At 61.2% G+C, this 57,671-nt stretch carries 50 protein-coding genes (1 of these 50 running past the window's edge); 23 read left to right on the plus strand and 27 right to left on the minus strand.

The annotated features are described in order from the left end of the window. From VJV58_RS11455 to VJV58_RS11470, 4 genes are all read right to left on the minus strand, one after another. A partial coding sequence (locus VJV58_RS11455; RefSeq protein WP_324137458.1) for an AMP-binding protein occupies positions 1-890 on the minus strand: 890 nt, incomplete at its 3' end. Between the two features lie 47 nt (positions 891-937). Continuing rightward, entirely contained in the window at positions 938-1,744 is an 807-nt protein-coding gene (locus VJV58_RS11460; protein ID WP_324137507.1) for an enoyl-CoA hydratase/isomerase family protein, read from the minus strand. Positions 1,745-1,801: 57 nt separating this feature from the next. Continuing rightward, complete coding sequence (locus VJV58_RS11465; RefSeq protein WP_324137459.1) at positions 1,802-2,560, minus strand: SDR family NAD(P)-dependent oxidoreductase; 759 nt, start codon at positions 2,558-2,560, stop codon at positions 1,802-1,804. Between the two features lie 61 nt (positions 2,561-2,621). Beyond that, positions 2,622-3,296, minus strand: a complete 675-nt coding sequence (locus VJV58_RS11470) for a TetR family transcriptional regulator (RefSeq protein WP_324137460.1) — start codon at positions 3,294-3,296, stop codon at positions 2,622-2,624. A gap of 147 nt (positions 3,297-3,443) precedes the next feature. On the opposite strand from VJV58_RS11470, the gene VJV58_RS11475 reads away from it, so the two are divergent. From VJV58_RS11475 to VJV58_RS11500, 6 genes are all read left to right on the plus strand, one after another. Beyond that, entirely contained in the window at positions 3,444-4,616 is a 1,173-nt protein-coding gene (locus VJV58_RS11475; RefSeq protein ID WP_324137461.1) for an acetyl-CoA C-acetyltransferase, read from the plus strand. Between the two features lie 85 nt (positions 4,617-4,701). Continuing rightward, entirely contained in the window at positions 4,702-6,249 is a 1,548-nt protein-coding gene (locus VJV58_RS11480; RefSeq protein WP_324137462.1) for an acyl-CoA synthetase, read from the plus strand. A gap of 37 nt (positions 6,250-6,286) precedes the next feature. Then, positions 6,287-7,450, plus strand: a complete 1,164-nt coding sequence (locus tag VJV58_RS11485; protein ID WP_324137463.1) for an alpha/beta hydrolase — start codon at positions 6,287-6,289, stop codon at positions 7,448-7,450. Between the two features lie 63 nt (positions 7,451-7,513). Then, positions 7,514-8,485: an iron exporter MbfA gene (gene mbfA / locus VJV58_RS11490; protein ID WP_324137464.1), complete on the plus strand. Its 972-nt coding sequence runs from the start codon at positions 7,514-7,516 to the stop codon at positions 8,483-8,485. A gap of 176 nt (positions 8,486-8,661) precedes the next feature. Further along, positions 8,662-10,134 carry an amidase gene (locus tag VJV58_RS11495; protein WP_324137465.1) on the plus strand — a complete coding sequence of 491 codons (1,473 nt, stop codon included), beginning with the start codon at positions 8,662-8,664 and terminating at the stop codon, positions 10,132-10,134. A gap of 38 nt (positions 10,135-10,172) precedes the next feature. Further along, positions 10,173-10,526 (plus strand): nuclear transport factor 2 family protein, encoded by a 354-nt coding sequence (locus tag VJV58_RS11500; RefSeq protein ID WP_324137466.1) that lies wholly within the window; start codon positions 10,173-10,175, stop codon positions 10,524-10,526. Between the two features lie 51 nt (positions 10,527-10,577). Here the strand turns inward: VJV58_RS11500 and VJV58_RS11505 are convergent, their stop codons facing one another. Continuing rightward, complete coding sequence (locus tag VJV58_RS11505; RefSeq protein WP_324137467.1) at positions 10,578-11,666, minus strand: Zn-dependent alcohol dehydrogenase; 1,089 nt, start codon at positions 11,664-11,666, stop codon at positions 10,578-10,580. Positions 11,667-11,718: 52 nt separating this feature from the next. Then, a complete protein-coding gene (locus VJV58_RS11510) occupies positions 11,719-13,494 on the minus strand; it encodes an acyl-CoA dehydrogenase family protein (protein ID WP_324137468.1) in 1,776 nt (591 codons plus the stop codon). Between the two features lie 100 nt (positions 13,495-13,594). Here VJV58_RS11510 and VJV58_RS11515 point away from each other — a divergent pair, with 100 nt between their 5' ends. Genes VJV58_RS11515 through VJV58_RS11525 form a run of 3 tightly spaced genes read left to right on the plus strand, consistent with a single transcriptional unit; the run spans position 13,595 to position 16,197 of the window. After that, positions 13,595-14,602, plus strand: a complete 1,008-nt coding sequence (locus tag VJV58_RS11515; protein ID WP_324137469.1) for a glutathione S-transferase family protein — start codon at positions 13,595-13,597, stop codon at positions 14,600-14,602. 16 nt (positions 14,603-14,618) lie between these two features. Further along, positions 14,619-15,320 (plus strand): SDR family NAD(P)-dependent oxidoreductase, encoded by a 702-nt coding sequence (locus VJV58_RS11520; protein WP_324137470.1) that lies wholly within the window; start codon positions 14,619-14,621, stop codon positions 15,318-15,320. Between the two features lie 46 nt (positions 15,321-15,366). Next, positions 15,367-16,197 (plus strand): enoyl-CoA hydratase, encoded by an 831-nt coding sequence (locus tag VJV58_RS11525; protein WP_324137471.1) that lies wholly within the window; start codon positions 15,367-15,369, stop codon positions 16,195-16,197. Between the two features lie 39 nt (positions 16,198-16,236). On the opposite strand, the gene VJV58_RS11530 is transcribed toward VJV58_RS11525, so the two are convergent. Further along, positions 16,237-16,848 (minus strand): GNAT family N-acetyltransferase, encoded by a 612-nt coding sequence (locus VJV58_RS11530; protein ID WP_324137472.1) that lies wholly within the window; start codon positions 16,846-16,848, stop codon positions 16,237-16,239. Positions 16,849-16,891: 43 nt separating this feature from the next. Next, positions 16,892-17,071, minus strand: coding sequence for a DUF1127 domain-containing protein (locus VJV58_RS11535; RefSeq protein WP_414641478.1), 180 nt, complete (start codon positions 17,069-17,071; stop codon positions 16,892-16,894). A gap of 139 nt (positions 17,072-17,210) precedes the next feature. Between VJV58_RS11535 and VJV58_RS11540 the strand changes: the two genes are divergently transcribed. The 4 genes from VJV58_RS11540 (at position 17,211) to tcuB (ending at position 22,140) form a co-directional block, all read left to right on the plus strand. Then, positions 17,211-18,110 (plus strand): transcriptional regulator GcvA, encoded by a 900-nt coding sequence (locus VJV58_RS11540; protein ID WP_324137474.1) that lies wholly within the window; start codon positions 17,211-17,213, stop codon positions 18,108-18,110. Between the two features lie 148 nt (positions 18,111-18,258). Then, complete coding sequence (locus VJV58_RS11545) at positions 18,259-19,569, plus strand: MFS transporter (RefSeq protein WP_324137475.1); 1,311 nt, start codon at positions 18,259-18,261, stop codon at positions 19,567-19,569. Between the two features lie 71 nt (positions 19,570-19,640). Then, on the plus strand, positions 19,641-21,038 hold the full coding sequence (gene tcuA / locus VJV58_RS11550) for an FAD-dependent tricarballylate dehydrogenase TcuA (RefSeq protein ID WP_414641479.1): 1,398 nt from the start codon (positions 19,641-19,643) through the stop codon (positions 21,036-21,038). Further along, positions 21,025-22,140, plus strand: a complete 1,116-nt coding sequence (gene tcuB / locus VJV58_RS11555) for a tricarballylate utilization 4Fe-4S protein TcuB (protein WP_324137476.1) — start codon at positions 21,025-21,027, stop codon at positions 22,138-22,140. Before tcuA ends, tcuB begins: the two co-directional genes overlap by 14 nt. A gap of 48 nt (positions 22,141-22,188) precedes the next feature. Here tcuB and VJV58_RS11560 read toward each other — a convergent pair whose 3' ends face one another. The 3 genes from VJV58_RS11560 to VJV58_RS11570 form a co-directional block, all read right to left on the minus strand. Beyond that, positions 22,189-22,602, minus strand: a complete 414-nt coding sequence (locus VJV58_RS11560; protein ID WP_324137477.1) for a Rieske (2Fe-2S) protein — start codon at positions 22,600-22,602, stop codon at positions 22,189-22,191. 57 nt (positions 22,603-22,659) lie between these two features. After that, positions 22,660-23,769 (minus strand): amidohydrolase family protein, encoded by a 1,110-nt coding sequence (locus tag VJV58_RS11565; RefSeq protein ID WP_324137478.1) that lies wholly within the window; start codon positions 23,767-23,769, stop codon positions 22,660-22,662. A 73-nt stretch (positions 23,770-23,842) separates the two neighbouring features. Next, positions 23,843-24,952 carry an amidohydrolase family protein gene (locus VJV58_RS11570; protein WP_324137479.1) on the minus strand — a complete coding sequence of 370 codons (1,110 nt, stop codon included), beginning with the start codon at positions 24,950-24,952 and terminating at the stop codon, positions 23,843-23,845. A gap of 211 nt (positions 24,953-25,163) precedes the next feature. On the opposite strand from VJV58_RS11570, the gene VJV58_RS11575 reads away from it, so the two are divergent. Continuing rightward, a complete protein-coding gene (locus VJV58_RS11575; protein ID WP_324137480.1) occupies positions 25,164-25,646 on the plus strand; it encodes a CinA family protein in 483 nt (160 codons plus the stop codon). A gap of 78 nt (positions 25,647-25,724) precedes the next feature. On the opposite strand, the gene VJV58_RS11580 is transcribed toward VJV58_RS11575, so the two are convergent. From VJV58_RS11580 to VJV58_RS11590, 3 genes are all read right to left on the minus strand, one after another. Further along, the gene (locus VJV58_RS11580) at positions 25,725-27,941 is read right to left on the minus strand and encodes a 3-hydroxyacyl-CoA dehydrogenase NAD-binding domain-containing protein (protein WP_324137481.1); all 2,217 of its coding nucleotides are present in this window, start codon (positions 27,939-27,941) and stop codon (positions 25,725-25,727) included. Between the two features lie 19 nt (positions 27,942-27,960). Beyond that, positions 27,961-29,169 (minus strand): acetyl-CoA C-acetyltransferase, encoded by a 1,209-nt coding sequence (locus VJV58_RS11585; RefSeq protein ID WP_324137482.1) that lies wholly within the window; start codon positions 29,167-29,169, stop codon positions 27,961-27,963. Positions 29,170-29,277: 108 nt separating this feature from the next. Beyond that, the gene (locus tag VJV58_RS11590; protein WP_324137483.1) at positions 29,278-31,068 is read right to left on the minus strand and encodes an acyl-CoA dehydrogenase C-terminal domain-containing protein; all 1,791 of its coding nucleotides are present in this window, start codon (positions 31,066-31,068) and stop codon (positions 29,278-29,280) included. A 345-nt stretch (positions 31,069-31,413) separates the two neighbouring features. Between VJV58_RS11590 and VJV58_RS11595 the strand changes: the two genes are divergently transcribed. The 3 genes from VJV58_RS11595 to VJV58_RS11605 all read left to right on the plus strand — a co-directional run bounded on the left by VJV58_RS11595 (position 31,414) and on the right by VJV58_RS11605 (position 36,609). After that, complete coding sequence (locus VJV58_RS11595; protein WP_324137484.1) at positions 31,414-34,677, plus strand: hypothetical protein; 3,264 nt, start codon at positions 31,414-31,416, stop codon at positions 34,675-34,677. Positions 34,678-34,897: 220 nt separating this feature from the next. Then, entirely contained in the window at positions 34,898-35,824 is a 927-nt protein-coding gene (locus VJV58_RS11600) for a sulfite exporter TauE/SafE family protein (protein WP_324137485.1), read from the plus strand. Further along, positions 35,821-36,609 carry a TIGR02186 family protein gene (locus VJV58_RS11605; RefSeq protein ID WP_324137486.1) on the plus strand — a complete coding sequence of 263 codons (789 nt, stop codon included), beginning with the start codon at positions 35,821-35,823 and terminating at the stop codon, positions 36,607-36,609. Before VJV58_RS11600 ends, VJV58_RS11605 begins: the two co-directional genes overlap by 4 nt. 4 nt (positions 36,610-36,613) lie before the next feature. On the opposite strand, the gene pdeM is transcribed toward VJV58_RS11605, so the two are convergent. The 4 genes from pdeM to VJV58_RS11625 all read right to left on the minus strand — a co-directional run bounded on the left by pdeM (position 36,614) and on the right by VJV58_RS11625 (position 42,314). Next, positions 36,614-37,294: a ligase-associated DNA damage response endonuclease PdeM gene (gene pdeM, locus VJV58_RS11610; RefSeq protein ID WP_324137509.1), complete on the minus strand. Its 681-nt coding sequence runs from the start codon at positions 37,292-37,294 to the stop codon at positions 36,614-36,616. A 36-nt stretch (positions 37,295-37,330) separates the two neighbouring features. Beyond that, on the minus strand, positions 37,331-39,958 hold the full coding sequence (locus tag VJV58_RS11615) for a ligase-associated DNA damage response DEXH box helicase (protein WP_324137510.1): 2,628 nt from the start codon (positions 39,956-39,958) through the stop codon (positions 37,331-37,333). Between the two features lie 90 nt (positions 39,959-40,048). After that, positions 40,049-41,269 carry an ABC transporter substrate-binding protein gene (locus VJV58_RS11620; RefSeq protein ID WP_324137487.1) on the minus strand — a complete coding sequence of 407 codons (1,221 nt, stop codon included), beginning with the start codon at positions 41,267-41,269 and terminating at the stop codon, positions 40,049-40,051. A 118-nt stretch (positions 41,270-41,387) separates the two neighbouring features. Then, on the minus strand, positions 41,388-42,314 hold the full coding sequence (locus tag VJV58_RS11625) for a class I SAM-dependent DNA methyltransferase (RefSeq protein WP_324137488.1): 927 nt from the start codon (positions 42,312-42,314) through the stop codon (positions 41,388-41,390). A gap of 69 nt (positions 42,315-42,383) precedes the next feature. Here VJV58_RS11625 and VJV58_RS11630 point away from each other — a divergent pair, with 69 nt between their 5' ends. The 4 genes from VJV58_RS11630 to VJV58_RS11645 all read left to right on the plus strand — a co-directional run bounded on the left by VJV58_RS11630 (position 42,384) and on the right by VJV58_RS11645 (position 46,981). Further along, on the plus strand, positions 42,384-43,424 hold the full coding sequence (locus VJV58_RS11630) for a ligase-associated DNA damage response exonuclease (protein ID WP_324137511.1): 1,041 nt from the start codon (positions 42,384-42,386) through the stop codon (positions 43,422-43,424). Beyond that, positions 43,421-45,181, plus strand: coding sequence for a cisplatin damage response ATP-dependent DNA ligase (locus tag VJV58_RS11635; RefSeq protein ID WP_324137489.1), 1,761 nt, complete (start codon positions 43,421-43,423; stop codon positions 45,179-45,181). Before VJV58_RS11630 ends, VJV58_RS11635 begins: the two co-directional genes overlap by 4 nt. Positions 45,182-45,271: 90 nt before the next feature. Beyond that, positions 45,272-45,574: a DUF6460 domain-containing protein gene (locus VJV58_RS11640; protein WP_324137490.1), complete on the plus strand. Its 303-nt coding sequence runs from the start codon at positions 45,272-45,274 to the stop codon at positions 45,572-45,574. 78 nt (positions 45,575-45,652) lie between these two features. After that, entirely contained in the window at positions 45,653-46,981 is a 1,329-nt protein-coding gene (locus tag VJV58_RS11645; protein WP_324137512.1) for an MATE family efflux transporter, read from the plus strand. On the opposite strand, the gene VJV58_RS11650 is transcribed toward VJV58_RS11645, so the two are convergent. The 8 genes from VJV58_RS11650 to VJV58_RS11685 form a co-directional block, all read right to left on the minus strand. Then, on the minus strand, positions 46,953-48,050 hold the full coding sequence (locus tag VJV58_RS11650) for a quinone-dependent dihydroorotate dehydrogenase (RefSeq protein ID WP_324137491.1): 1,098 nt from the start codon (positions 48,048-48,050) through the stop codon (positions 46,953-46,955). The genes VJV58_RS11645 and VJV58_RS11650 overlap by 29 nt on opposite strands. Next, the gene (locus VJV58_RS11655; protein ID WP_324137492.1) at positions 48,047-48,391 is read right to left on the minus strand and encodes a DUF952 domain-containing protein; all 345 of its coding nucleotides are present in this window, start codon (positions 48,389-48,391) and stop codon (positions 48,047-48,049) included. Before VJV58_RS11655 ends, VJV58_RS11650 begins: the two co-directional genes overlap by 4 nt. 183 nt (positions 48,392-48,574) lie before the next feature. Beyond that, positions 48,575-49,357 carry a class II aldolase/adducin family protein gene (locus VJV58_RS11660; RefSeq protein ID WP_324137493.1) on the minus strand — a complete coding sequence of 261 codons (783 nt, stop codon included), beginning with the start codon at positions 49,355-49,357 and terminating at the stop codon, positions 48,575-48,577. A 167-nt stretch (positions 49,358-49,524) separates the two neighbouring features. Further along, entirely contained in the window at positions 49,525-51,165 is a 1,641-nt protein-coding gene (locus tag VJV58_RS11665) for a lysine--tRNA ligase (RefSeq protein ID WP_324137494.1), read from the minus strand. Between the two features lie 120 nt (positions 51,166-51,285). Next, on the minus strand, positions 51,286-52,203 hold the full coding sequence (locus VJV58_RS11670) for a transporter substrate-binding domain-containing protein (protein ID WP_324137495.1): 918 nt from the start codon (positions 52,201-52,203) through the stop codon (positions 51,286-51,288). Between the two features lie 70 nt (positions 52,204-52,273). Further along, positions 52,274-52,864 (minus strand): SCO family protein, encoded by a 591-nt coding sequence (locus VJV58_RS11675; protein ID WP_324137496.1) that lies wholly within the window; start codon positions 52,862-52,864, stop codon positions 52,274-52,276. A gap of 21 nt (positions 52,865-52,885) precedes the next feature. Further along, on the minus strand, positions 52,886-53,077 hold the full coding sequence (locus VJV58_RS11680) for a hypothetical protein (RefSeq protein ID WP_324137497.1): 192 nt from the start codon (positions 53,075-53,077) through the stop codon (positions 52,886-52,888). A 73-nt stretch (positions 53,078-53,150) separates the two neighbouring features. Beyond that, complete coding sequence (locus tag VJV58_RS11685; protein WP_324137498.1) at positions 53,151-53,687, minus strand: hypothetical protein; 537 nt, start codon at positions 53,685-53,687, stop codon at positions 53,151-53,153. Between the two features lie 286 nt (positions 53,688-53,973). On the opposite strand from VJV58_RS11685, the gene VJV58_RS11690 reads away from it, so the two are divergent. Beyond that, a complete protein-coding gene (locus VJV58_RS11690; RefSeq protein WP_324137499.1) occupies positions 53,974-55,632 on the plus strand; it encodes an FAD-binding dehydrogenase in 1,659 nt (552 codons plus the stop codon). 86 nt (positions 55,633-55,718) lie between these two features. On the opposite strand, the gene VJV58_RS11695 is transcribed toward VJV58_RS11690, so the two are convergent. Continuing rightward, positions 55,719-56,783 (minus strand): aromatic ring-hydroxylating dioxygenase subunit alpha, encoded by a 1,065-nt coding sequence (locus tag VJV58_RS11695; protein WP_324137500.1) that lies wholly within the window; start codon positions 56,781-56,783, stop codon positions 55,719-55,721. Between the two features lie 115 nt (positions 56,784-56,898). On the opposite strand from VJV58_RS11695, the gene VJV58_RS11700 reads away from it, so the two are divergent. Next, positions 56,899-57,671, plus strand: partial view of a LysR family transcriptional regulator gene (locus VJV58_RS11700; RefSeq protein ID WP_324137501.1) — the 5' portion only. It continues 148 nt past the right edge of the window; the window shows 773 of its 921 coding nt (coding positions 1-773); it begins with the start codon at positions 56,899-56,901; the stop codon falls past the right edge of the window.

Consider the following 57,671-nt stretch of genomic DNA (forward strand, 5'->3'; position numbering starts at 1 on the left):
CGACCATCATCGATATAAAGCGTGCCGCCCTCGGTCAGCACCGGGTTGAACAGCGCATTGCCGCCCATCGTATGATTCCACGGCATCCAGTCGAGATAAGTCGCTTGCGGCGCGTTGGGGTCGCGCGGCCGCACCTGCATCATCATCGCGGCATTCGCGCACATCATGCGTTGGGTATTGATGACGGCCTTGGGCATACCGGTCGAACCCGACGTGAACAGCAGCTTGCCGACGGTGTCCGGCGTGATCTGCGCGATCGAACGTTCTACCTCATGCGTGACCGGCGTTGCCGCCAGCTCGTCGAACGCGACGCTTTTGATGCTTTCGCACGGCCGCGCGACGTGGACCACCGTCACCCCATTCAGATCGAGCGCCCTTAACGCCTTCTCGAAACTCGGGCCATCCTGCACCATCACCACGGCGGGCTTGATCAGGTCGAACAGGTATTTCAGCTTGAGGTGATCCTGGCTTATCAACGAATAGGCCGGCGAGACTGGGGCTGCGGGAAGGCGCGCCTGCATCGCCGCCTGCGTCATCAGCGCGTGCTCGATGGAATTGCCGGACAGGATCGCAACGGGCCTGCCGGACTCAACTCTCAGATCGAGAAGCGCCTGGGTCAGCGCATCGACACTGCGCTTGGCCTCGCCGTAGGTCAGCTTACGCCACCGCCGGTCGGCGCCGGCGCGCTGGGCCAGCCAGACGCGCTCGGGCGCTTGGTTGGCCCATTTCGCCAGCGACGCGGGAATGTGCTTCTCATAGGGCTTCAGTGGAATTCGCGACTGCAGAACGATGACACCGTCCGGCCGCCGCTCGACAGCGATATCGCGCTTGAGCCATTCGATTTTGCGAAAGGCCGGCCTGGTCAAAACTGCGGCTGCATTCCCACTCATCTCGCCTCCATCCCTCGGCCTCTTGCGGGCACGTTGTTCACGAGCTTTTATCGACTGATATAGACCGGCTTCCGCTTCTCGAGAAAGGCCCTGATGCCTTCGCTGAAATCTTCTGAGCGGCTGCACAGCACCTGGTTACGGTCTTCCATCGCAATCACGGCCTCCAGCGAGCCGGCATCTGTACTGATGTTGAGACATTCCTTCGAAAGCCGTAGCGCAACCGGCGAGGCCGCCATCATCGCATCGACATAGGGAGCGGTGGCGGCGTCGAGTTGGCCTTCCTCAACGACTTCGGAAACCAGACCGACCGCGAGCGCCCGCTCGGCATGGATAAAACGTCCGGTAAGGATCAGCTCCGAAGCCACGGAGACCCCGACCAGCCGAGGCAAAAAATAGCTGCTGCCGATGTCGCAGCCGCCGACCCCGAGCTTGATGAAGGCGCAGTTCATCCGCGCGGATTTGCTGGCGATGCGAACGTCGGCGGCGAGTGCCAGGGCGAAACCGCCGCCCGCGGCCGCGCCCTGAACTTGTGCGATGATCGGCTGCGGGCAGCGCCGCATCAACATCACGATCTCGGCAATCCGGCGCTGCGAGTCCAGCGACTCCTGGACACCCGGCGGCTCCTGTTGTCCCGCGCGGCGCGCCATGGCGTGCTTGAGATCGAGCCCGGCGCAAAACGCGGAGCCGGCACCCCGCAGCACGACGACGCGCGTGCTGCGGTCCCTTTGCAGTCCAGCGAAATAGCCGTTAAGCGCCTCGATCAGCGAAGGATCGAGCGCGTTGAGGTGGTCCGGACGGTTGAGCGTCACCCGGTCAACGCCGTCACGGTGTTCGATCAGCAGCGGTTGCGTCACGCCGGCATCCTCGTTCGTCATCCTCGCCATCGCTGGTGTTCGTCCATGAGAACAGAATTATCTCGGCGCCATGCGAATCGCGCCATCGAGCCGGATCGTCTCGCCGTTGAGCATCGGATTTTCAACGATGTGGACCGCGAGATTGCCGTATTCGGAGGCATCGCCGAGCCTCGCCGGATGCGGCACCTGCGCGCCGAGGCTCTTGCGCGCCTCCTCGTTGAGACCCATCAACAACGGCGTCAGGAACAGGCCGGGCGCAATGGTGTTGACGCGTATCTTGAGGCTGGCGAGATCGCGCGCCGCCGGCAGCGTGAGTCCGACCACGCCGCCCTTCGAAGCCGAATACGCGATCTGGCCGATCTGGCCCTCATAAGCGGCGACGCTGGCGGTGTTGATGATGACGCCGCGCTCTTCGCCGACCGGCGCTTCGGTTCCCAGCCGCTCCGAAAACAGCCGCAGCACGTTGAACGTGCCGATCAGATTGACGTTGATAATGCGCACGAATTTGGCGAGCGGATAGACGCCATCCTTGCCGACGATGCGCTGCGATCCGCCGATGCCAGCGCAGTTCACCAGCACCCGCGCGATGCCGTGCGCGGCCTCTGCATTGGCGATGGCGGACTTGACCTGCGCCTCGTCAGTGACATCGGCGACGACGGCGACGCCCTTCACTTCGGCCGCGACCTTTTCCGCGTTCTCGTTGCTCTGATCGAGCACGGCGATCTTGGCGCCCTTTGCAGCCATCGCTCGCGCGGTGGCGGCGCCGAGGCCCGAGCCACCGCCGGTGATGAGAACGGCAACATCTTTCAACTGCATGGGGTAAAACCTTTCCGTGAGCGTTAGCCGGTGTAGTGAACTCTCTCAAACGAAGCGAATGTCAGGGGACGGCAGCCGTCTTTTCGGCGCCGGTCGTCAGCATGCCCGTGCAGATCAGCGCTTCCATGTGCCGGATGTATTGGCGGCAAACCTCGTCGGTGACCGGTCCGACGCCGCTGGCGCGCGACATCGCGTGCCGCCCGAAAAACAGATGATCGCAGGCGCCGATCAGGCTCGTGTAGAACAGCACCGGATCGATATCGCGAAACTCGCCGGCCTTGATGCCGTGTGCGAGCAGGCGCCGATGAAAGTCGAGCAAGGGCGCGACAAAGAATTTTGATACTTCATCGGCCGCCTCCGCGCTGCTTTCGTGCAGCAGATAGTGGATCAGCCGGTTCATGTAGGGAAACTGGTGATAGGCCCGGATAATCCCGGCTATGTGCAACCTCAGTTTCGCCGTCGGCGTGATCGGCTGCGCCAGCAGGTATTCGAGTTGCGTCATCTCGGTCGCGGCGTCGCGGGCCAACAGCGCGAGCAGCAGACCATCCTTGTTGCCGAAATGGTATTTGACCAGCGCGGCATTGACGCCGGATTTCTGCGCGATGTCGCTCAGCGACACCTCGATCGAGGAACGCTCGATCATCAGTTCGCTCGCCGCGACGAGAAGTCTTTCGGCGGTGGTATTTTTTCCGCCCGGAAGTCTGGTCGACAGGCTGGCGTTTAACTGGGACGTCATGAGGTACCCAACGGAGGAATGCGCCGCGCACATAAGCCGATGCGAGGGCCGCGCTCAAGAGTTAATTGATTGATTGACTAAATCCTCCGAGGCCCCTTATATCCGGCCATCATCCCAACAGCAGCCCAAGACCAGGGAGTACGAGTCATGGCCGAGGCATACATCGTCGCCGCCGCGCGCACCGCAGGGGGCCGGAAGGGAGGACGTCTCGCCGGCTGGCATCCGGCCGATCTCGCCGCTTCCGTGCTGAATGCATTGGTCGACCGCGCGGGCGCCGCGCCTGACCAGATCGAAGACGTGATCATGGGCTGCGTGATGCAGACCGGCGAGCAGTCCAACAATGTCGCGCGCAACGCCATCATGGCATCGAAACTGCCGGAGAGCGTGCCCGGCACTTCGGTCGATCGCCAGTGCGGATCGTCGCAGCAGGCGCTGCATTTCGCGGCACAAGCGGTGATGTCCGGAACCATGGATTGCGTGATCGCCGCGGGCGTCGAGTCGATGACGCGGGTGCCGATGGGGCTGGCGTCGCAACTGCCGGCCAAGAACGGCTTTGGCACCTACAAGAGTCCGAACATCGAAAAGCGATATCCCAATATCGTGTTCAGCCAGTTCACCGGCGCGGAGATGATGGCCGAAAAGTATGGGCTGTCGAAGGATGAACTCGACGAATACTCCTACAATAGCCATCAGCGCGCGATCGCCGCGACACAGGCCGGCAAGTTCAAGGATGAAATCATCCCGCTGCAGATCACGCGCGCCGACGGTTCGACCGATACTCATCATATCGACGAGGGCATTCGCTTCGATGTCACCCTCGACGGCATCAAGGGCGTCAAGTTGATCGCTGAAAACGGCAAGCTGACCGCCGCCAGCGCCAGCCAGATCTGCGACGGCGCCTCCGGCGTGGTCGTCGTCAACGAAAAGGGCCTGAAGTCGCTCGGTGTCAAACCGATGGCGCGGATCCACCATATGACCATGATGGGCGGTGACCCCGTGATCATGCTCGACGCGCCTTTGCATGCGACCGAGCGCGCCCTCAAAAAGGCCGGCATGTCGATCGACGACGTCGACCTGTTCGAGGTCAACGAAGCGTTTGCCTCCGTCCCGACAGCTTGGCTGAAGACGACCGGCGCCGATCCGGCGCGGCTGAACGTCAACGGCGGTGCCATCGCGCTCGGTCATCCGCTCGGCGGCTCCGGCACCAAGCTGATGACGACCCTGATCAATGCGCTCAAGCAGCGCAATAAGCGCTACGGTCTGCAGACCATGTGCGAAGGCGGCGGCATGGCCAATGTGACGATCGTGGAGCGGCTTTAGAATCTTAAAGCCACCATCGTGGCGACCAGACGACGACCGTCGCTGCATTCGCAGCGACCGTTACGTTGACTTCCCGGACATCGCGATGACGCATCCATCGATCCATGCGCGGACTAGCCCGAACAAAATTGCCTACCAGATGGCGGGCAGCGGTAAAGCGATCACCTATCGAGAACTCGATGAATTGTCGAACCAGGGCGCGCATTTGCTCCGATCGCTCGGCCTGAAGGCTGGCGATCACATCGCGTTCCTCATGGAGAACCGGTTGGCGTTCATGGAGATCTGCTGGGCGGCGCAGCGCGCCGGGCTCTATTACACCGCGATCAGCCGCTATCTCACCCAGGACGAAATCGCCTACATCGTCAAAGACTGCGGGGCGCGCGCGGTCATCACCTCGCCGAAATGCGCCGAGCAGATCAAGGGGCTTGTGTCACAGCAACCAGGCGCGCCGCTGTTCTACATGGTTGATGAGCCGCTGCCGGGTTTCCGCTCCTGGGATCAGGAACTCGCAAAGCAGCCGGCCACGCCAATCCCCGACGAAGAAGCCGGATACGACATGCTGTACTCGTCGGGCACGACCGGCCGGCCCAAGGGCATCAAGCGCGAGTCCGAGCATAATCCGATTGATCGGCCGAATCCGTTCTTGCGAATTCTTTGCGAGAAGATGTGCGGAATGAACGCCGACAGCATCTATCTTTCGCCGGCGCCGCTCTATCACGCGGCTCCGCTGCGCTTCAACATGATGGCGATCACGCTTGGGGGCACGTCCATCATCATGGAAACATTCGACGCAGAGGAATTTCTGAAGCTAATCGAGAAGCACAAGGTGACCCAGTCGCAACTGGTGCCGACCATGTTCGTGCGCATGCTGAAGCTGCCGGAAGAGCTACGCAAGCGGTACGACGTATCGTCCTTGAAAGGGGCGATACATGCGGCCGCGCCGTGCCCCATTGAGGTCAAGGCAAGGATGATCGAATGGTGGGGACCGATCCTGATCGAATATTACGCCGGCTCGGAAGGCAACGGCGTCACCGTTTCGACTTCGCAGCAATGGCTGACGCATCGGGGCACGGTCGGCCGGGCCGTGGTCGGCAAAATCAAAATTCTCGATGACGACGATCAGGAATTACCCACCGGCCAGATCGGTACGGTGTACTTTGCGGATGCGCCGGTGTTCTCCTATCACAACGATCCCGAGAAGACGAAGCGCGCCTACAACGCCAAAGGCTGGTCGACGCTTGGTGACGTCGGCTACGTCGACAATGAAGGCTTTCTTTATCTGACGGACCGCAAATCCTACATGATCATTTCCGGCGGGGTGAACATCTATCCGCAGGAAACCGAGGACGTGCTGATCACCCATCCGGGCGTCGCCGATGTTGCGGTGTTCGGAGTGCCAAACGAAGAGATGGGCGAAGAGGTCAAGGCGGTCGTGCAGCCCCACGAGATGTCAAAAGCCGGCAAGGAGCTGGAAGCCGAGCTGATCCTGTTTTGCCGCAAGCACCTGTCGCCGATCAAATGCCCCAGGAGCATCGACTTCGAGCCCGAGTTGCCGCGCACGCCGACCGGCAAGCTGGTCAAGCGGCATCTGCGCGACCGGTACTGGCCCAAAGCGGCAGCGCGAGTATCGTGACGCTGGCCTGACGCCACGCGCCTGGGGGACGACTGTCATGGACCAAATTGCTCTTCCGGATATTCCGCTTTCCCCCAACATCCGTTCGCGCTTCGTCGAAGACATCAACGGGTTGCGCATGCACGTGCTCGAGGCCGGATACGAGACACCCGGCCGCCCCTGCATACTGCTGCTGCATGGGTTTCCCGAACTTGCCTTTAGCTGGCGCAAGGTGATGCCCGCGCTGGCCAGCGCCGGCTATCACGTGATCGCGCCGGATCAGCGCGGCTATGGCCGCACCACTGGTTGGGACGGCGCTTACGACGGCGACCTCAGTTCATTCCGGCTGCTCAATCTGGTGCGCGACGCGCTGGGGCTGGTGTCGGCCTTCGGCTATCGCAATGTCGACGCGGTGGTGGGGCATGATTTCGGCTCATCGGTGGCGGCGTGGTGCGCGCTGGTTCGGCCGGATGTCTTTCTATCCGTGGTGCTGATGAGCGCGCCGTTCGCCGGACCGCCGTCGCTGCCGTTCGATACGGCGAACGCGGTGCCGAGGCCGAGGCGCGACGATCCCGTACATCGCGAACTCGCCGCATTGCCCCGTCCGCGCAAACATTACCAGTGGTACTATTCCACGCGCGAGGCCAATGCGGATATGCACGGAGCGCCGCAAGGCGTGCACGATTTTTTGCGCGCCTATTATCACCACAAGAGCGCGGACTGGAAAGATAACCGGCCATATCCGCTGAAATCATGGACCGCGAACGAACTAGCCAAGTTGCCGACCTACTACGTGATGGACTTCACCAGGAACATGGCGGAGACGGTCGCCGAGGAAATGCCTTCGGCTGAGAGCATCAGCGCCAATAAATGGCTGCCCGATAGCGAGCTCTCTTTTTACAGTGCCGAATACATGCGGACAGGATTCCAGGGCGGCCTGCAATGGTATCGCTGCGGCACCTCGGCCGCGTTCACGCCTGAACTCGAAACCTGGTCGGGCCGCACCATCGACGTGCCATCTTGTTTCATTGCGGGCAGGCAGGACTGGGGAACCTACCAGCGCGCGGGCGTCTATGAGGCCATGCAGCAACGCGCCTGCACCAGGATGCTGGGTTGTCACCTCATCGATGGCGCCGGGCACTGGGTACAGCAGGAACAGCCGGACCAGGTCACCGGCCTGCTGTTCGACTTCCTCAAACACGCGACCGCTCAGGTAATTTGACCGCGTCCAGCGATCCCTCTATATCGTTTAGAACGATTCTAAACTTGATCTGGGAATCCGCTGATGAAGAATTTTGCCGATCTGAGCGAGCGCGAAGTGCTGGCCGTCGCAATCTCCGCCGAGGAGGAAGACAGCCGCATCTACATGAGCTTCGCTGAAGACCTGGCGGAACGCTATCCGGAATCGGCCAAAATTTTCGAGGAAATGGCGGAGGAAGAAAAGAGCCACCGCCACATGCTGCTGGAGATGTACCAAAAGCGCTTCGGCAGCAATCTTCCGCCAATACGCCGGGAAAACGTCAAAGGATTTTTGCGGCGCCGCCCCATCTGGCTGACCAAGAACCTGTCGCTCGATGCGATCCGCAAGGAGGCCGCGACGATGGAGTTCGAGGCCGAGCGCTTCTATGTGAAAGCTGCTGAACACACCCAGGATGTCGGCGTCCGCCGGCTACTCGGAGATCTCGCCGAAGCGGAAAAAGGCCACGAAAACATCGCAGCGAGATTGACGGACAAGATCCTCAGCCCCGACGTGCGCGCAGCAGAGGACAAAACGCGCCGGCGCGTCTTCGTGCTGCAGTATGTGCAACCCGGTCTCGCGGGACTGATGGACGGCTCGGTCTCGACACTTGCGCCGCTGTTTGCTGCCGCCTTTGCAACCCACCACAACTGGCAGACCTTTCTGGTCGGCCTTGCGGCCTCGATCGGCGCGGGCATCAGCATGGGATTTGCCGAAGCTTTGTCGGACGATGGATCGTTGACCGGCCGTGGTTCGCCGTGGCTGCGCGGATTAACCTGCGGCCTGATGACCACCGTCGGTGGGCTCGGCCACACCATGCCCTATCTGGTGCCGGATAGCTGGGCTAACGCGTTCTGGGTCGCGACCGCGATTGCCGGCATCGTGGTGTTCTTCGAACTATGGGCCATCGCTTATATTCGCGCGCGATACATGGATACGCCCTTCCTGCACGCTGTGTTTCAAATCGTGCTCGGCGGCGCGATCGTGCTCGCCGTCGGCATTCTCATTGGCGCGGCATAGCTGTGCCGATGAAAAAGCCCTGTGCTACAGCCAAAGCCGAGGAGACTGCGGCACGAAGCATTTCACGAGAACGAATACTGCCGGGCTAGTGATCCGCAAGCGCAATAGCAGTCTAGCGGCGGTCACCGGAACGGAGCATCATTTGCCAGGTCTTTGGAACGTATCGGGAGTAAGCCTTGAGTAAATCGAGATGGAGCTTCAAGACGGCCACCGAATTATCAGCAGCACTTGCTGCAAGGAAAGTGTCCGCCGTTGAGCTGGCGCAGGAGGCGATCGGCCGCATTGAACGTCACGACGGCAAGATCAACGCGGTGTGTGTCCGTGATTTCGCCCGTGCTCTGGAAGCGGCACGCGCCGCCGATGCCGCGCGCGCCAGTGGCGATAGAACGCCGCTGCTCGGAATTCCCATGACGGTAAAGGAATCCTACAACGTCGCTGGGCTGCCCACCACCTGGGGTTATCCAGCGCAAAAATCATTCACTCCTGCTGAAGATGCTCTGTCAATTTCCCGCGTCAAGGAAGCGGGCGGCGTGATTCTCGGCAAGACCAATGTACCGCTCGGGCTGGGCGACTGGCAGAGCTACAACGATATCTACGGCACCACCAACAATCCATACGATCTCGGCCGCACGCCGGGCGGTTCTTCCGGCGGATCCTCGGCAGCGCTCGCGGCGGGTTATGGCGCGCTTTCGCTCGGCTCGGACATCGGCGGCTCGCTACGAGTGCCCGCGTTTCATTGTGGCGTTTATGCCCACAAGCCGACGTTCGCGTTGGTACCCTCGCGCGGCCACATCCCGCCGCCTTTGCCAGCACTGCCGTTCGATCGCGATCTATCCGTGATCGGGCCGATGGCGCGCAGCGCCGCTGATCTTTCGCTACTGCTCGACGTAATTGCCGGACCGGACCCGATCGAAGCCGGCAAAGCCTACAAGCTTGCGCTGCCGCCGTCCCGTCATGATCAGTTGAAAGATTTTCGCGTGCTGCTGATCGATACCGATCCCGTGCTGCCGACAGCAGCAAGCGTGCGAAACGCAATCGACAAGCTTGCGGCCAATCTGGACAAGGCAGGCGTCAACATGATGCGTGAGAGTGCGCTACTGCCCGACTTCGCGGCCTCGACGCGACTCTACATGCGGATGCTGATGTCGTTCCTGTCAGCATCTTTCGCGGCCGAAAGTTATGAGCGTTCCAGGGCAGAGGCCGAAAAGCTCGCGCCCGATAATAACACTCTGGCCGCCGAGCGCCTGCGCGGCACCGTACTCAGTCACCGGGACTGGTTGATTGCCGATGGCGCACGCACGCGCCTGCGCGCGCAATGGCGCGAGCTGTTCAGGACTTTCGACGCGGTGATCTGCCCCGTGATGCCGACGCCGGCCTACCCGCATGATCATTCGGAGGACCAGGAAACTCGCCGCATCAACATTGACGGCAAGGATTACGTCTATCCCGATCAGCTCGCCTGGCCCGGCATCGCAACACTGCCCGGGCTGCCGGCGACCGCTATTCCGATCGGGCTTTCGCCGGAGGGCTTGCCGGTCGGCGTGCAAATCGTCGGACCGTGGCTGGAAGATCGTACCCCGCTGAAATTAGCCGAGTTGATAGAGCGCGAATTCGGCGGCTTCGTGCCGCCACCGACGTTCGATGACTGAATGTCGACATAAGGAGTTAGGTTCGCGGAGCAAAAGCGATGAGAAACGACATTGCCGAATTGACCAGCCTGAACCGCGATTACGTCAGCTCCGTCCAGAATTCGGACGTGAAGCGTTTCGATGAAATCCTCGCTGAGGACTTTTATTGCTCGAATCCGGACAGATCGCTGGTCGATCGCGCCGGCTTTCTGAAGCAAACCGCCGTTCCGGTGACGATCAGGAACCTGGAAGCGCACGACGTCAAGATTCGTCTGATGGGTGACTTCGCCATCATCCATGCGCGCACCAGCTACACCATGCCGGACGGTCAACAGGCTTCCGGCCGGTACACTGACGTGTGGGCGCGACAAAACGGACGCTGGCTCGCGGTATCGGCACACGTGTCGCGGTAGCTTCGGATCAGCCGCTATCTATCCTTGCCGCGAGCCGACAAGCAGAAACCCTCAGGCCTCAAACATGATCACGCTGCGCACCGTCTTGCCGGCCTTCATCGCGGCAAAGCCCTCGTTGATTTCCGACAGCTTAAGCTTCGCCGATATCCAGTCTTCCAGGTGCAGCCGCCCGCGCATGTAGAATTCGACCAGCCGCGGCATGTCGACGCGGAAATGGTTCGAGCCCATCGACGAGCCCTGAATCTTGCGCTCCCTGAGAAAATCGAAGCCGTGCAGCTCGATTTTCTGGCCGAATGGGATCATGCCGACGATCGTCGTGGTACCTCCGGGAGCGAGCATCGCGAACGCCTGTTCCGCGGTCTCCTTGCGGCCCAGCACTTCGAATGAGTGATGCACGCCGCCATTGGTGAGATCACGTACCTGCTGCACCACATCGCCATTGCGGGGGTCGACGATATCGGTGGCTCCGAGTTTTGTCGCCAATTGAAGCTTCGCGGGATTGGTATCGACCGCGATGATGCGGCCGGCACCGGCGATCTGCGCGCCGTTGATCGCCGCCATGCCAACGCCACCGCAGCCGATCACGACCACGCTCTCGCCGGGCGCGACCTTGGCGGTGTTCACGACCGCCCCGTATCCGGTGATGACGCCGCAACCGATCAACGCCGCAAGATCAAGCGGCATGTCCTTGCGGATTTTGACGATGGCGTTCTCGTGCACCAGCATCTGCTCGGCGAACGACGAGAGATTTAGGAACTGGTTGAGCTTCTCCGAACGCGCCCATGACAGCCGGTTCGAGGCGCCCGGCAGCATCTTCACGGTTGTATCGGTGCAGAGTACCGGACGCCCCGTGGTGCAATTGTCGCAGGTGCCGCAGAATACCGAGAGGCAGGTCACGACATGGTCGCCGGGTTTGACATAAGTCACATCCGAGCCGACCTGTTCGACGACGCCGGCGGATTCGTGACCGAGTACCGCGGGCAATGGATGCGGATACAGTCCTTCCATGAAATGCAGATCGGAATGACAGAGACCGGCGACCGAGGTACGGATCAGGACCTCGCGGGGTCCGGGCTTCTGCAGGCTGACGTCCTCGATCACCAGTGGCTTGTTGACTTCGTGCAGGACGGCGGCCTTCATCGAATACTCCCTTACTTTTACTTTGTTGGTTGTTGTTTCTCGTGGGGCAAACCTACGCCGGCGCGAGCAATTCGCCAACCTCGGCCATGCCGACGGGACGCTCGCCCAGCAAATGATCGGCAATCGCCCGCTCCGCTGCACCGTCGGTTAATCGGAATGGATCGGCCCCCTGTAAGCGGTGATCGATCACCAAGCGCGACAGCAGCAGTCGTCGGGCATCACCGCGCATCTGGTAAATGCGACCGCCTTCCCAAGTCAGCGCCACGGCGCTCGCGACATGATAAAGCAGGCTGGTCGCACGCCGCACCTCGACCTCATTATCGATGCGGCCGGCCACCTCGCGCGCGAAGCCGATGGCGCGATCGGTCAGATCGTGCAGTCGGTTGCGCCAGGGTTGCGGAATATCGGCACTTTCGTCGAGCCGAGAATGCAAGTCGGCGGCCAGCGCGGCATCGGCTCCATGACGGCCGACCGCCCGCTGCAAGGCGTCGATCGCGACGATATTGCCGGTGCCTTCCCATATAGAGCCGAGGTGGGCATCGCGCAGCAGCCGGGCGGTGGCGAATTCCTCGATGTAACCGATGCCTCCGCGCATCTCCAGCGCATCGCCGCAGACTTTGCGCGCATCCCGGGTCGCGCGGAATTTCAGGGTCGGCGTCAGAATCCGCAACAGCGCGGCCGCATCCTGGCTGCCGGCCTCGGCCCGATCGAGCGCGTCCGCGGTCACGAAGCTCATCGACAGCGCCTGCTCGGTCGCAAGCATGATCTTCATCAATTGCCGACGCGCCAGTGGCAGGTCGATAATGCGCCGGCCGAACACGACGCGACTTCTCGCAACCGTAAGCGCATCGTGATGCGCGCGACGCATCAACGCGGTGGATTTGACGCCGTTCGAAAGCCGCGATGAGTTGACCATCTCGGCCATCTGCACAAACCCTCGATCGAGATTTCCGACCGCATAGGCGATCGCGCCCTCCAGCTTGATCTCGCCCGAAGCCATCGAGCGGGTGCCGAGCTTGTCCTTCAGGCGAACGATCCGATAGTGATTGGGCGAGCCGTCGTCGAGACGGCGTGGCATCAAAAACAGCCCGACACCGCGCGTGCCGCCGGGCGCGCCTTCCGGCCGCGCCAGCAGCATCACAATTTCGGCGTCGGCATTTGAGCAGAACCATTTTTCGCCGGTCAACCGCCAGTGATCACCCTCCTGCACGGCAGTTGTCGTCAGCGTCCCGACGTCGGAGCCGCCTTCCTTTTCTGTCATGAACTGGCCGCCCTGGGTCAGCTTGCTCATGTCGGTTTGGGTAAGGCCGTCCAGATATTTCGCCTGCAAATCCGTGCTGCCGAATTTGGCCAGCAGCTTGGCGCAGCCGTCGGTGACATTGATCGGGCAACCCAGGCCGAATTCAGCCTGGTTGAATAAAAACGTAAACGCGTGCTTGGCCACCACCGGGTACGGCTGCGGCCATCCCATGATGCCCTTGCGAAGCGACATCGCGTGAATGCCGAACTCGCCGAACGCGGCGCGCTCCAGCTCGCGATAGGCGGGATGATATTCGATCCACTGCGCATCGCGCCCGAAGCGGTCACGCTGGTGCAACACCGGCACGTGCCGGTCGGCAAGCCGCGCGCATTCATCAAGATGCCCGCCGGCGAGCGCCCCGAGACGATCCAGATGCGGCTCGATATGGCGAAATAGCGGGTCCGGCAGATGAATGCGAAGCAGGTCGGCCAGCGCCGGATCGGCGCGGTAGAAATTCATGCCTGATGTATCCGGCGCCAGTAGTCCGGAATTAGCGATCGCCTGCTCTTGCCTGGTTCGTTGATGCATTTGAAACTCTTGTTCGTTCCGCGCCCGCGATTTTAGATGATATAGATCTTGTCAGCACCAAGCTGGCGAGAGCGGTACACACGAGCCTCGGAGGAACCGCATGGCGGAATATTATCGCATCATCGGCGCCGAGATGTCCCCCTATTCCGTCAAAGTGCGTTCGTATTTTCGCTACAAAGCCATCCCGCATCAATGGGTTTTGCGCAACGCGGAGAGCCAGGCGGAATTCGAGAAATACGCCAAGGTGCCGATCATCCCGCTGGTGGTGACGCCGGAGGGCACTGGCATTCAGGACTCCACGCCTATCATGGACTCGATGGAAAAGATCTATCCTTTGCCGTCAGTGCATCCCGACGACCCGGTCGCGAGCTTCATTTCGGTCTTGATCGAGGAATTCGGCGACGAGTGGGGCAATAAGTGGATGTTTCACTATCGCTGGACGCGCGATGTCGATCAGATCAGTTCCGCGGGTCGAATCGCGCGAATGCGAGGCGCAAAGGTGGACGAGAACAAGCACGCCGCGCTCGCCGCTCAAGTTCGGGCCCGAATGGTTGACCGGTTATGGTTCGTCGGATCGAATGCGGTGACTGCGCCGCAGATCGAGGCCGGTTTCGTGGACATGCTCAGCATGCTCGACCGGCATCTCGCGACCCGCCCTTATTTGTTCGGCGCACGGCCGGCATTTGGTGATTTCGGCCTGTGGGGGCAAATCTATGAAATGTGGACTGATCCGACCACGGGCGCGTTGATCGGCGCAGGCGCGCCGAATGTGTTGGATTGGGTGCATCGGATGCTCTGGCCCAAAGCGGAAGGCACGTTCGAAACTTGGCCCAGCCTGGCGCCAACTTTGATGCCGATCCTGACCGACCAGGTCGGACGATTGTTCATGCCGTGGACATGCGCCAACGAAACCGCACTGACCGAGCAGCAGGAACAATTCAGCGTCAGCATAGGCGGCAAAGTCTGGACTCAGAAGCCGCAAAAATATCATGCGCGTTCGCTACATATGCTGCGCGAGAAATATGCCGCGGCTCCCGACAAGACGGCGCTCGATCCGGTGCTGGAATCGGCAGGGTGTCTGGCCGGATTGCGCGGATTAAATCATTGAGAAGGGAAGAAGGCACGTGGAAATCCCCAAATACAACATCGCACTGATCGTCGGCGCAGGTGAAGGGTTGAGCGCGTCGCTGACGCGGTTGTTTGCACGCGAGGGCATTCGCGTCGCGCTGGCTGCACGAAGCATTGAGAAGCTTGGCGCGCTCTGCGCGGAAACAGATGCTCGTGCGTTTACCTGCGATGCGACCGAAGCTGAGGACGTCGAGCGCCTGTTCGGCATGGTCGAGCGCGAGATCGGTGCGCCCGACGTGGTTGTCTATAACGCTAGCGCGCGGGCGCGCGGCGCGTTTGCCGATCTGGTGCCCGCTGAGGTCGCGCGATCGATCGCCGTCAGCGCGTTCGGAGGTTTTCTAGTGGCACAGCAGGCGGTGGGACGGATGCTGCCGCAACAGCACGGCGCCATCCTGTTCACGGGGGCTTCGGCCAGCGTCAAGGGCTATCCGCAATCCGCGCCGTTCGCGATGGGGAAGTTCGCGTTACGCGGCCTGGCGCAGAGCATGGCGCGCGAGCTGTCGCCGCAAGGCATTCACGTCGCGCACTTCATTATCGACGGCGGTATTCGTAGCGCGGCCCGCGTCGAGCCTGCCGAGCGTCCGGATTCGATGCTCGATCCCGACGCCATTGCCTTGAGCTATTGGAACGTGCTGCAACAGCCGCGCAGCGCATGGAGCTGGGAGCTCGAACTGCGGCCCTGGGTGGAGAAATTTTAAAACCGCCATTACGCCGTGGAGCAAAGAAGAAGTTGGGGGATATGACGTGAGAACCGAAATCACCATCGATACGGGGACGGATGAATTACTGTGCGCGATCCGCGAGCGCGTTGCCGTCATCACGCTCAATCGCCCGGCTGTCCGCAATGCACTGTCTGATGATCTCACCCCGGCGTTGCGCGCGATGATCAAGAACTGCGGCGAGAACCCCGAGGTCGGCGCGCTGCTAATTACCGGCGCTGGCGCGGCCTTTTGCGCCGGCGGCAACATCAAGGGCATGGGCGCGCACCGCGACAAGAAAAAGCTGGAAATGTCCTTTGACGAGAAGGTCGCAGATTTGCAGGAACGTCAGCGGCTATTGACGGGCGCGCTGATCTCAGTGCGCAAGCCGACCATTGCCGCTCTCCCCGGTCCCGCGGTCGGCGCCGGCCTCGCGATTGCCATGGCGTGCGACATTCGCATCGCGGCGCAATCGGCGTTCGTTTCAACCGGCTATCTGCGGGTGGGCTTGAGCGGCGACTATGGCATCGCCTGGCTGTTGACGCGGCTGGTCGGCACCGCGCGGGCGCGCGAGCTGATGTTCACGGCCGAGAAGGTGGACGCTGCACGGTGCGAAGCGATCGGCCTCGTCAACCGCGTGGTTCCTGACGCGAAACTGCAGCAGGAAGCGTTTGCCCTGGCGAAATCGATGGCCGACGGTCCGGCCATTGCGCTCCGCTATATGAAGGACAACCTTGACGAGGCTCTGCTGTTCGATTTCGCGACGGCGCGCGACCACGAAGCCGAACGGCTGATCCGCACCACCATGACGGCTGATCACCGCGAGGCCGTGCAGGCGTTTATCGAAAAGCGATCGGCAGTGTTCGGGGGGAAGTAATGTCGCAACCATGCGACGGCTACGGGATCGGCTAGATCCTCACATTGCGGCCTGGTGAGCGGCTTGTTGCGCCGCGAGCCGCCAACTCGCGCACGGAATTTCATCCGCAGCGGGGATCTGCTTTTCAAAACGCACCAGCTTCCAATCCTCGGGATGGCGCACCAAAGCGAAACCCGCCTTGCGGGCGAGTGCGATCATCGCCCCGTTGGAGCGCAAAGTATCGCCGAACAGGTGCGTAGCGCCGAAGGCTGCCGCGCGGCATTGCAGGTTGGCGAGTAACGCTGAACCAATACCTTGGCCCTGCCAATGATCGGCGATCGAGAGGCCGAACTCAAAAGTACCGGCTGCAGCGTCGAATGCATAGCGAGCTTCGCCGATGATGGTTTCGATGCCATCGACAGTCGTAGTCACGACCACGCTGAAGCGTTCGCCCTCCCCGATATGGATGAAGTGCTCGAGCACGGTTTGCGGCAATTCGCTGACCGCGCCCAGAAAGCGATTGAAGCGCGAAGATGTCGTGAGTGAACGGAAGTAGCTTTGCAAGGCACCGGCGTCCTGCGGCTCGAGAAACCGCACGGTGAGGGGCCTGCCGCTGCGGAGCCGCAGGACGTCGGAATATTGTCGCAACTGATCGAGGTGAAGCGTGGTCATAAGTGAAGCTCCAGTCTGGCCACGGCGACCGGCCGTTTGCAGTTCATGGCCGCCAGAACGGCTTCTCGACCTCGCGAATGATGTCGCTCCAGGAAAGGCCGACATCGTGAAGGTCGCGATCGGTCCAACGCGTCAGTTCGCGGCGTTGGCGCGCGCGATCGCGCCAGACATGCAGTGTTTGACCGAGCCGGGTGAAAAGTCCAGAAATATGAATATTTGTCATTGATTCATGTGTAAGGCTGGACATGTTGGTCTCCCAAATCTAAGCTTCTGCGCCTAAAATGAGCCTCGTTTGAGCTTCGTACAAACGACACTTTGTCCTCGTTCGCATGACATAAGTTCATGTAATGGAGAGCGCAGGAATGACTGCCAGGCTGCCATCGCTCAACGGTTTGCGCGCCTTCGAGGCCGCGGCACGGCATTTGAGCTTCACCAATGCGGCGTCCGAACTGAACGTCACGCAAACCGCGATCAGTCACCAGATCCGGCGGCTCGAAGAGGAACTCGGGATGCGGCTGTTCGTCCGACAGAACCGCGCGCTGGCGTTGACGCCCCAAGCCAAAGCCTACCTGCCCGGTGTCCGCGCCGCGTTCAACGATCTGCGGCTTGCCACCGATCGGCTGTTGCGACGGGATGACGGCCACGTGTTGACGGTTTCAACGCTGGCATCGCTCGCGGCCAAATGGCTGCTGCCGCGACTTTCGAAATTTCAGGAATCCCATCCGGGCATCGACGTGCGCATCACCACCTCGACCAGCCTGGTCGATTTCAGGAACGGCGATGTCGATGCCGCAATCCGTTATGGCCGCGGCCATTGGTCCGGGCTGCGCGCTGACTGGCTGATGGCGGACGAACTATTTCCTGTGTGCAGCCCGGCGCTGCTCAAGGCCGGCAAGCCGCTACGCTGCCCGGAAGATCTCGCCAACTGGACGCTGCTGCACAGCAGTGGCGGCTATGACGACGATTGGCGGCTATGGCTCACCGCCGCCGGCCTGCCTGCGGATATTTCCAAGCAACCGGGACTGAGCTTCGACCTGATTCTCATGACCGTGCAGGCCGCGATCGATGGGCTCGGCGTGGCGATGGGCCGGACCTCCTACGTCGAGGCGGATATTGCCAGTGGCCGGTTGGTCGTTCCGTTCAAGATCACGCTGCCGGCCGATGCAGGTTTCTATCTGGTCTCGCCCGAGGGGAAATCCGATCCGCCCAAGCTGGCTGCATTTCGGCAATGGCTGCAAGCCTCCGTACAGAACAAAACCTGAAACGTGGCTTGCGGCGCGGCTGGCCGTTCTCAACCACTGTTTTCCATTTGGTGGCGCCGCGCTGGCGTGGCACATTGCCGCGCCAATCTAGATCAACTGTGCCAGCCGCTGCCGTTGAGCCGCTGTCGGACAACGGGGAGAACTGAGTATGTCGCAATCAGCGGGTTCGCAACCACCGCAGATCAAATCGCGCCTAGGCGCCATCCTGCGCGCGACCAGCGGCAATTTCCTGGAACAGTTCGATTTCTTTCTGTTCGGCTTCTACGCGACTGCGATCGCCAAGGCGTTTTTTCCTTCCGAGGACGAGGCCGCGGCGCTGCTGAACACCTTCGGCGTGTTCTGGCTCGGGGCGCTGATGCGCCCGATCGGAGCGATCGTGCTCGGGGCCTATATCGATCGCATCGGCCGCCGCCGTGGGCTGATTGTGACATTGGCGATCATGGCGGTTGGCACGGTGGTGATCGCCGTGTGCCCGACCTACGCGACCATTGGCGTCGCGGCGCCTGTCATCGTGCTGATCGGGCGCTTGCTGCAGGGATTTTCGGCAGGCGTCGAGCTCGGCGGGGTCTCGGTTTATCTGGCTGAAATTTCGACACCAGGAAACCGGGGCTTCTACACCTCGTTCCAGTCATCGAGCCAGCAGGTCGCGATCTTCGTCGCTTCGATCCTCGGGTTTGTGCTGAGCGAGGCGATGCCAGCGGCAACGGTTGCAGCTTGGGGCTGGCGCATTCCATTCTTCGTCGGCTGCCTTATCGTCCCGGTCATTTTCGTGCTGCGCCGTACCTTGGAGGAAACGCCGGCATTCCTCGCCATGAAAAAACATCCGACCGCAAGCGAAGTGTTTGCTTCGGCTTTAGCTAACTGGCGCATCGTCCTGCTCGGCATGATGATAGCGGTATTGACCACGACGACCTTCTACTTCGTCACGGTCTATACGCCGACGTTCGGCCGCACCGTGCTGAAACTCTCAGGACAGGACGCGCTCCTGGTCACCCTGCTGGTTGCGGTCACCAATTTCATCTGGAATCCGGTCGGCGGCGCGCTCTCGGATCGGATTGGTCGCAAGCCTGTGCTTCTGGCAATCGCCGCCCTGTCGTTCACGACTGCCTATCCAGCGCTGCATTGGCTCGTCGCAGACCCGACATTCGGCAAAATGTTGGCCGTCGAAATGATGTTCTCGTTCTATTTTGGCGTCTATAGCGGCACCATGCTGGGCTGCCTGGTGGAAATCGTTCCGGCGCATGTCCGCACCACCTGTTTCTCGCTGGCGTTCGCGCTTGCCGCGGGCCTGTTCGGAACCTTTACGCCGTATGCGTCGACATGGTTGATTCAACGCACAGGCGATAAGGCCTCTCCCGCATATTGGCTGATGTGCGCCGCAACGCTTGGAATCATCGCCGCATTGACCGTGTATCGCGGCGGCAGGACCATCGAAACCCGCGAGGCTCTTGCCCAGTGAATCATAAAGGACGAGGCCGCCGGCCATCGCCCGCGATTGCCTGAATCCCATGCCAACAACATAAAGGCAGCATGGTCGACCTGACCCGTAAGTACGACGTGCTGGTAATCGGTGGCGGCAATGCCGCTCTCTGCGCCGCGATCAGCGCTCGCCGATCGGGCGCGGAGGTGTTGGTTCTGGAAGGGGCGCCAAAATTCTACCGGGGCGGCAACACCCGTCACACCCGCAACATGCGTTGCGCCCACGATGCCGCGACCGACATTCTCACCGGACCCTACACCGAGCAGGAATTCTTTGATGACCTGCTGCGGGTCACCGACGGGCAGACGGATGAGGAGCTGGCGCGCCACATGATCCGCGAGTCCAAGGACATTCTGGACTGGATTGTCAAGCAGGGCGTGCGCTGGCAACCCTCGCTCGGCGGCACGCTCAGCCTGGGCCGGACCAACTCGTTCTTCCTGGGCGGCGGCAGGGCGATGCTGAACGCGCTCTATCTCACTGCCGAGCAACTCGGCGTACAAATTCTGTACGATGCCGAAGTGGTCGATCTCGAGATCGACCACGGCATGTTTGTATCGGCCACCCTGAAACAGCGCGAGGCGGCGGTCAGCGTTCGCGCTTCCACGATGGTCGCAGCGTCCGGCGGCTTCGAGGCCAATATCGAATGGCTAAAGCAATATTGGGGTGCGGCCGCCGACAACTTCCTGATCCGAGGTACGCCCTATAATCGTGGCTCGATACTCAAAATGCTGCTGCAAAAAGGCGTTCAGCAGGTCGGCGACCCCACGCAATGCCACGCGGTCGCGATCGACGCCCGGGCACCGAAATTCGACGGCGGCATCATCACCCGACATGATTCCGTGGTGTTCGGAATCGTCGTCAACAATCGAGCCTTGCGTTTCTACGACGAAGGCGAAGATATCTGGCCGAAGCGATATGCGATCTGGGGACGCCTGGTTGCCGCTCAGCCTGACCAGATCGCCTACATCATTTTCGACGCGAGCTCGCGCAACAGCTTCATGCCGACGTTGTTTCCGCCGATCGAGTCCGGCTCGATCACCAGTTTGGCTTCGCAACTCGATCTCGATGCCGAGGTGCTTGAAAAAACTGTCGCGGAGTTCAATGCGGCGGTAAAGCCCGGCACATTCGATCACACCATCCTGGATGATTGCCGCACAGAAGGCCTGACGCCTCCGAAATCTCATTGGGCGCGGCGGATCGAGACGCCACCCTATTACGCCTATCCGGTGCGGCCAGGCATCACCTTTACCTATCTGGGCACCCGCGTAAACAAGCAGGCGCGCATGGTGATGAGCGACGGCAAGCCCGCGGCCAATATGTTCGCCGCCGGCGAAATCATGGCGGGCAACGTGCTGGGCAAGGGCTATGCAGCCGGCATCGGAATGACGATCGGGAGCGTGTTCGGACGGATCGCGGGACGGGAAGCGGCGCAAAATGCACGGAACTAGCATTCTCGAGGAAGCCGACCGGCTGATGACGGTGTGCAACTCCTGCCGTTATTGCGAGGGGCTGTGCGCGGTATTTCCGGCGATGGAAATGCGCCGCGCTTTCTCCGATGGCGACCTCAATTATTTGGCCAATCTCTGCCATGCGTGCGGGGCCTGCTATACCGATTGCCAGTTCTCACCCCCGCACGAATACGATGTGAATGTGCCGAAAACGTTTGCGGTTGCACGAGCGGAATCCTGGGCCGCCTATGTTTGGCCGCAGGCGTTTGCGGGCGTGTTCGCCCGCAACGGTGTCGCCATTAGCGTCATCACGGCATTAAGCGTCGCAGCGTTTGTTTTCAGTTTCGCCGCGCTCCACGACCACCGAGTATTATTCGGAAGCCATACCGGTCCCGGCGCGTTCTACGCGCTGATGCCCCACAACGCCATGGTGGTGCTGTTCAGCGCCGCCTTCCTGTACGCCGTCCTGGCGCTTGCCATGGGCGTGCGGGCGTTCTGGCGCGACATCGGAGAGCCCGTGGGCATGGTGGGGGACGCAGGCTCGCTGTGGCAGGCGATGAAGGACGCAGCTGCGCTGCGCTATCTGGACGGCGGTGGTCCGGGCTGTGTCAATGAGGACGAGCGGCCGAGCGATCGTCGCAAGATCTATCACCACCTGACGTTCTACGGCTTCCTGTTGTGCTTCGCCGCGACCTCGCTGGCAACGCTGTATCATTATCTGCTGGTGCGCGAGGCTCCCTATCCATGGTGGGATTTGCCGGTGCTATTGGGCACGCTCGGCGGTATCGGACTTATCATCGGCCCCGCGGGGTTGCTCGCCGAAAAATCCAAACGCGATCCGGCGCTGGTGGACCAGCAACGAACGGGGATGGATGTCGCATTCATCCTGATGCTGTTCCTGACGAGCCTCACCGGAATGGCGCTTTTGGTTTGGCGCGATAGCGCCGCCATGGGACCCTTGTTGGCGCTGCACCTGGGCGTGGTGTTTGCGCTGTTTATCACCATGCCTTATGGCAAGTTCGTGCACGGCATCTATCGCTATGCCGCGCTGGTGCGCTACGCCCGGGAGCGGCGACAGCTGGCCCATGGAAGCCAAGAGTGACGCTGATGTCGTTTCCAGTTCCGCGCGTTTAACCCGCTTCGACGTCGATCAAAGATCAACGACCACGTAGTCGCTTTCGACCGAGACCGCGATGGTCTCCGCCACATAAGGCCCCTTCACCACGCTCGCACCTGGCTCAACATTCACGGGATAGGCCTTGGCGCGGAAGCGTTTCGGATCGCAGTAGGACTGGCCAGTGCGGATATCGAATTCCCAGCCGTGCCACGGACAACGGATGATCTCGCCAAGCCTGGAATATTCGATCTCGCCAGGATCAGATGATTGCGCAAGCCCGATCAACGGTCCCTCGCACAACGAGGCGCCCTGATGCGGGCAGCGGTTCAACAACCCAAAGAATTCGCCTTTGATATTGAACACCGCGATCGGGCGTTGATCGATCGTGAGGAATTTTCGCGTGCCCGGCGGCAGCTCATCTACCCGGGCGATGACGTGCCGGCTCATGCTATGTCATTTTCCGACGCCTGATTTGTCAAAGCGTCTTCGGTTTCTCGGAACAGATTACGAGAGCCCATAGAGCTTCAGCGCATTGTTCAGATAAAACGCTTCGCGGTTAGCCTCGCTCACGCCGGCTGGAAGCACTCGCGTCGGCTCGTCGTAATCCCAGTGTGGATAGTCGGTTGCGAATAGCAGCTTGTCCCAGCCGACCCAATCGATCACATCGAACAAATGGTCGCGGCGTTCGGGGTCTTCCATCGGCTGCGTCGTCCAATAAATGTGCTCGCGGATATATTCCGATGGCGGGCGCTTGACGTGCGGCACCTCACCCCGCAGCCGTTCCCAGGTTCTATCCAATCGCCACGACAGCGACGGCGCCCAGCCGAATCCGGCCTCGATCATCACCATTTTGAGTTTGGGATGTCGTTCGAACACGCCCTCCAGCACCAGGCTGGCAAGCGCCGTCTGCTGACACTGCGAGTGACCGACCATCTCCTCGATGTAATAGCTCGGCCAACCCGATGCGGTGATGGGATTGCCGCCGAAGCCGAACGCATGCACGCCGACGGGCAGGCCCGTCTCCTCCGCAGCTTCGTAGATCGGCCAATAACGGCGCTGCCCCAGCGGCTCGACGTTGCGGCTCAAAAGCAATACCTGCACGAAATTCTTGTCACCGGCGCGCTTGCGAATTTCCGCTGCTGCCGCCGGACCGTCTTCATTGGCAACCACGACCGAGCCCTTCAGGCGGCGGTCCTTGCCAGTCCACTCGGCGATCTGCCAGTCATTGATCGCGCTCGCCAGCGCCGCGCTCAGATCCTGGTTGCGAATGCCCTGCCCGGTGTTGAGCGGGCACAGAACGCCAAGCGCCACGTTGTTCGGATCGAGATGCTGTTGCTGCATGAACGACAGGGATGAGCCTTGCGGGCCGCCGTCCGGCGGGTAGGCGTCACGACGGGACGCGTTCGGCTGCGCCTTCGGATAAGGCGGACCTTCCATCATGCCTTGATAGGGATGCTTGCCAAAGGTCTGCAGATGAGAGTGCCAGCGCTTCGCCAGATACGGATAGAGCTCCTCCGGAGTCTTGCGCGCAGGATGGATGTCGCAATCGGCAATCGCGGCTTTTACCTGAACGGTTGAACCCGGCTGCGGCTCGGCGCGGAACTGCACGTTCATGGCATCATCTCCTGTTGAGACCGATCCAGCTTCGATGGACTAATCCCATCCATTGCAGTTGGTTCGGGTATCTTCATTTCCGAACACCCGCCTCAAATTCTTCGAGGCCTTGCTTCGACACCGGCTGCCTCAGTTGCGGGTAGGTCGCGAGCGGATTGTCGATCATGATCTTGCGCGCCAGATCGGATGAAATTCCCTTGGGCAAGGCCGCATCGCCGTCGAATTGCCAGTGCGGGTAATCGGTAGAGAATAAGAGCAATTCATCCGATTGCATATGGTCCAGCAGGCGATTCAGGGTCTCGGGATCGGGTGGAGCATCGATCGGCTGCAGTGAAAATCGAATATTGCTGCGCACAATTTCCAATGGCGCGCGATCGACCCACGGCGTTTCCATTCGGATGCCGCGCCAGAACTTGTGAAGGCGCCAAAGATAGGGCGGCAACCAGGTGAAGCCGGATTCCAGCATCACCATTTTCAGGTTTGGATGTCGCGCGAACACCCCTTCCACAATGAGGCTGGTCAGTTGCGTCTGAAACGCCTGCGCCTGCGCGGCGTAGTCCTCGATGTGATACGATCCCCAACCCACCGAGGTAGGCGGGTTATGATAATTGCTGCCGGCGTGAATCCCGATCGGAAGACCAAGCCGCTCTGCAACGGCATAGATCGGCCAATAGGCGCGTTTACCTAGTGGCATATCGCCCATCACGAGCATCAGCACCTGAACGAACCGCTTGTCCTTGGCGCAACGCTCGATCTCGGCGACCGATTTCTCCACGCTCTGCACGGGTATCACGATCGAGCCTCGCAGCCGGTCATCCCTGTCCAGCCATTCCTTCACCAGCCAGTCGTTCAGCGCGCGACAGAACGCCTCCGCCATATCTTCGGAGAACACCATCTGCACGCCGAACAGTGGGTTGCAGATGCCGAAGCTGACGCCGAACGGGTCCAGTGCCTGCGCTTTCATGTCGGCAAGACTTGAGCCCGGTTTACCTGTTTCCGGCCGCCAGTCCGGCCGCGAGGAAATCGGTGAGTTCGTGGGATAGGACTGCGACACCAGATCGGTCATGCCACGGGTGATCACCTGATCGCGCCAGTAATCGTTCAGATAAGGCAACAGACTGGTCAGATGAGGAACGGCGGGATGCAGATCGCAGTCCACGCCGCCAGCGATTAGTGACGTCATGACGTCATATGTCCTGTTATTGCCGCCCCAGTCAGGTTCAGCTGTTCACCGGATTTGGGAGCATATGGCGGTCGGGACGAACCGTCCATTGGACGGATCTGCCGTTGCTCAGTCGGCACCCATGCAATCCTGTGCTAGGAGGTCAGGATCGTGCGCGTGGGCTCGCTTGCGGACAAGCTGACACCAAAGCCGCTGTTGAAACTGAGCGTCAATGAAAGACCTGATCCCGATCGCAGAACAGATTGCCGCCAAATTGATCGAGCGGCGTCAGACCATTTCGGTCGCAGAATCCTCGACTGCCGGCTTGATCTCGGCGGCGCTGCTCGCGGTACCCGGTGCGTCAGCCTATTTTCTTGGGGGCGCCGTGGTCTACACGCGCGAGGCACGGCGGCTCCTGATGGATATTCCCGATGGAGCGATGAAGGGCATCCGCTCCGCGTCCGAACCATATGCGCAACTGCTGGCGAGACAGATTCGTCAGCGCTTTTCGAGCGATTGGGGATTATCAGAAACCGGAGCGGCCGGACCAGCGGGCAATCGCTACGGTGACGCGGCGGGTCATAGCTGCATGGCGATAGCGGGTCCGGAGCAGTCCGTCAGAACGCTCGAGACCGGCAGCGCTGACCGTCTCGCCAACATGCACGTCTTTGCCGCTACAGCACTAAATCTATTGCTGGAGAACCTGTCGCGCTGATTGCCCGGAGTGGCGCCTCGCAATTCACTCACTTATGGGGTGCGACGACCGAAGCTGTTAGCTCCGGCCGCGCGAGGTTCAAGCAGCCGCAAGCTTCTTTGACGGGAAGCGGCCATAGAAAGTCTCGCCCTTTGCCGCCATCTCGATCAGAAGCTTCGGCGGGGTGAAGCGCGAACCGTATTTGCTTTCCAGTTTGCGGCAGAGCTCAACGAACTTCTTGGTGCCCATGAAATCGATATAGGACAGCGTGCCGCCAGTGAACGGCGCGAACCCGAAACCGAGGATCGAGCCGACATCGGCTTCGCGCATGTCGGTAATCACGTGATCTTCCACCGTGCGCGCGGCTTCCACCGCCTGCACCACAAGAAACCGCTGCTTCAGCTCCTCGATGTCAAGCGTGTCGGGATCGAGGTGCTTCGGCTGCAAGCCGGACAATGCCGGCCACAGGCTCTTCTGACCCTTGCCCTTCTCGGGATAGTCGTAAAAGCCCTTGCCGTTCTTGCGGCCAAAGCGACCCTGCTTCTCGACCATCTCGACAAGCAGCTTCTTCTGGCTTTGGTCGATCGCGTTGGGTCCGAGGTCCGCCTCCGTTGCCTTCATGATCTTGAGCACCAGATCAAGCGCCACTTCATCCGATAGCGACAACGGACCGACCGGCATGCCCGCCATCTTGGCGGTGTTCTCGATCATCGCCGGCGGCACGCCTTCCATCAGCATCTCCAGTCCTTCGGCGGTGAAGCGAAGCACGCAGCGATTGGCGAAGAAGCCGCGGGAGTCATTGACCACGATCGGCGTCTTGCCGATCACGCGCACGTAGTCGAGCGCAGTCGCGAGCGCAACATCGCCGGTGTTCTTGCCGACGATGATTTCCACGAGCATCATTTTCTCGACCGGTGAGAAGAAGTGAATGCCGATGAATTTGCTCTGGTCCCTGAACTCTTCCGCCAGGGAATTTATCGGCAGCGTCGACGTATTCGAAGCAAAGATCGCATCTGCTTTAAGAAGCGGTTGTGCCTTGGCGTAGGTTTCGGCCTTGACCTTGCGATCCTCGAACACCGCTTCGATGATCAGGTCGCAGTCCTTCAAAGCGTTGTAATCGGCAGTCGAGCTGATACGCGACAGAATGGCGTCGCGATCACTGTCCTTGGCACGGCCCTTGGCGATCAAATCGTCGATCACCGATTTCGCGTGAGCCTTGCCCTTGTCGGCGCTTTCCTGATCGCGATCGATCAGCACCACGTCGATGCCGGCGCGCGCGGAGACGTAGCCGACACTGGCGCCCATGAATCCCGCGCCGATGATGGCGAGTTTCCTGACTTTGGTCGGCGGCACGTTCTGCGGGCGCCGCGCGCCCTTGTTCAATTCCTGCATGGACAGGAACAGGCTGCGGATCATCGCGGCGGCTTCCTTGCTCCGCAGGATCTGCGTGAAATAACGCGACTCGACCCGAAGCGCGGCATCGATGGGCAACTGCAATCCCTCATAGACGCATTGCATGATGGCGCGCGCCGCGGGATAGTTGTCATAAGTCTCACGTCGGAAGATCGCGTTTCCGGCGGGAAACATCATCATCCCGGCTTTCGAATATACCGGGCCGCCCGGCAGCTTGAAGTTCTTGTCGTCCCAAGGCGCGAGCGCCTTGCCGCCAGCCTTGATCCAGTCCTTTGCCGATTTGATCAGGTCAGCGCCGGAAACCACGGCGTCGATCAACTTCAACGCCTTGGCTTTGGCGAGATTGACTGCCTCGCCCTTCAGCAGCAATTGCATCGCATCCTGCGGCGGTACGATGCGCGGCACGCGCTGGGTACCGCCGGCTCCCGGAAACAGCCCGACCTTGACTTCCGGCAGGCCTAAACGTGTCTTTTGGTTTTCCGCCGCAACGCGGTAATGGCAGGCCAGCGTCAACTCGAAGCCGCCACCGAGCGCCAGGCCGTTGATCGCGGCCACCCACGGCTTGCCGGATGTTTCGATCGCCCGGAACACCAACGAGGACTTGCGGCTCTCATCAAACAACATCTGGTTGGCTGCGATTTCGCCTTTGTCCTTAAGCACGTCGCCGTAGCGGCGGTTCATGCCCTCGAGCATCGAAAGATCAGCCCCGGCTGAGAACGCTTCCTTGGCTGAGGTGATGACGACGCCCTTCACGGCGGCATCGGCGGAAGTCTGCTTCACGATTTCCTGCAGCTCACCGAGCGTGGGCTCATCGAGCACGTTCATCGAACGGCCGGGAATGTCCCATGTCACAAGCGCGATCCCGTCCGCGTCGGTCTCAACCTTGAAGTTCTTGAAAGCCATGTTGTCGCTCCCGATTTTCTTAGACGCGTTCGATGATGGTCGCGGTGCCCATGCCGCCACCGATGCACAACGTGACCAGTGCGGTCGATTTGTTGGTGCGTTCCAGTTCGTCCAGTACGGTGCCCAATATCATCGCGCCGGTAGCGCCGAGCGGATGGCCGAGTGCGATCGCTCCGCCATTGACGTTGATCTTGGTGTTGTCGATATCGAAGGCTTGCATGTAGCGGAGCACGACAGACGCAAAGGCCTCGTTGAGTTCGAACAGATCGATATCCGATTTGCTCATGCCCGAACGCTCGAACAGCTTCTCGGTCACATCGACCGGACCTGTCAGCATCATCGCGGGCTCGGAGCCGATATTGGCGAAGGCGCGGATCTTTGCACGTGGCTTCAACCCATGTTTGGCGCCCGCCTCCTTGCTTCCGAGCAACACCGCCCCAGCGCCGTCGACGATCCCTGAGGAATTGCCGGCATGGTGGACATAATTGATACGCTCGATTTCCGGATGGGACTGGATCGCCACCGCGTCAAAACCCCCCATCTGTCCTACCGTGACAAAGGACGGCTGCAACTGGCCAAGCGACTGCATTGTCGTGGTGGGCCGCATGTGCTCGTCCTTGGCCAGAATAGTCAGGCCATTGACATCCTTCACGGGAATGACCGAATTCTTGAAGCGGCCTTCTTCCCAGGCCTTTGCGGCGCGCTGCTGGCTTTGCACTGCGTAGGCGTCGACGTCATCTCGCGAAAAGCCGTACTTGGTTGCGATCAGATCAGCGGACACTCCTTGCGGCATGAAATACGCCGGAACCGCAATCGAGGGGTCCATCGGCCAGGCACCCCCTGACGCACCGATGCCGACTCGGCTCATCGACTCGGCGCCGCCGCCGATCGTCAGTTCGTGCTGGCCGCTCATGATCTGGGCCGCGGCGAAGTTCACGGCATCGAGGCCCGAGGCGCAGAAACGGTTGATCTGGACGCCCGGAACGGACTCACCAAGACCGGCGTTGAGCGCAGCGAACCGCGCGATGTCAGAGCCGGCCTCGCCGATCGGATCGACCACTCCGAGGATGACATCATCAACAGCGCCTTCGCCAAGGTGGTTGCGCTCCTTGAGTGCCCTCAGAGGCGCGGTCGCAAGCGCCACCGCGGTCACTTCGTGCAACGCTCCGTCGGGCTTGCCGCGGCCGCGCGGCGTGCGAACGTGATCGTAGATGTAGGCCTCAGGCATAACGCCCTCCTGGTATGAGGATCATCAGATAAAGAAAATTCGTCGAACGATGTCGCGGGATTCGGCAGCAAGCTTCACGAAAGAGTGGCGCTGGAAAATTCGATTGGATCAGAACGCTTCCGCCGCCAGCTCCATAATGGTGGCGCATCCGGACTGAATGCGCGCGAGATGAACTGAAGTCTCCGGCAGCATCCGCTCCATGAAGAAGCGGCCGGTCACGAGCTTGGTGCTCACATGGGGCGTCGTAACACCGGATGCAATCTTTTCCTGCGCCACTTTCGCCATGCGCGCCCACATGTAGGCAAAGGTCACGAGCCCGAACAATTGCATGTAATCGGTTGCGGCGGCTCCCGCATTGTCGGGCTTCATCATTGCGTTCTGCATCAGCCAGGTGGTCGCCTGCTGCAGGTGACCGAGCGCGGTGCTCAGCGGCCCGATATACGGCTTCATCGCCTCGTCCGCACCGTGCTCCTTGGCGAAGTTCATAACCTCGGAGAAGAACGCCATCACCGCGCGACCTCCGTCGCGGGGTAATTTGCGCCCCACGAGGTCCAACGCCTGAATGCCGTTGGCGCCCTCGTAGATCATCGCGATGCGCGCATCGCGGACGAATTGCTCCATGCCTTGTTCGGCGATGTAGCCATGGCCGCCATACATCTGCTGCGCCAACACGGCATTGGAGAATCCCACATCGGTGAGAACGCCCTTCAAGACCGGCGTCATCAGCCCCATGTGATCGTCCGCTTCCTGTCGGTCTTTCGGATCGCTGGAACGGTGCGCAACGTCGCTTTTCAGCGCGGTCCAAACCACCATCGCGCGCGCGGCTTCATTGAAGGCGCGAATGATGAGCAACGTGCGGCGTACGTCGGGATGCACGATGATCGGATCTGCCGGCTTGTCCGGCGCCTTTGGTCCCGACAGCGAACGGCCCTGCAAACGCTCGCGGGTATAGGCAACTGCGTTTTGATAGGCCACTTCCGACTGTGCCAGTCCCTGCACGGCCACGCCAAGGCGGGCTTCGTTCATCATCACGAACATGCCCTGCATGCCTCGGTTTTCCTCGCCGATCAGCCAACCGATGGCGCCATCGTAATTCATCACACAGGTGGAATTGCCGTGAATGCCCATTTTGTGTTCGATCGAACCACAAGTGACGCCGTTGCGAGCGCCAAGCGATCCGTCGGCATTGACCAGGATCTTCGGCACGACGAACAGCGACACGCCTTTGATGCCGGCCGGAGCCCCCTCGATCCGCGCCAGCACAAGATGGATGATGTTTTCCGCCAGATCATGTTCGCCGGCCGAAATGAAGATCTTGGTTCCGGTGATTTTGTAACTGCCGTCCGCCTGCTTGACGGCCTTGGTCCGCAACAGGCCCAAATCAGTGCCGCATTGCGGCTCGGTGAGGTTCATGGTGCCGGTCCATTCTCCGGCCACCATTTTGGGCACGAACATTTGCTTCTGCTCGGGCCTGCCGTGCACCATCAGCGCGGCGGTCGCGCCCATGGTCAAGCCGCCATACATCGAAAACGCCATGTTGGCTGAGCACTGGAATTCACTGACCGCCTGGCTCAGCGTCACCGGCAACCCCTGTCCGCCATATTCAGCCGGTGCGGACAGGCCGAGCCAGCCGCCTTCAGTCACCTTTTTGAACGCCTCTTTGAACCCCGTCGGGGTCGTGACACTGCCATCATCGTGGCGGGTGCAACCTTCGAGATCGCCAACACGATTGAGAGGTTGCAGGACTTCTTCCGACAGTTTTGCCGCTTCCAAGAGAACCGCTTCACGGACGTCCGCCGAGGCATCGCTGAATCCGGGAAGATTATCGTACCGGTCGATCTGAAACACGTCATTGAGCAGGAAATTGACGTCTTCGACGGGTGCTTTGTAGATCGGCATGATTTCTTCTCCGCTCGCTGACGAAGCTCCATTAATGGAGATTTTGCAGCGCAGCAATTAAACTATTCAGTCGGATGGTCGTAATTGGTTCGATAGCCCCTTAGCCATCGTTGCGGCGAGGTCGAGCGGTCCACCGAGAGCGAGATCGCGCAGGGCGGTCTGATTTCCCAGGGCTGAGACAACTTTTGGGTCGGCGATCCAAATCCTTAACGGCTTATTTACCGTAACACGAAAAAGTCGAAGTCCGAGGCAGACGACCTGCGCCGAATTCAATGTCTCTTTTCAGGGACGCGCGGGAAGGCTGAGGGCGCAGGTAGCGCGCCGAAGTCGAAACCGGACGAGGTCATGAATTCGCGCGTACCGTGGAGTGCTGAAGCGATCGATCCGACAGTGCGCGAAAGGGCCGAGGCCGCCGCCCTGCGCGCCGGCATGTCGTTGAACGACTGGCTCAAGTCGACCATCGGCGACTACCCCGCGGCCGATCCTGGCACGACCCCTGCCAGACCGCAGAACGCTGGCGGCGAACTGAGGAGTGACGTTGCCGATATTCACCAGCGGTTGGATTCGATCACCCGTCAGATCGAACAGATCTCGCGGCCGGCGCGGCGCACCGGCGACCAGGGCGGCGTTGCGAACCAATTGAACGATGCCATCTCGCGGCTGGATGCGCGCCTTTCCCAGATTGTGAACCCCGCATCGGGGCGACATGCCCAACTCCAGGATAGGCAACGTCAGGTCGAGATGGTCGAGCGGGCGGCTGCCCGGACCTATCGATCGCCGCAGCCGCTGAGCCCTGCCTCGCTCGATTTGGCGATCGCGGAAGTCGCTGCGCGCCAGAGCGAGCTTGACGCCCTCGCATTTCAGCAATCAGCGCCGCGGGTCGATCCATCGACAGTGCCCACCGCACCGCGTGCCGCGGACCCGGATTTTTCAAGTCTCGAACGCCACCTGTTGAATATCACCAGCCAGATCGAGTCGTTGCAACGTCCCGACGGGATTGAGCAATCGATCGCGGCCTTCCGCAGCGAGCTTGCGGAAATTCGCCTTGCGATCACCGACGCGATGCCGCGACGCGCCATTGAATCGATCGAAAACGAGGTTCGCTCGCTCTCCCGCCGAATCGACGATACCCGCCAGAACGGCACCGACACGCAAGCGCTGGCCGGCATCGAGCGGGCACTCGGCGAAATTCGCGAAGTGCTCGGTTCACTTACGCCGGCCGAGCAACTGGCCGGCTACGACGAGGCGATCCGCAATCTCGGCGCCAAGCTTGACCTGATTTTACGCGCTAATGATGATCCCTCCACCGTGCGTCAGCTCGAAAGCGCAATCACCGCGCTTCGCGCCATCGTCTCCAACGTCGCCTCGACCGACGCACTGACCCGGCTCAGCGCCGACGTCCACACGCTGTCGTCCAAAGTCGACCAGCTTGCCCGCTCCGATAGCAGCGAGTCATTTGCAATGCTCGAAAAGCGCATTGCTGGTTTGGCCTCGACGCTGGAGAGCCGCCACACCACCCGTCCAGGCGAAGGTGGCGAGCAATTCGAAAACGCGCTGCGCGCACTGTCCGACCGCATCGACCGGATGCCGGCCGGGCACGATAGTGCATCCACATTCGCTCACCTTGAACAGCGGGTGACCTATCTGCTCGAGCGACTCGAAGCATCCAGTGATCAACGTGCTTCGGTCGACCTGGGACCGGTCGAGGATGGGCTGCAGGACATTCTGCGCCATCTGGAACAGCAGCATGGCATGTTTGCCGCGCTTGCGGAGAGCAGCCGCGGTGGTACCCAGCCCCCCGCGGACCACGAACTTATCAACGTCGTCAAACGCGAATTGTCGGACATCCGTTTCAACCAGGCCGAGGCTGACCGCCACACCCAGGATTCCCTCGAAACCGTTCACAGCACCCTCGGTCATGTCGTCGACCGGCTGGCGATGATTGAAGGCGATCTCCGCCATCTTCGCGGTGGCCCAGGCGCGCCGCTGCCGGAGCCGCCGCCATTGCGCTTTGAATCCGCCCCGCCCACGCCAACCGTTGCGCTGCGTTCGGAGATGGCGGTGCAAGCAAAGCCCGAATTACCGAATCCCGCCGCCTCGCAGATGCACTTCGACGCAGCTCCGCGCGATTTCCAGGCTGCGATATCAAGCATGGCGATGGTTGCGCCGCATGCCATCACTGAAATCCTGCAACCGCATTCGGCGCCGGCACGCTCCAGGATCGAACCGGAGTTACCGCCGGATCACCCTCTCGAGCCCGGCACACGCCCGACTGGCCGGGGGGCTTCGTCCTCGGAACGCATCGCGGCATCCGAAAGCGCCATCAGCGAGATACCCGCTGGCTCGCGAGAGAAAGCCAGCACATCGAGCTTCATCGCAGCCGCACGACGGGCAGCCCAAGCAGCCGCGGCCGCCACGCCTCCCGAGAAGGGCGGGCGGGCGCCACTCAAGAGCGTTACCGGCGAGAACGTCAAACAGCTCTCAAGCATTACTTCGAAAATCCGCTCTGTGCTGGTCGGCGCGAGCGTGGTGATCATCGTGCTCGGCACATTCAAGATGGCGATGACACTGCTCGATCCGGGTGCGGCTCCGCAATTTCCGGCGGCGGAGAATTCCAGCGAGTCCCAACCATCAGCGCAACCCCCAACGGATGCCGGCGACCGGCCGGCAACGCCGGATGCTGCCCAGCCTTCCATGACTTCGCCAACCCCGATCGGGCGGCAGTCGCTCTATGGCCCCGCTCCAATGAATTCCGATAACGCCGGCGTGGCAATTCCACCGGTGATGACATCGCCCGCCGCCTCGCCGTTGTCCTCGCGCGATGTTACCGGCTCGGTCACCGTCTCGCAGACACATCCGGCTGCTCGTAGAATTGGTCTGGTTCAGGTCCCTCCGACGGAGAGATTGCCCGATAGCATCGGTGGACCGGCGTTGCGCAAAGCCGCGCTGAAGGGCGACGCGACGGCCGCTTATGAAGTCGCCATGCGCTTTGCCGAAGGCAAGGGAATTGCGATCAACTACGACGAAGCCGCGAAATGGTACGACCGTGCGGCTCAGGCCGGAATAGTGCCAGCGATCTTCAGGCTGGGAACGTTCTACGAAAAAGGCCTGAGCGTGACAAAGGACGTCGACATCGCGCGACGTTATTATGTGCAAGCGGCCGAGCGCGGAAACGCCAAGGCCATGCACAATCTGGCGGTGCTCGATGCGGACGGCGGTGGAAAAGGCGCGAACTACAGCAGCGCCTCGCAATGGTTCAAAAAGGCGGCCGACCGCGGTATTGCCGACAGCCAATTCAATCTCGGCATTCTCTATGCCCGCGGCATCGGCGTTGAGCAAAACCTCGCCGAAGCCTACAAATGGTTCAGCCTGGCGGGGGCACAAGGCGACGCCGATGCGGCGCGCAAGCGCGACGATATCGCCAAGCGGCTCGACGCCCAATCGCTGGCGGCGGCAAACCTCGCGATTCAGACATTCACGCCTGAACCGCAGCCCGATGATGCGGTCAAGGTGCCGAGCCCCGCGGGTGGATGGGACACCGCCCCGGCTCAGGCCACCACGGAAACACCCGCGGCCAAGCCGATTTCGACCAAACGCGCCTCGCGCTAAATCTCGACGGTCACGCCATCGATGAAGCGGCAGCTCGCACCAAAAAAGCCGCCGAGGACGCGGATTCTTTAGTCCCTTCGAGGGGAAAATTCGGTTATGCAGGGACGCGGCAGTTGATCCGCATTGGCGTCATTTGAGCGCGGAACCGAATTCCCAGCTCAAGAAACCACTCCGCGAGCGGTCCCGGCCAGGCTCCGGCTAATTCCAAGAGCAGGCGCGCGTGCAGCTTTATCTTCCGATCGCCGACATCCCGGTCAACGTTTTTCTGCTGCTCGCGATGGGCGCGGCCGTGGGCTTTGTCTCGGGCATGTTTGGGATCGGTGGCGGCTTCCTAATGACGCCGCTGTTGATCTTTGTCGGAATCACCCCGGCAGTGGCGGTGGCTTCGGTCGCGAGCCACATCGCGGCCTCGTCGTTTTCCGGCGCCCTGTCCTATTGGCGCCGCCGCGCCATCGATCCCGCGCTCGCGCTGGTGCTGCTGTCTGGCGGCATCGTTGGCACCGCGCTCGGGGTCGGGACGTTCACACTGCTGCGCTCCCTCGGCCAACTCGATCTGATGATTGCGCTCTCATATGTGGTGCTGTTGACCACGGTGGGCGGGCTCATGTTCTGGGAAGGCTTGCGCTCGATTTTGCGGGTGCGCCGCGGCGTGGCGTTGCCGATGCGCCGCTCCGGCAGCCATGGCTGGATCCACGGCCTGCCGCTGAAGATGCGGTTCAAGCGTTCCAAAATCTATCTGTCCGTGATCCCGGTGGTCGTCGTCGGCATCATCATCGGCTTTATCGGCGCGGTGATGGGGATCGGCGGCGGATTTATCCTTGTCCCGATCATGATCTACGTATTGCGGGTGCCGACCTCTACCGTGATCGGGACCTCGATGGTGCTGACGCTGGTCACAATGTTGTTCGCTACCATGCTGCACGCAGTCACCAATCATCTGGTCGATGCCGTGCTTGCCTTGATCCTGATGGTTGGAGGCGTCACCGGCGCGCAGTTCGGCGCACGTGCTGGCCAGAAGATCCGGGGCGAGCATCTGCGGCTGCTGCTGGGCTTGCTGATTCTGGCGGTCGGAATACGTTTCGCAATCGAATTGGTGATCCGTCCCGAGGATCTCTTTACGATCCGGGAAACCGGGGGCGCGGGATGATCGGGCGCGCTTCAATCGTTGTTTGCGCCGTGCTGGGCTTGACTATGGCTTTCGCCGGCTCATCGGCGCAAGCGGAGCGCCTGATCGTCTCGGTGTCGAACCACCGCGTGACGGTGACACCGAATTATTCGGGCGAAGAGCTCGTGCTGTTCGGTTCGGTGGAAAAAGACCCATCCACCCCCGCAACCCGCACCGCTTACGATCTCGTCGTCACCGTATCGGGTCCGCGCGCCGACATGGTAACGCGTCGCAAGGAGCGCAAGTTCGGCATCTGGATCAACACCGATTACCGCCAGTTTCTTCACGTGCCCGCCTATTTGGCGCTGTTTGCGAACCGGCCGTTCGATGCCATTGCCAACCCGGAGGTGCAACGCCGACAGCAGCTCGGCCTCAACAATGTGCTGCTCACGCAGCGGGTCGGGCCGGACTATGCCGATGTGGTGCCGAACGATGCGTTCCGCAGCGCGTTCGTGCGGTTGCGATCCGAACATGGGCTTTATCGCGAAGACACTTCCGCGGTGACATTCCTTACTCCGACGCTGTTTCGCACCGGCATTCCGCTGCCCGCCGCGGTGCCGATCGGAACCTACAATGTCGAGATCAAGCTGTTTTCGGATGGCGCCCTAGTGGCGCGAACCGAGACTGCTTTTGAAATCGTCAAAGTCGGATTCGAGCAATTCGTCGCCACCACGTCGCGCCAGGACGGCTTTGTCTATGGATTGGTCACGATGGCCATGGCGCTGATGACGGGCTGGATGGCCTCGATCGTGTTTCGCAAGGATTGAGCGCTCAGCAGCAGCGCGACGCGGCGATGCTGTGCAGCCGATTGTCGCCGAGCACGTGAGCCATAAATCCCAGGGTCTGGAATATTTTTGCGAATGCCGCGTCACGAATGCTCAAGCCCCCGGTGTAAGCGCCAAACGCCGGCATCACCGCGCGCTCACCGTCGCAGGCGAAACATCGCCGCTCCATCGAACGCCCGCGTGTCGAGACGCGCGCCTTGGGATGCAGATGGCCAGCAATCTCGCCTGGTGCGCCGGTCGGCTCGTGACGAAACACGATAGGGCCGATCGCCACTTCATCAGCAACGATACCGCCAATGTCGGAAGGGAGCGCGGGGTCGTGATTACCCGAAATCCATATCCAGTCGCGCCTCGCCTGCATCGCGACGATGGCTTGGCTGTCGGCCGTGGACAACCGCTTGTGAGCGTCGCTGTCATGAAAGCTGTCGCCAAGCGCAATCACCATCCGGGGATTTCGACGCGCGATTAACATGCTTAGCAGCGCCAGAGTGGCCGCAGTGTCATAAGGCGGCAGCAGCACGCCGCGCCGGGCGAAGCTCGACCCTTTTTCCAAGTGCAGGTCAGAAACGATTAACAGACTTTGCTCTTCCCAGAACAACGCTCCGGAGAGGTCGGCAATGAACGATACGCCCAACACGTCGAGAATGGCTCCGCGCGCGGCCGGCATTCCGTCGTTGTGGGATCGCGCGCGCGCCGTCACAGCCTATCCAGTCGCCTCTTTCACCAGTTCCTGGGCGGCTTCGGCCAGCAACTCGTCGGAAGCTTCGCCATAAACCGACTCGCGGCCGATTTCCAGCATCACGGGTACTGCCAATGGCGAAACCCGATCAAGTTCCCTGTGGATGATTCGTCCCTTGATCCGCAGCAGCATATCACTGAGCCGGCGAATATCGAGCAGGCCCGTAGCAGCATCGGCGCGCGCGGCGCGCAGCAACACATGGTCCGGCTGATGCTTGCGTAATACGTCGTAGACCAGATCGGTTGAGAACAGCACTTGGCGGCGGGTTTTCTCTTCACCCGTGAATCGCCGCGCGATCAATCCGGAAATAATCGCGCAGGTGCGAAATGTGCGTTTCATCAGCGCCGATTCGGCAAGCCACGCTTCAAGATCGTCACCCAGCATGTCGGGATCGAACAGAAGATCGAGATTGAGCTTGCCTTGGCGAACCATGAAACTCAGGTCGCCCAAACCCCAGATCGCGAGCGCATACTCGTTAGCCACAAAGCCGAGCGGCCGGGCGCGGCCCCGTTCCAGCCGTCTGGTCAGCAACATCCCAAGCGTCTGATGCGCCAACCTGCCCTCGAACGGATAACAAACGAGATAATGTTTGTTGGCGCGGGGAAAGGTTTCCACCAGCAGTTCACGCGCGCCAGGAACCCGCGAGAAATCCCGCTGCAGCAGAAGCCAGTCGCGTACCTGCTCCGGCAAGGCACTCCAGGCACGCCTGTCGTCCAGCAATTGGCGGACCCGTTCGGCCAGATAGGTCGATAGCGGAAATTTGCCGCCCATGTAGGACGGCACCTTGGCATCCTTGTCATTGGCACGCGAAACGTAAACCTGGTCCTCGACAAGCGCCTCGTAGCGAACCACTTCGCCGCCGAACACGAATGTGTCTCCGATCACCAGTCCCTCGATGAAGGCCTCTTCGATCTCGCCGAGCATCCGGCCGCCGCGCGCCAACGCGCCGGTCGCTCCGGAGCCAGTGCTGCGCGAACGCACCAGGCGCACCTTCAGCATGGTGTCTTCAACGATGGTGCCGACATTCAGGCGATAGCTCTGCCGGACCCGCGGGTTGGCGACGCGCCAGCGTCCGATTTTGTCCTGCTTGATCCGCGCGAAACGCTCGTAGCTTTTGAGCGCATATCCTCCGGTAGCGACGAAATCGATTACGTCGTCGAAATCGGAACGTGAAAGACCTGAATAGGGCGCGGCGGTCAGGACTTCCTCATAGAGCTGATCTGGGAGAAACGGCTCACCGCAAGCGCGGCCAAGCACGTGCTGCGCCAGCACATCGAGCGCGCCGGTGCGGAGTGGAGGAGTATCCTGGGCGTTTTCATTGACTGCATCGATCGCCACTCGGCACTCAAGCACTTCGAAGCGATTGGCCGGCACCAGCACCGCGCGGGATGCTTCATCGATTCGGTGATTGGCGCGGCCGATTCGTTGCATCAGGCGGGAAGCGCCCTTTGGCGCGCCGATGTTGATGACGAGGTCGACGTCGCCCCAGTCGACGCCCAGATCGAGCGAGGAGGTACAGACAACGCCGCGAAGCTTACCCCCGGCCATCGCGTCTTCGACTTTTCGGCGCTGCGCGACATCGAGCGAACCGTGATGGAGCGCAATCGCCAAACCATCGTCGTTCATGCGCCACAGATCCTGGAACAGCATTTCGGCCTGGCTGCGGGTGTTGACGAAAACCAGCGTAGTCTTGTTGGCCTTGATCAGATCGTAAATTTCACCGAGCGCGTGGCGCGCGGTATGGCCGGCCCACGGCAACCGTTCGCGCGTATCAAGCATCTCCACGATCGGGGCCGCGGCGCCACCAGCCAAGACGATATCGGCGGCTTCGCTGTCACCTCCCCGCTGTGGCACCAGAAAGCGCGCCAGCGATTCCGGCTCCGCGACTGTGGCCGACAGGCCGATCGAACGCATGCGCGGGGCCAGCTCCCATAACCGGGCCAAACCGAGCGAGAGCAGATCGCCGCGCTTGGACGTCACGAGCGCATGCAACTCGTCGAGCACGATGCGCCGCAACGAGGAGAACAGGAAGGGCGCGTCGTCGGAGGACAACAGCAGCGCCAGTTGCTCGGGCGTTGTCAGCAGGATGTCCGGCGGGTAACGACGCTGGCGCTGCCGTCGCGACACCGGCGTATCACCGGTGCGTGTCTCCACCTTGATCGGCAGGGCCATTTCGGAAACAGGCGTTTCGAGATTTCGCGCGATATCGACCGCGAGCGCTTTCAGCGGCGAGATGTAGAGGGTGTGCAGGCCGCCGCTACGCTGGACGCTACGCCCGCTCAAGATGATTTTCGGGCGGGACGGCTCGGAGGCGAGATTTTCGGAGGCGAGATTTATCGTCTCCCCTGCCTCCGCGCGCCGACGAACGGAAGAAGTGCGCAGCGGAATGGAGAGTTCGACCAGCGTCGGCAGGAAGCCAGCCAATGTCTTGCCGGCGCCGGTAGGGGCAATCAACAACGCCGAACGATCGGCACGGGCTTTTGTGAGCAGCGCAAGCTGGTGCTCGCGCGGCGACCATCCGCGCGCGGCAAACCATCGCCGGAAACGCTCCGGCAGCAGTTCGGGCGTTTCAATCTGAGAAGCAGAAATCATGCGAGACGGCACGCCGAACAGGTAAGCCGTTGTGGCGGTTCCGTCGAGAGCAGACAGCGGACCAAACCGGTCCGCCACCGCCGAGGCCCGCTATTCCGTGACCGGCTTCTCGGAAATATCCCAGTCCTTGCCGTTAAAGATGGAGATGTGGAGCGTCTTCATCGGCGAGTAGTCGTCGGGCGTGTAACTGTAAGTGATGTCGTCAAGGAAAAACGGCGAGTGAAATCCGGCCAGCGTCGTAGCCTGTTTCAAGACGTTCGCGCGTGTCAGGTCGTCGCCGCAACGCCGCAGGATTTCGCCCATCGTGACCGCCTGACCATAGCCTGCATAGGCGATGGTGTTGTCGGGATCGACGTTCGGTAGATACTTCTTGCGCAATTCCTCGAACGCCATCACGTCGCGATCGTTTTGCCAACGTCCAACCCCTGCCTCTTTGGAATAGCGAATAGCGACGATGCCGGTCGCATTCTCGAAGCCGCCGGCGTTGAGGATGGAACGCCCGGTCGATCCTGCCGACAATAGTTGCAGCGGCTTCCAGCCCAGTTCGGCAACCTTGCGGATCGACTGCGACGACGCCTTGCCGGTCGAGATATTATAGAAGACGTCCGCGCCCGACTTGGAGAGATTGATCAATTGGGAGTCAATCGTCGGATCGGTGAGATCGTAGGTCTGCTCCATGATCACCTTGGCGGTGCCGCCAGCGTCCGCCAACACCTGCTTGAACGGGCCTAAAAAATCTCGGCCGAAGTCGTCGTTCTGGTAGAGAATTCCGACCTTCGCGTTCGGTTTTACGCTTACGACATGTTTGGCGAGAATTCGCGCCTCGGTCGGATAGAGCGGTAGCCCCGCCATAGTCCATTTGTAATTCTTCGGATCATTCCATTTCGACGCGCCGGTGTTGAGGAGAAGCTGCGGCACGCCTTTCGAGTTGAGGTATTTGTGCACGGCGGTCTGGGGCGCGGTGCCGAGCGAACCGAACAGGGCCAGAACCTCTTCCTGCTCTACCAGCCTTCGCGTCGCCTCAACGCATTTCGGCGCGCTGTAGGCATCATCCAAGGTGAGGAACTTGATCTTCCGCCCGTTGATGCCGCCCTTTTCGTTCAGCATCTGGAAATAGGCCTCGCCAACCCGACCGAGCACGCCATAGAGCGAACCCGGTCCGCTATGCGGCACGGTTTGACCCAGCTTGATCTCGGTATCGCTCGCTCCGGGATCGTATTTCTTCTCGGCCGCCTTCACGGCAGTAGCGGACGCGAAAATCGTGGCAATAGCGGTGGCGCAGAAGTCGCGCCTCGACTGATGGTTGTTCATCTGTTTCTCCCTGGTGCCGGCATTGACCTATATTCACGCGCGCTCGGCAATACCGAAATTGCGCCTTCGGGATGCAATGCCGATCCGCTTTTCAGGCATGCTTCGGGGCGACGATGTTTCAGGGCTTTGCGGCGACAATGACCAGCCCCGGCACCGGCGCGTTGTCCTCGTTGCGGGCTGACGAATCCTCAAGCAGCGACAGTTTCAAACCAGCAGCTTCGATTGAACGCCGAACGTAAGCCGCGCCATGGGCATAACGCAGGCCTTCGCCGAGAATGACTTCCTCACCTCCGTAGGTTTCCAGTGTGAACGCCAGCAGCCCGCCCGGGACAAGCACCCGCCCCACCTCATAAAGGACGGGGAGGAGATCGGCGACATACACCATGGCGTCGGCGGCGATAACGAGGTCGGCGCTGGCGTTGGGCTTGAGGCGCAAACCTTCCAGCATGTCGGCCACTTCAAGTTGCTCATAAAGACCCGTTGAACGCGCCTTTTCGATCATGCGCGGCGACACATCGATGCCGATAAAATGATCGACCTCCTTTGCGAACGCGGCCGCCGCTAGCCCCGTGCCGCAGCCGAGGTCGAGGGCACGCGCGAAAAACGCGGGCTTGCGCACCGCATTCCGCACCTTCAGCACCGCCTTGAACAACAGCGCAGGGCCGCGATAGCCGAGATCGTCGACCAGAGCCGCTTCGAATTTCGGCGCATATTGGTCGAACAACGCCCGCACATAGGCCTGCGGCATCGCCGAAAGTGGGTCCGCTCCAAGCAGGATCAGGTGCAGGCCGGCGCCGTGCCGATCGTCGGCATCGGCCTCCCGCGCCTTCCGAAATGCCTCGATCGCCGCATCCAGATCCCCGAGCCGATGGCGGATTTCGCCGAGGGTAAACCAGGCGGAGGCAAATGCAGGGGCAAGCTCGGTCGCCTGCACCAACAGATCAGCGGCCGCGACAAGATCGCCTTTCAATTGCAGATCGCGCGCGAACTCGAACCGGCGGTCGGCAACCAGATTGCCGGAGGACAGGAATAGTCGGGCGGGCATGCAAGGAACCGATTGCGGGGCTGGATGGACCAGACTCGAACGCGCCTCGTGGCGGACTATATAATCCAGATGCGTCCGCAAGATATCCTGATGCCGGTTGCCGCCGGGCTGTGCTGCAAGCCCGGCGGCTTTCATATTGATCCGGTACGGCCGGTCGAGCGAGCCGTGATCACCCATGGCCATTCCGACCACGCCCGGTCGGGCCATGGCGCGGTCCTGGCGACCCAGGAGACGCTCGACATCATGCGGCTGCGCTATGGGGACAATTTCGCTGGCACGACACAGGCGGTCTCCTATGGCGAGGAAATTCGGCTGAACGAGATCAACATCAAATTTCACCCCGCCGGCCATGTCCTCGGTTCGGCGCAGGTCGCGGTCTCATGTAAAGACACCTGCATCGTGGCCTCGGGCGATTACAAGAACGCGCCCGACCCAACTTGCGCGCCATTCGAGTTGGTGCCGTGCGACGTGTTTATCACCGAGGCCACTTTCGGCCTGCCGGTGTTCCGCCACGGCAATGCGGCTGACGAGATCAAAAAACTGCTGGCCTCGGTGGCCTTGTTCCCCGAGCGGGCCCATCTGGTCGGCGCCTACTCGCTCGGCAAGGCGCAGCGGGTGATCGCGCTGTTGCGTGCCGCTGGCTACGACGCGCCTATTTATCTGCACGGTGCAATGGAGAAGATCACGTGTTACTATGAAAGCCGAGGCATCGCGCTTGGCGAATTGCGTCCGGTCAAAGGCATGAAGAAAGCCGACCTGGCCGGCACCATTACTTTAGCGCCGCCGTCTGCCACTTCGGACATCTGGACGCGGCGATTTCCGGATCCGGTCACGGCGTTCGCGTCGGGATGGATGCGCGTGCGCGCCCGCGCTCGCCAGCGCGGCGTCGAATTGCCGCTGGTGGTTTCGGATCACGCCGATTGGGACGGACTGACCGCAACGATCGAGGCGACTGGCGCCAGCGAAGTCTGGGTCACCCACGGCCAGGAAGACGCGCTGGTTCATTGGTGTCGAGCCAGTGGGCTCGCAGCCCGTCCACTTGATCTGGTCGGATACGGCGAAGAAGACGAAGGCGACCCACTGCCGCCGGCCGAGGACGCGCAGGCATGAATCGCTTCGCCGAACTGCTGGACAGGCTTGCCTATGAACCTGGCCGCAACAACAAGCTGCGCTTGTTGACGGCATATTTCCGCGATGTCGAGGATCCAGATCGGGGCTACGCGCTCGCGGCCCTCACCGGCGCATTGTCCTTCAAGCACGCCAAGCCTGGCCTAATCCGCGATCTGATCGCGGTACGCACCGATCCGGTGTTGTTCGCGCTGTCCTACGATTACGTCGGGGATCTCTCCGAGACGGTCGCGCTGATGTGGCCGAAAACACCGCTCGACCTTCACTCTGCTCAGCTCCCGTATAAAGTTGGCAAGGAAGGAGAGCACGCGATTGGCCACAACAACCCGCCACCTACGTTGACGGAGGTCGTCACCACGCTTCGCATGCTCGGGAAGACCGAACTGCCGAAACAACTGTCGCGCTGGCTGGACGAGCTGGATGAGACCGGGCGCTGGGCGTTGCTGAAACTCGTCACCGGGGCCATGCGGATCGGCATCTCGGCACGGCTCGCCAAGACCGCCGTCGCCGATCTGGGCGGCAAGGATCCGCACGAGATCGAACTGATGTGGCCGGGGCTCACCCCGCCCTATCTCGACCTGTTCGCATGGCTTGAGGGCCGAGCCGATAAACCTGTCAATCTCGATCCGGCCCCGTTCCGCCCGGTGATGCTGGCGCACGCGATCGAGGACACAGATTTCGTCAATCTCGATCCGGCCGATTACATCGCTGAATGGAAATGGGACGGCATCCGCGTGCAGGCTGTGAGCGGCCGCGACATGCGCGGTCATCAGCTCGCGAGGCTCTACTCGCGCAGCGGCGAGGACATCACCAAAAGCTTTCCGGATTTGCTGCCCTCTCTGCACCTGGCGGGAGCGATCGACGGCGAACTGCTGGTGATGCGGGAGGGCCGGGTGCAAAGCTTCAACGTTCTGCAGCAACGCCTCAATCGCAAGGTGGTCTCGCCGAAATTGGTGAAGGATTATCCGATCCATCTGCGCGCCTATGACCTGCTCAGCGACGGCGACACTGACCTGCGTACGTTGCCGTTTGCTGAACGCCGCGCGCGCCTGGAGAGCTTCGTGACAAAGCTCGACGATCCCAGGATAGATTTATCTCCAACCATCGCATTCGATAGCTGGGATGCGTTGACCGCTGCGAGACGAGATCCCGCCGCTGCCGGCGCCGGCGAGGACGCCGAAGCGGTCGAAGGCGTGATGCTCAAGCGCCGCGATGCTCTCTATCTCCCGGGCCGGCCGAAAGGCCAGTGGTGGAAGTGGAAGCGCGATCCGCACATCATCGATGCGGTGCTGATGTATGCGCAGCGAGGTCACGGCAAGCGCTCGTCTTATTATTCGGACTACACGTTCGGGGTCTGGACCTCAGGCGAGACCGGCGACGAGCTGGTGCCTGTCGGAAAGGCCTATTTTGGCTTTACCGACGAAGAACTGCTGCAGATCGATCGTTTTGTCCGCCGTAACACCGTCGAGAAATTCGGACCGGTCCGGCACGTCGTGCACGAGCCGGATCACGGTCTCGTTCTGGAAGTCGCGTTCGAGGGTCTGGCCCGCTCGACCCGACACAAGTCCGGCATCGCAATGCGATTTCCGCGCGTAAGCCGGCTGCGGTGGGACAAGCCGCCGCGCGAAGCCGATCGGCTGGAAACGCTGGAACGCCTGTTGAAAGCCGACGCCAATCATACGCCGACGCTTTCAACCGAAATGGATGCAGATCCGCGGCAAGAAAAAGCATCGGGGTAAATGAGGCGTGCGGGATTGATCCCCACATCCCTGTTCCCCATCTGACGCTCACTGTATTAGAGTGCGGTTCAATCTGCGCGGAGACCATTCATGCCCAATGACACCCGGGAATTGCCGGCCGCCAACGACGGCCTCTACCGCTTTCTCGGCGGCTCGCCACTGTCGGTGGCCTTTCGGCTTGTTCTGCTCTCGATTTTGGTTGGCGTGGTGCTCGCCGCGATCGGTTTCGATCCCTGGAATATCCTCAGCAGCATCCGACTGCTGTTCCAGCGACTATGGGATCTCGGCTTCGACGCCATCAACTGGCTCTGGCGCTACTTCCTGCTTGGTGCGGTGATCGTCATCCCGGTCTGGCTGTTGTCGCGTATGTTCGCGACCCCCCGTGGGCGTTAAGGCACCGGGCAGCTTAAGTTGCTAGTTTCTTCATCCAGGGTAACGACCGCGCAGGTTTTCGCCATCGCCGGTCCGGCGATGGTCGCGAACCTGACGACGCCGCTCATCGGCATCGTTTCGACCATCGCGATCGGGCGGCTCGGGAATGCCACGCTGCTCGGGGGTGTCGCGCTTGCTTCGGTGCTATTCGACTGCATCTTCTGGCTGTTCTCGTTCCTGCGCATGAGCACCGTCGCTTTTACCGCGCAATCGGTTGGGGCCGACGAGACCGAGGAAATCCGCGCGATCCTGGTTCGCGGCTGGATAGTGGCCGCGCTGATCGGAGGCGGGCTGGTCGCAATTCAGATTCCGCTCGCCACGCTGTTGCTTGGAGCGATAGGTGGCAGCGAAGGCGTGACGCGCGCCGCCCGGACCTATTTCAGCATTCGCATCTGGTCCGCTCCGCTGGTGCTTGCCAACTATGTCATGCTCGGTTGGCTGATCGGACAGGCCCACGCGCGGATGGCGCTGGCGACGCAGATCGCGATCAATCTCATTAGCGCGGCGGCGACGGTGTTGCTGGTGCTGGTGTTCGATGCCGGCATCGCGGGCGCGGCGATCGCCGCCGTCATCGCGGAGGCCATCGGTCTCGTACTCGGCATTCTGATAGCCTATCGGCTGACTGCGGGGAAACTCGGCACGCCCGGTCACCACCTGTTCGAGCGCGCAAAGCTGATGCGGATGTTCACGGTCAACCGCGACATCATGATCCGCACCGCGGCATTGATCGCGGTCTGGTTGTTCTTTACCACGCAAGGCGCCCGAGCCGGCGATGTGACGCTGGCGGCAAACGCCGTGTTGAATAACTTCCTCCTGATCAGCGCCTTCTTCCTCGACGGGCTGGCCAACGCGGCAGAGCAAATCTGTGGCCGAGCCTATGGCGCACGCGACCGGGCAGCCTTTTCGGACGCGGTCCGGCTGGTGATCCTGTGGGGGATGGGCTCTGCACTTGCGGTAACCGCGGTATTCGCGCTGTTCGGGCCAGCGCTGATCGATATCATGACGGCGAGCGAAGATGTTCGAAGAGCCGCGCGAAATTACGTCTGGTTTGTGGCGATATCCCCCACGCTTGCGGTGTTTGCCTTTGCCTATGACGGGATCTTCATCGGTGCGACTTGGGCGCGCGAGATGCGCAACCTGATGATGGTTGCGTTGCTGATGTTTCTAGGCGCGTGGCTGGCGCTTCGCGCTTTCGGCAATGCCGGGCTCTGGGGCGCCCTGCTCGTCCACTACGCCGCGCGCGGCGGATTGCAGGCGCTACGCTATCCGGCGCTGCTCAAAAAATCATTTGCGGCTCAAAAGGTCTCGTGGCCTCCAGGCAAGACGGTCCGTGAAGCAATTACGATACCGGCCAATCCTCCGCCGTGATCGTCGCCGCGTCCGCGCCGACGATCTCGGATACTGAATCGCGGCCGGTTCGAAGCAGCGTCGAGGCGAGGTCGTTCTTGATGTCATCGACTAGGCCGAGGCCCTTATAGACCAGCGACGAATAAATCTGGATCAGGCTAGCGCCGGCGCGGATCTTGGTTAGCGCGGCTCCGCCGGAGTCAATCCCGCCAACCCCTATCAGGGGAAACGCACCCTCCGCGCGGACATAGGTTTCGGCCACCATGCGCGTCGAAAGCCGGAATAGCGGCCTGCCCGATAATCCGCCCTGCTCCCTGGCGCGGGCCTGCTCGCGGAGCGTAGACGGCCGAGCCAATGTTGTATTGCCGACGATCATGCCATCGATGCGGCGTGAGCGACCGATATGCACGACATCGTCGAGTTCAGTCAGGCTAAGATCAGGCGCGATCTTGAGCAGCACTGGAGAGTCGCCGGCGTTGCGCCGCGCCCGTTCGCGTGCATCGATCACCTTGGCCAGGAGATCGTCGAGCGCGGCGGCTTGCTGCAGGTTGCGGAGCCCGGGGGTATTTGGCGACGAGACGTTGACGGAAAAATAGCTGGCGACTGGCGCGAATTTCTCGATCAGTTTGACATAGTCGTCGACGCGGTCGGCGGCATCCTTGTTGGCGCCGACATTGACGCCGACGATGCCCCCGAGATGCGCGCGCGCAGCCAGCCGCCGCAGCACGGCCTCCGCCCCGTCATTGTTGAAACCCATGCGATTGATAATCGCTTCGTCACGCTCCAGCCGGAACAGACGCGGTCGTGGATTTCCCGTTTGCGGCTTCGGCGTCACCGTCCCGACTTCGACAAACCCGAACCCGAGCCGCAACAGGGCATCCGGTGCTTCCGCGCTCTTGTCGAAGCCTGCGGCCATGCCGATCGGATTGGGAAAGTTCAGGCCGAACGCCCGCACCGCCAATTTCGCGTCGTCCGGCCGAACCCGCACCGCCGGCAGCAATTTCAGCCCTTGGATCGCCAGACGATGCGCGTCTTCCGGATCGAACCATCGCAGCAGCGGCAGCGAAAAAGCATCGAATGCGCGGATCATGCCTTGAGCTCCGGCACGTCGTGACGTCCGTCGGAGCGCGCACGCAGTTCAAGCACGGAGGTGACCGCGCCGAGACCGAGCTCGCCGTACAAATGCGGAAACAGCTCGCCGTGGCGCGAGCGCTCCCAGCGCAGCGCCTCGCCCAAGGCGTCCACATCAACCTCGATCAGAAGCAACCCGGTTTGGCCGAAGAAATGCCTGTTTGCCGTCTCCGCGACCTGCGACAAGGTGGACAGATGGATGAAGCCATCGCGCTCATCATCGGCGCTGCCGCGATAAATGCCTTTCTGCTCGGCCTCGCGCCATGCCGAAGCGGGGCAGATTTTGTAGATTCTGCGCACGTGGTCCGGAGCCCTGTCTTCCGATCGAGTCTTGGGAGTTCCGGAGTTGCCGGATTCGGCCGACCGTATCGGCGCGACCTCAGCAGTTCAAGCGTCGCCTGCGCCTGTCGCGGCCTATCGCGAACGCGGATTACCAGGGCTCGTCAGCAATTCCAGGCTGGCAAGCAGCCAAGAGCGCTCAACCTAAGAGGCGTAGTCCGGCTCCTTCCGGTCCAGCATGCGCTTCAACGCATCGAAATGCCGCTGGGCGGGCGTCGGCCCGTTGTACAGATGGGTGCCACCGATATCGCGCTTGGTCTTTTCGACGACCGCATCGGGCAGCTTCTTGAGCGGTTGCCCGGTCCACATTGCATAGATCTGAACCTGCGCGGCGCGCTCGATGTAATAAAGCCGGTCATAGGCTTCAGCGACGCTCTCGCCGACGGTGCTGATGCCATGGTTGGCCATGAATAACACCGACTTGTCACCGATCACGCCAGCGAGTCGAGCGCCTTCGGCCGGATCGAGCGCCGGTCCGGTGTATTCATCGTCATACGCGATCTCACCTGACATTCCGACTTCGGTTTGGCCGATCTCCTTGATGCGCGGGTCCTCGAGACGGGTAAGCGCGCTGGCGTAAGGCATGTGGGTGTGAAAAACGGCTTTGGCTTGCGGCAGCGCCTTATGGATCGGGGCGTGGATGCAGTAGCAGGAGCGCTCGACTTCACCTTCGCCGCGCTTCACCTTGCCGTCATCGATCCCGACTTCCATGAAGGACGAAGCCGTTACCTCGGACCAGTGCATCCCGAACGGGATCTGGTAGTAGCGATCGCTGCGGCCCGGCACCACCAGCGTCAGGTGGTTGAAGATGCCCTCGCTGAAACCCTGCATGAAGGCGAGCCGGTGGGCCGCCGCCAGGTCGACGCGCGCCTGCCATTCCTGTGCGCTGCTGTCTCCAAGCGTGTTTGGCGAAACCCTGAATTGCATGAGCGTCCTCCTGTGTTGCCCCCTCGGTGGAGGCATGGATCGTTCTGCCCGTAGTGTAACCCGAAATTGGAGGTAGTCCGGCTGAAATTGCGGCGGGCCTGCCATGCTGGTTCGTCGCCGCACCAGGCCCCCCGCCGGCCGAGCGCTGCAGAGCCAGCCGAGCGAGCTTACGCCGACCTCGCCAACGCCCCATCGATCATGGCGACGGCGTTCGCCAGGCCATAGACCGCGACGAACGAACCGAAACGCGGTCCTTTCTCCTGGCCGAGCAACACCTGGTAGAGCATGTTGAACCAGTCGAGCGAAACGCCCGGACGACCATCCTTGCCCTTCTTGACCGGATCGAGAAACGGCTCGCGCCGGCCGATCTCGTACACCACGTTCTGGATGTCCTCGGCCGAAGATTGCGCCGGCAATTGCGACAGCGCATCGCGCAAATCCTGAAGCGCGGCGCGTTCAGTGTCGGTCGGCTCGCGGAATTTCTTCGTGGGCGCCACGAAATCGCGATAGTAGTTGATGGCGTAACCGACCATCGCATCCAGCTTGGGATGCGTTTGCGGCGTCACGCCGGGTCGATAACGCCCGATGAACCCCCACAGCGTTGCGGCATTTTCCGCATTCGACGACGACACCAACGTAAGCAGGAGCTGGAAGGTGACGGGCATGTCGGCCTTTGGCGGATGGCCCGCATGGATGTGCCAGACCGGGTTTGCAAGCTGTTGGCGTGCATCCTGGCGGGGAAAGCCGTCAAGGAATTGCTGATAATCATCGACGTTGCGGGGAATCACGTCGAAGTACAGCCGCTTCGCCGACTTCGGCTCGCGGTACATGAACAACGACAGCGATTCCGGTGGTGCATAGCGCAGCCATTCATCGATGGTGAGGCCGTTCCCCTTTGACTTGGAAATCTTCTGGCCCTTTTCGTCGAGAAAAAGCTCGTAGTTGAAGCCCTCGGGCGGCGTACCGTCGAGCGCCGCGCAGATCTTCCCCGACAGCTTTACGGAATCGATCAGATCCTTACCCGCCATTTCGTAGTCGATGCCGAGCGCGGCCCAACGCATCGCCCAATCAGGCTTCCACTGCAGCTTGCAATGACCACCGGTTACTGGAAGCGTGATGCGCTCGCGGGTTTCGGGATCATCATAGGAGATCGTGCCGGCTTTCGGATCGTGCGCCACGATCGGAACGTAAAGCACCACGCCGGTGCGCGGACAGATCGGCAGGAAAGGTGAATAGCTCGCCGCCCGCTCCTCGCGCAAGGATGGCAGCATGATCGCCATCACCTTTTCGATACGCTCGAGCATCAGCCGCAGCGTCGCGTCGAACTTTCCCGACTTGTAGTAATCGGTCGAGCTCGCGAATTCGTAGTCAAAACCAAAGGTGTCCAGAAACGCGCGCAGTCGCGCGTTGTTGTGCGCGCCGAAGCTCGGATGGGTGCCGAATGGATCCGGCACGGCGGTCAGGGGCCGGCCGAGATGTTCGGACAGCATCTCCTTGTTCGGCACATTATCCGGTACCTTGCGCAGTCCATCCATGTCATCGGAAAACGCAATCAGGCGGGTCTTGATCTTGTCCTCTGTGAGTACGCGAAACGCGTGGCGCACCATCGTGGTGCGCGCGACTTCGCCGAAAGTGCCTATATGCGGCAGGCCCGATGGCCCGTAGCCGGTCTCGAACAGCACCTCTTGCTTTGGCTTTTTCTTCAGCCGCGCCACGATCTGTTTTGCCTGCTCGAACGGCCAAGCGTTCGACTGCTCGGCGAGCGAGCGCAGCTCGCCTGGAGTTGCGGCAACATCGTCAATGGACATCAAGGGGTCTCCGGGAGGCGGAACCTACCGCTTCCGCATCAAAATGCAAAATTCCAGCGTTATAGCGATGATTCCGAAAAGGTCCGAAGCTCAGACCCGGACTGGCCAGCTCCAATATCCTCAGAACGGACTTACAGAAAAATAGCGCAGCCAGAGATCGGTGTAGCGTCCCTTTTCCCACACTCGAAACAGCGCCCAGTTCAGCGCCTGACGCAACAGATCGTTGCCTTTGCGAACGGCGATCCCGATGCCTTCACCGAAGTAGCGACTCTCAACGAACGGTCCGCCCGAGAACGCGCAGCATTCGGCCGAGTCCGTGCCATTGATCCAGAACGCGAGTGAGATGGCATCCCCGAAAATGAAATCCACCTCGCCTCGCCGCAGTGCCAGCCTAAGCGCCTCATCATTGGGATAGGAATGCAGCTCCGCGTCAGTGAACATCGCCTTCAGATACGCCTCGTGCGAAGAGCCGGCGATGGCGCCAACCTTCTTGCCTTCGAGATATTCGGGACGAACTTCCGGCATCACCGCGTCGCGCCGCGACACGAACCGCGCCGGCGCGCGGTAATATGGATCGGTGAAGTCGACCCGGGCGCGCAACTGCGGCGTCGCCGCGAGCGAGGCGATGATGGCATCGCCGCGATTACTGGAGAGCGCGTCGAGCAGCGTTTCGAAGCGCCGCATCTGAATGGTGCAAGTGACTTTGATTTCGTCGCAAAGCTGCCGGGCGAGATCGACATTGAATCCGGCGGGATTGCCATCGGGTCCGGTGAAATTGAACGGGGGATAGTCGGTCTCGGTAAGAAACCGGATTACCGTGAGACGAGAGAGATCCGGCCGGTCCGGACGCCGCCTCGGATCCCAAAACCCGGGGACAGCTTGCGGTGCCGCGCCCGGTTTCGGGGTGCCTTGGGCCTGTGCATGACGGGAAGGCGCCACGGCCAGCAAAACCGCAAGCGACACCCCCAAGATCGTCAGGACGGCACGGGTCCGTTGAATCGATATCAGCTGCAAAAGTGAATTTGTCCGGGATCGCATTGCCGACGGTTTTCTCGAATTCGACGGCCTTATAGACGATCCAGCCGATAAGGCGAATTTCGTCTGCGTGTCACAGGTAATGTTTAAGATCGGCCGCGGCTTCCTGAGGGGTGCGCTTCAGGTTGAACGGCGAGACGAACTTGCCGTCGCGATCCATCAAATAGACCAGCGCGGTGTGATCCATGGTGTAGTCGCCATCCTTGAGCGGAACCTTTCGGGCATAGACCCGATAGGCGGAAATCACCTTGGCGATCTGATCGGGACTGCCGGTCAGACCTTTCAGGTGTGGGTCGAAGCTCGACAGGTAGTCCTTCATCGCCTGCTCGGTATCGCGCTCCGGATCGACCGAGATGAAAAAGGCATTGACCCGGTCGGCATCCTTGCCCATCGCCCGCAGCACCTCGGACATTTCGAACAGTGAGGTTGGGCACACATCGGGGCAATGGGTAAAGCCGAAGAAAATCAGGCTCGGATGGCCCTGCAAACTCTTGTCAGTTACGGTGTGGCCGCTCTGATCGACCAACTGAAACGGACCGCCGATCGCGGCAGGGGCCGCCACATTTCGCAATCCGCCCATCGCCCACAGCATCAATAGCAGGCCAATGACGAGGCTGCCGGAGAATGCTGCGGCGATGACCAGCGGGCGGGTGGTCCGATCCATCATGAAATCCCTGTATTCGGATCAGAAGCAGCCCGCGATACCGGCGACGATCGTCTCGAAGAAGACGGTCGTGCCGTAGCGGAACCACAATACGACCGCGGCGAGCAGGAGCGCAGCGCCGAGAGCTGCGCCGCCAGCGGCGGCGATCGCCGAAGCCCTTCGCGCGGGCGACGGGGAGGTAACCTGCTGGTCGGCGGAAATCGGCTTGGCCATGCGACGATCTGATTGAACAGGCATCGGCGAGTGGCTTTGCCGCCACTCACCTGCCTCTCATGCTCAGATAGGGCTAGTCGGGCTGGCGGGCAAGCACGGCCGGGATGGGCATCGTCATACGATGCTGGTGCGAATCGCGATCCCGGCGGTTGGATCGGGGCGTCGAAGCCTGCGCGTCGAGATAGCAAGGCCGGTACATGCTCATCAACTGCCTGCCACGCAGGAAGATCATCTGCGGTCTCAACCCGCCCCGCTGCGCGATCCAACGCCGCACCGCGGACGGATACATCGAATACAGCATCTGCGTCGCTTCGGGATTGGTTACCGCCCGGCCATTGGCGCCGAAATCCCAAGCCGCGTGGAAGCCGAGATTGGCATGTGAGGTGACGCAAATCCTGTCGTGGGGAACGGCGCCGAGCACAATGGTGCAGGCCGATGCGCACAGGCCATCGATGATGACCGCCTCGCCGGAGCTACGCAGGCCCTGATATCTGTCGACGTAGGTGCCGATCCTGCCGCCGCGATCGTCAGCAATTCGAACCACCGCATGACTCGCCCCAACCCCCGCCAACAGGAGAATCAACGCGAGCAGCCCCGTGACCGATTTCATGCCCCAGCCCCAGTCCAAATCTGTCGAACCCGAATCTGATGATCTTGAGTGATGCAAGACGGTCCGCAGGATGTTTCGAGATTGGAATTTTGTCCAGATGGAAGAAGTGGATCAAATCAAATTCAAATGACGTGTTGCCGGTCGGCTGCACATTCCTCGCGAGATCGCCAAGACTGGAACAACCCCGATGGCGGGCGCGTGTTATGGCCGCTTTGAGCGGCATTTGCCGTTGACCACCGATCACCCGCGGCGCTCAATCGCGGGGGAAACGGGGGAGATGCAGTCAATGGCTGGGGATGCAGACGTAATCGTGGTCGGAGCGGGTCTTTCGGGACTCGTTGCCGCAACCGAAATTTCTGACGCCGGCAAACGCGTCATCGTCGTCGATCAGGAAGGCGAGCAAAGCCTTGGCGGCCAAGCGTTCTGGTCATTCGGCGGCTTGTTCCTGGTCGGTAGCCCCGAACAGCGACGGCTCGGAATCAAGGACAGTTACGAGCTCGCGTTGCAGGACTGGATGGGATCAGCCGGTTTCGATCGGCACGAGGATCTCTGGCCGCGGCGCTGGGCCGAAGCTTATGTGGCGTTCGCGGCGGGCGAAAAGCGCGGATGGTTGCGGACGATGGGACATCGAATCTTCCCCATCGTCGGCTGGGCCGAGCGCGGCGGCTATGACGCCATGGCGCATGGCAATTCGGTGCCGCGATTTCATGTGAGCTGGGGAACCGGCCCCGGGGTCGTCGAGCCGTTCGAGCGGCGCGCCCGCGAGGCGCAGGCGAGCGGTCGGCTGACGTTCAAGTTCCGCCATCGCGTCGATGCGCTCACCATGACCAACGGCGTCGTCGAGGGCATTACCGGCTCGATCCTGGAGCCGGACAGTATCGAGCGGGGAAAAAGCACTTCGCGCAAGGTCACCGGCGAATTTACGTTGCGCGCGCAGGCGGTGATCGTTGCCTCCGGCGGCATCGGCGGCAATCACGATCTGGTTCGGCAGAACTGGCCGAAGCGCCTGGGGAGCGCGCCGAAAAACATGATCTCGGGCGTTCCTGAGCATGTCGACGGGCGAATGATCGGTATCACGGAGGCTGCGGGCGCGCGGCTCATCAACCGCGACCGGATGTGGCATTATGTCGAAGGCGTCAGAAACTGGTCGCCGATCTGGCCACACCACGGCATCCGAATCCTGCCGGGACCGTCCTCGATGTGGTTCGACGCGACTGGAAAGCGACTCGCAGCGCCGCTGTTTCCAGGCTCGGATACATTGGGCCAACTGCAGTACATCATGAATACCGGGTACGATTATTCGTGGTTCGTGCTCACCCAAAGCATCATCAAAAAGGAATTTGCGCTATCCGGCTCCGAGCAGAATCCGGATCTGACCGGCAAGAGCTGGCTGTTGACCGCGCGCCGCGCCACCAATAAGGGCGCGCCGGGTCCCGTGGAGGCATTCAAGAACCATGGCGCGGACTTCATCGTGCGCGACAATCTCTCCGACCTCGTGGCCGCGATGAACAAGCTCAGCGGTGACGACCTTTTGAAGTTTGAAGACATAAAGGCTCAAATCGAGGCGCGCGACCGCGAGATCGCGAACCCGTATGTCAAGGACGCGCAGGTGATGAACATTCACAACGCGCGCCGCTATGTTGGAGACCGGCTGATCCGCACCGCCAGGCCACACCGGCTACTCGACCCTGCCCACGGCCCGCTGATCGCGGTGAAACTCAATATCCTCACCCGCAAGACGTTGGGCGGCTTCGAAACCGATCTCGATTCGCGGGTATTTGGCAGCGACGGCAGCATTATCGCGGGCCTGTACGCCGTCGGCGAGGCAGCCGGCTTTGGCGGCGGCGGCATGCATGGCTACCGATCGCTGGAAGGCACGTTTCTGGGCGGCTGCCTGTTCTCCGGTCGCAATGCGGGACGCGCGGCCGCAAAGGCAGTCACGTAGACAGTGCGCATTGCACGTGCCGGGGCGGCGACAGTCCCGGCAGAGAGCTTAGCGCTAGGCGCTTCCTGCCGGGATTGAGTTTCAGGTTAAGCTGCGCGCGCCGCGTTCCGCTCTGCCTCGATGCGCCGCGCCAATGCCCAGCGGAAATAGGTAAGCGCCGCGTCGGCCCCGATCGCAAGCAGCTGATAGTTCGGGTCGGCATCGAACACGGTCTGCTGCGCCTCGATGATCGCCTTGTCCTCCATGAACGCCTCTTCGAGGCTATTGCGAAGCGACAGCGAGATGTTCGGATTGCTGATGTCGAAATCGTGCAGATAATTCCAGAAGAAATGCGTGGTGCTGCGCGTCTCAGGGGTCATGAACTGCGCGTTGCGGTACTGGCGGGTACCCGGGACCTGAACGCCTCGCTCGGCGCCCTGCCCCGCGGGCGCAAACATCGTATCGAGCAGGAAGATTCCCGGAATGATCATCCGGCCGATATTGCGCCGGTCGATCTTGTCGGTCCTGTTCGGGATTACCTTGCAATGGTAGGGCGGCGGATCGGCGCTCATGTGCCAGCGCTCGACACGGAAGCCATCATCCAGTTTTTCAATCGCGACCGGTTTTGTCTTGTAGGCGTATTCTTCTGAACCGCCGAGCGTGTGGGTATGCACGAAGGCGAGATGGGCGAAGTCGCTAAGATTGTCGACGATCAGCAGCCAGTTGGCCTTGTAGTGCATGTATCCCGGCAGGCCGCGCCATTTCGGATCCTCAAGTGGCGGGTAATCGACAATCAGATTTGGGTCAGCTTTTTCGAGGTCGCCCATCCATATCCAGATCAGGTTGTAACGTTCGACCACAGGATAGCTTCGCACGCCGAGCTTCGGCGGAATCTTGTCCTGCCCGGGAATCTGAATGCATTTGCCGCCCGGCTCGAATTTCATGCCGTGGTACATGCAGCGGATATCGTCGCCCTCGATGCGGCCCATCGAGAGCGGAGCCGCGCGATGGCAACAGCGATCGTCGAGCGCCACAACCTTTCCGCTCGCGCCTCTGTAAATCACGACGGGACGCTCCAGTATCGTCCGCGCCAGCTTGGTGCCGTCGATCAATTCGTGATTCCAGGCCGCAACGTACCAGGAATTCCGGAGAAAAATTCCGTCGTCCGTCATCACACCCTCCCTGTTCAAGGAATGCTTTTCTCTAGGTCATTTCTAGTTCATTGGGCCTTCCGCGAGAACCCGAATTATCTGGACACACTGTACGGTCGCGTGGACAATTGCCTGGATGGATTGGCGCGATTGGGAGCTGTTCTGCGAAGTCGTTCAGCATGGCGGGTTTAGCGCCGCCGCACGCGTGGTCGGACATCCCAAATCCAGCCTCAGTGCTGCAGTGCAACGGCTGGAAAGCAGTCTTGGCCTCAGGCTTATTGAACGCACCACGCGCCACCTGCGCCTGACCGACGCTGGCGAGACCATTTATCGGCGGGTGAAGCCGCTGTTCACGGCGCTGCATGATACGCACAGCGAAGCCATGGCCATGAGCGGCTCGATAGCGGGGACGCTGCGCATCAAGTCGCCTTATGAATTCGGCGCGCACCATGCAGGACCGGTCGCTTGCGAACTGATGAGCCGCTATCCTGATCTGGCCATCCGGATCGACGTCGAGCACGAAATCGTCAGCCCCGTGGTCGAGCACTATGACATCGTATTCGCGATGATCGAAACACCGCTTCCCTCCGCCGGCATCGTCACAAAGCGCGTCTTCTCGCTTGAACGCGGCTTGTTCGCCGCGCCTGCATTGCTGGACCGTCTCGGCGAACCACGCGGTATCGAAGACCTCTCGCGTTTTCCCCTGCTCACCGCTCCAACCGACGCATCCTGGGCGATAACCACTCCGGCAGGTGCGACCGAATATCTTCCGGCTGATAAAGCCAGGCTCACTAGCTCGAATGCCCATATCAGATTGCATGCGGCGCTCGAGGGTCACGGGATCCTGCGCGTGACGGCGAGTTATACCCGTGCGGCTGTCGAGACCGGATCACTGCGACGCGTGTTGCC

It is taken from the genome of Bradyrhizobium sp., assembly GCF_035273305.1.
In the GTDB taxonomy this organism is placed as follows: domain Bacteria; phylum Pseudomonadota; class Alphaproteobacteria; order Rhizobiales; family Xanthobacteraceae; genus Bradyrhizobium.

Bases quoted from the DNA above. Each gene is read 5' to 3' on its own strand.
- VJV58_RS11465 (WP_324137459.1), bottom strand. From the start codon at position 2,560: ATGCAGTTGAAAGATGTTGCCGTTCTCATCACCGGCGGTGGCTCGGGC.
- VJV58_RS11470 (WP_324137460.1), bottom strand. From the start codon at position 3,296: ATGACGTCCCAGTTAAACGCCAGCCTGTCGACCAGACTTCCGGGCGGA.
- VJV58_RS11475 (WP_324137461.1), top strand. From the start codon at position 3,444: ATGGCCGAGGCATACATCGTCGCCGCCGCGCGCACCGCAGGGGGCCGG.
- VJV58_RS11480 (WP_324137462.1), top strand. From the start codon at position 4,702: ATGACGCATCCATCGATCCATGCGCGGACTAGCCCGAACAAAATTGCC.
- VJV58_RS11485 (WP_324137463.1), top strand. From the start codon at position 6,287: ATGGACCAAATTGCTCTTCCGGATATTCCGCTTTCCCCCAACATCCGT.
- mbfA (WP_324137464.1), top strand. From the start codon at position 7,514: ATGAAGAATTTTGCCGATCTGAGCGAGCGCGAAGTGCTGGCCGTCGCA.
- VJV58_RS11500 (WP_324137466.1), top strand. From the start codon at position 10,173: ATGAGAAACGACATTGCCGAATTGACCAGCCTGAACCGCGATTACGTC.
- VJV58_RS11505 (WP_324137467.1), bottom strand. From the start codon at position 11,666: ATGAAGGCCGCCGTCCTGCACGAAGTCAACAAGCCACTGGTGATCGAG.
- VJV58_RS11510 (WP_324137468.1), bottom strand. From the start codon at position 13,494: ATGCATCAACGAACCAGGCAAGAGCAGGCGATCGCTAATTCCGGACTA.
- VJV58_RS11515 (WP_324137469.1), top strand. From the start codon at position 13,595: ATGGCGGAATATTATCGCATCATCGGCGCCGAGATGTCCCCCTATTCC.
- VJV58_RS11530 (WP_324137472.1), bottom strand. From the start codon at position 16,848: ATGACCACGCTTCACCTCGATCAGTTGCGACAATATTCCGACGTCCTG.
- VJV58_RS11535 (WP_414641478.1), bottom strand. From the start codon at position 17,071: ATGACAAATATTCATATTTCTGGACTTTTCACCCGGCTCGGTCAAACA.
- VJV58_RS11540 (WP_324137474.1), top strand. From the start codon at position 17,211: ATGACTGCCAGGCTGCCATCGCTCAACGGTTTGCGCGCCTTCGAGGCC.
- VJV58_RS11545 (WP_324137475.1), top strand. From the start codon at position 18,259: ATGTCGCAATCAGCGGGTTCGCAACCACCGCAGATCAAATCGCGCCTA.
- tcuA (WP_414641479.1), top strand. From the start codon at position 19,641: ATGGTCGACCTGACCCGTAAGTACGACGTGCTGGTAATCGGTGGCGGC.
- tcuB (WP_324137476.1), top strand. From the start codon at position 21,025: ATGCACGGAACTAGCATTCTCGAGGAAGCCGACCGGCTGATGACGGTG.
- VJV58_RS11560 (WP_324137477.1), bottom strand. From the start codon at position 22,602: ATGAGCCGGCACGTCATCGCCCGGGTAGATGAGCTGCCGCCGGGCACG.
- VJV58_RS11565 (WP_324137478.1), bottom strand. From the start codon at position 23,769: ATGAACGTGCAGTTCCGCGCCGAGCCGCAGCCGGGTTCAACCGTTCAG.
- VJV58_RS11570 (WP_324137479.1), bottom strand. From the start codon at position 24,952: ATGACGTCACTAATCGCTGGCGGCGTGGACTGCGATCTGCATCCCGCC.
- VJV58_RS11575 (WP_324137480.1), top strand. From the start codon at position 25,164: ATGAAAGACCTGATCCCGATCGCAGAACAGATTGCCGCCAAATTGATC.
- VJV58_RS11580 (WP_324137481.1), bottom strand. From the start codon at position 27,941: ATGGCTTTCAAGAACTTCAAGGTTGAGACCGACGCGGACGGGATCGCG.
- VJV58_RS11585 (WP_324137482.1), bottom strand. From the start codon at position 29,169: ATGCCTGAGGCCTACATCTACGATCACGTTCGCACGCCGCGCGGCCGC.
- VJV58_RS11590 (WP_324137483.1), bottom strand. From the start codon at position 31,068: ATGCCGATCTACAAAGCACCCGTCGAAGACGTCAATTTCCTGCTCAAT.
- VJV58_RS11595 (WP_324137484.1), top strand. From the start codon at position 31,414: ATGAATTCGCGCGTACCGTGGAGTGCTGAAGCGATCGATCCGACAGTG.
- VJV58_RS11605 (WP_324137486.1), top strand. From the start codon at position 35,821: ATGATCGGGCGCGCTTCAATCGTTGTTTGCGCCGTGCTGGGCTTGACT.
- pdeM (WP_324137509.1), bottom strand. From the start codon at position 37,294: ATGCCGGCCGCGCGCGGAGCCATTCTCGACGTGTTGGGCGTATCGTTC.
- VJV58_RS11615 (WP_324137510.1), bottom strand. From the start codon at position 39,958: ATGATTTCTGCTTCTCAGATTGAAACGCCCGAACTGCTGCCGGAGCGT.
- VJV58_RS11620 (WP_324137487.1), bottom strand. From the start codon at position 41,269: ATGAACAACCATCAGTCGAGGCGCGACTTCTGCGCCACCGCTATTGCC.
- VJV58_RS11625 (WP_324137488.1), bottom strand. From the start codon at position 42,314: ATGCCCGCCCGACTATTCCTGTCCTCCGGCAATCTGGTTGCCGACCGC.
- VJV58_RS11630 (WP_324137511.1), top strand. From the start codon at position 42,384: ATGCGTCCGCAAGATATCCTGATGCCGGTTGCCGCCGGGCTGTGCTGC.
- VJV58_RS11635 (WP_324137489.1), top strand. From the start codon at position 43,421: ATGAATCGCTTCGCCGAACTGCTGGACAGGCTTGCCTATGAACCTGGC.
- VJV58_RS11640 (WP_324137490.1), top strand. From the start codon at position 45,272: ATGCCCAATGACACCCGGGAATTGCCGGCCGCCAACGACGGCCTCTAC.
- VJV58_RS11645 (WP_324137512.1), top strand. From the start codon at position 45,653: ATGGTCGCGAACCTGACGACGCCGCTCATCGGCATCGTTTCGACCATC.
- VJV58_RS11650 (WP_324137491.1), bottom strand. From the start codon at position 48,050: ATGATCCGCGCATTCGATGCTTTTTCGCTGCCGCTGCTGCGATGGTTC.
- VJV58_RS11660 (WP_324137493.1), bottom strand. From the start codon at position 49,357: ATGCAATTCAGGGTTTCGCCAAACACGCTTGGAGACAGCAGCGCACAG.
- VJV58_RS11665 (WP_324137494.1), bottom strand. From the start codon at position 51,165: ATGTCCATTGACGATGTTGCCGCAACTCCAGGCGAGCTGCGCTCGCTC.
- VJV58_RS11670 (WP_324137495.1), bottom strand. From the start codon at position 52,203: ATGCGATCCCGGACAAATTCACTTTTGCAGCTGATATCGATTCAACGG.
- VJV58_RS11675 (WP_324137496.1), bottom strand. From the start codon at position 52,864: ATGGATCGGACCACCCGCCCGCTGGTCATCGCCGCAGCATTCTCCGGC.
- VJV58_RS11680 (WP_324137497.1), bottom strand. From the start codon at position 53,077: ATGGCCAAGCCGATTTCCGCCGACCAGCAGGTTACCTCCCCGTCGCCC.
- VJV58_RS11685 (WP_324137498.1), bottom strand. From the start codon at position 53,687: ATGAAATCGGTCACGGGGCTGCTCGCGTTGATTCTCCTGTTGGCGGGG.
- VJV58_RS11690 (WP_324137499.1), top strand. From the start codon at position 53,974: ATGGCTGGGGATGCAGACGTAATCGTGGTCGGAGCGGGTCTTTCGGGA.
- VJV58_RS11695 (WP_324137500.1), bottom strand. From the start codon at position 56,783: ATGACGGACGACGGAATTTTTCTCCGGAATTCCTGGTACGTTGCGGCC.